This window comes from Colwellia sp. C1TZA3 (assembly GCF_007954265.1).
GTDB lineage: Bacteria > Pseudomonadota > Gammaproteobacteria > Enterobacterales > Alteromonadaceae > Cognaticolwellia.
Genome location: NZ_VOLS01000031.1, coordinates 1 through 47,052, shown reverse-complemented (window position 1 = coordinate 47,052; position 47,052 = coordinate 1). Strand labels below are relative to the sequence as shown.

The following is a 47,052-nucleotide window of genomic DNA, read 5'->3' as shown; positions in this document are numbered from 1 at the left end:
CACACAAATTGCATGATAACTAATTGTTAAAGAAAGCTAGTTTATCTCTGAGGAGAAAACTAACCGAAACAAAATCTCATTCGCTTTGTTTCGTTGCTGCAGGCCTTGCCTGAAGCGAGATGCGCATCATACGCACCTGAGTTTTAATGTCAACGTTTATTTCTAATTAAAAAGTATTTTTTTAACTTTCTTTTCAGAAGATTTAAATTTACTCTTAAAACGTTAAGTTAACTTAGTTGGTTTACACCACGTTAAGTAACTCATTAAAACCGTTCGTTTGGGTTACCCCTTGGAACTGGAGCGCATTCTAGCGATTTCTGACTGCACGTCAACACTTAATTGTCATTAAATGTTGATTAAGTGTTTGTTTGCTTTTTAATTGTACAAACCCTACTGTGAATGGTTATTAAAGCACCGTTGTTGTTGATTTTTAACCAATAATATATATAAGTATCTTATTAGTGAAAAAGTTATGTTGAATAATTTTGTTCTTTACAGGCTATTTTTAATCAATTTATCTTATCTTTACCAATAAATAGTTACCAAACCACTATATTCATCTCTTAGGAGGACAAAACTGCATTCTTATAGAGAAGTCATTCCACACGACTCACATTTTCATTAAAGCCCTATTAATAGACAGTATTGTGAAACTCATCTTGCTAGAGATAAATTTAGTTCACTGACTTTGCATACTATGAAACATCAGTACATTAATAGGGAGTAAATTTACGCCTCGTAGATTTAGGCTATTCTCTACTTGTCTGGCTTAATTACCTTAAGACTGCACTTTCATAAACCTATAAAATTAGTTTTAACTCATTACCTGTAGGGCAGTATTACTTTTATACTTAGTAAAGAGCATATTGCGCATTGTTGACACTCACTTTTCATTATCACAGTTTTAGCCATCCATTCTTTTGGGGTATAAGTAATACCAATCCCATTAAGTTATTGCTCACTTGTACTAGTTAAAATAGCTCAAGGCTGTGTTGCTCTCAATCCCAATAGCCAGCTATTGCTCAATCGAGCGCCTTACCTTGAGTTATTTTTCCTGCGCACAACAAGATCACAAACTTAATGGAACTGGTATAATAATGTTTAAGCCAAATAATCATTAGCAAAAAGATTATTTGGCACTATAGTAGCATCCTATAATTGTTAGTTATGGGTTGTTAGTTATGAGTAGGAAAGAACATCATGAAGACCGACATTTTACTTTATTATTTATCTTCCTAAGCGGCGTTTAAAAATAAGTTTGGTGGCTAAAATAGGTTTACTTAAGAAGTAGACGTTTGGGCTAACGAGTTATGAGCTGCTATCTATGAAAGTTGACAGTTCAATTACAACGAGGCAACAGCTAAAATGTTATTTTATACATTATTTACACTTTGTTTAGCATAGAGGAAAGATGAGTATTGGTTTACTTATGAGTGCTCATATCGAGAAGTATAGTGTTAGGGGGAAGAAGGTTTTATACCCATTTGATTAATTAGATCCAAGTCGAGTTATAATTAGAGCGTGTAGAAAATCTGAGGTGGTTATTCGAGTCTGCGTATTTCACTTCAGTTATAGCACTTAAAAACAGCGTAATATATCTTGATTAATGACGACACTAGATCAAGAAAAATATTTGCTCAACTATGGTTTACTCAGTATCTCAACCAACGAAATACAAAGTATAAATAACGATTTAGTATCACAACTAAATTTATAGCGTTTTACTTATTTTGATAAGAGTAAATTCAGCGCATGAAAAAATTTAGCTTTGGTGAAGTGCTACAACAATAAAAGGCTAAAATACATAGTAGTGTTATTATATTTCAGGCACAAAAAAACCGACTTTTATTGTCGGTTGTTTCTGTTATAGCCCTTTAAGAACAAGGGAAGAATGGTACCAGCGGTCGGACTCGAACCGACACGTCTTTCGACAGGGGATTTTGAATCCCCCATGTATACCAATTTCATCACGCTGGCATTTGCTTTTCTACAACTTAACGTTTTTCTGTAACTTCAATAATGCAAAACATAATTGAATAGGCAGGCATTATACGAAAAATAACTCTCTTGGCAATAGTTTTTCTTTCATTATCACTTAAGTGCTGTTTATTTGTTCATCAAGCGAAAATCCCAACAGGTTTTAGCTGTTTTTCTAGCCAAACTCTGGCATCAAATACATTATCAAAAAAAGCATGCTTGATACCTGCGGCTCGATAGATTTTGGTAAATAAGTTTTCACTTAGCTGTGATGTTGTGCAATGTGCAAGATTTAAGGCCACGGCTTTAGTCTTGCTATGACGAATAAAGTTTATATGATATTCAAGACCAGCTTCAACACTGTTCGCTTCGCCTTTAGGTGTAAGTAAAACACCAAAATTACTCGGGTCAACTTGTGTAACGGCCCAAGACAACTTTTGATGTAAGCAGTCTAAATACTCAATATTCCAAGGCCCTTGCGCCGCAATCAAGATCATGCTGTCTTCTATGGTGAGTTCCAACTCGCTATTGGGGGCAAAAACCGTCATTATTAAACCTCTTTTTTTATAATCTAAGCACTTAATTTTTACATTTGTTTATCTAAATATATCTGAAAATTAAAAATATCACTCTCTCACTTATACTTTTAAATGCCTTTTGCTAAACTAGCACAAATTTGTCTATTGATGTGGCTATGTCTTTAACTTCTAATTCACCTTTTCCTCGTGCTGGCTTTCGACGTCGTTTGGCTTCATGGTTGTATGATGCTTTAATTATGATCGCGGTTTACATGACCGCTGGTGCAGCTTCTTTTTTACTCATTTCATTAATGGTGCATTTTGGCATTTTTGATTTACAAGGTTACCCGCACCTAAGCGACACTATCACAAATACTTACTGGCTACTGTGGCCTAATGAACTTTGGAAATTGAGCTGGGTGTCATTTTTCTTTATCTGGTTTTGGTCTAAAAGTGGCCAAACTTTAGGTATGAAGGCGTGGCGTTTAAAAGTTCAAAATCAAGATGGTAGCTTAATCACTAAAACCACCGCTTTAAAGCGCTTGTTACCAACCTTATTTGGCTTGGGCAACTTTGCGGTTTTAGTCGATAGAAAACATAAGTTGAGTCTACAAGACCGTTTAACTGACACTGAAGTGGTGCTTTTAACACTTGAGGCCAATAGGGGCCGACTGTAATTATTTTACGGGCTAACTGATACAAAAGCCGAGGTGGATGCCAAGACTTATTCACCTCAGGTTCTAACGTCAGATTTAAACATAAGCTCTCCAATATTAGGTTTCCTAATATCAGTTTTTAAGCATTTAGTTTATTCTAACCCTGTTAACTTGCCCGTTTATTCATTAAATACAACGCAATACTAACAAAGATTATACTGGGCATAAAAGCGCCAAAAATGGCCGGTAGTTGATACACCAAACTGAGTGATCCCAATACTTCGTTAACAATGAAAAATAAAATGCCTGTGGCAACACCCATCATAATCCTTGCCCCCATCGATACCGAGCGTAATGGGCCAAAAATAAAAGATAGTGCCACCAATAACATCACTGCCAAAGTAATGGGTTGTGCTATCTTGCGCCAAAAAGCTAATAAATATCGGCTTGAGTCTTGTTTATTGGCCTCAAGGTACTCTAAGTAGTCACTTAAACCTCTTAGTGACAATGACTCAGGTTTAACGGTTACCACGCCTAATTTATCTGGTGTCAATGTTGAACGCCAGGACATTACAGCTTGGCTTTCTTTAGTGATTTCTTTTGCACCTATTTGAGTTTCAATAACATCACGTAATTGCCAAGCATCTTTTTGATAAGCGGCACTACTAGCTGACACCCAGCTTGAAAGCTTAAGTTGCTCATTAAAACGATATATTTGAATGTTTTTTAAAGAACCTTGGTCTTGTACTTCGCCAATATGAACAAAGTAATCACCATCTTTTGCCCACGTGCCTCCACTTGATGAAATTAAACTGCCTCCCGAAATCGCTTGAGCACGCACTTGTCGAGCGGCAGCTTCTCCTTGAGGCGCAAGCCATTCACCAATCGCCATACTAACGAGGATTAATAGCACGGCTGATTTCATCACTGATTTAATAATATCAAGCCGTGAAAGTCCTGCCGCCTGCATTACTATGAGTTCACTGCTACTTGCCATCGTCCCCATACCAATTAAGCCACCGATCAACGCTGACATAGGAAAAAATAACGAGACATCTTGTGGAATAGCATAAAGCACGTAAAGCGCAGCGTGAGCTAAGTCATAATTGCCTCTGCCCACTGACTTCATTTGCTCAACAAATTTAATAATGCTACTTAAACTTACAAATACCGATAAAGTCGTAAAAGTCGTAGAGGTAATAACGCGACCTATGTACATATCTAAAATACGCATTAAGCAGCCACCTTATTTTTAGCGATCTTGGCTTTGAATTTTCGGCCACCTTTTCGGCCTTTAACCAGTAAACTTAACCCTAATATGATTACGGTAAAGTGTACCGGCCACAGACCGATATATTGTGGCACGGAGCCTTTTTCTATCCCTGAACGAATCGCGGTCAGTAATAAAAAATAACTTAAAAACAGTAATAATGCCGGTAGCATCTTACCAAACTTACCTTGGCGCGGGTTAACAACACTTAATGGCACAGCTACCAAAGTCATAATAATACAAGCCAATGGAAAGGCGATCCGCCATTGGCTTTCAGCACTTGTTTCTGGGCTTTGTGTTTGATACAGCTCTGCGGTTGGTATCGCGCTAAGCTTGCGGCGCTTATGAGCCACTTTTTGATCTTGAATTTGAATATAATATTTATCAAAGGCAACTTGTCGAAACTCTTTATTTTTGATGTCATTTTGGTAACGCGTACCCTCAGAAAGTATCAAGCGCTGCGAACCTGTTTCTTCTTCAACAACTTGGCCAGTTGCGGCATAAACAAGGCTAGAGTCGATAACACTTGCGTTTGGCGTATTTTGATTAGGTAACTGCGCGACAAATACCTTTTTAAAAGTATTGTCATCACGGTTTTTATCATGAATAAAGATGACCGCTTTTTTATTGCCTGTGGTTTGAAAACGTCCGGCAATAAGTGAACTTAACCCTGAGTCAGCTGCGATTTGATCTTTAACTTGATATTCATACTCTGCTGCCATAGGTGACAAATACAGCGTGAATATACCGGTAATAATCGCAGTAATAAAACCCAGAATTAAGGTAACGCGCACCACATACCACTCACTGACACCACAGGCATGCAGTACCGTCATTTCATTTTCAGCATAAATACGACCATAAGCCAATAAAACCCCAAGAAAAAAACTTAGTGGTAAAATCATACCGGCCAGATCGGGGATCTTGAGACCAATAAAGGTCATCACCAAATGCCCTGGAATACCACCTTCTGATGCGTCATCAAGGACACGAACGAATTTATTGCTGATAAATATTGTCATAATGACAAGAAATACCGCAAGTTGGGTTTTAGCAACTTCTTTGAGTAAATAACGAAATATAATCACAAAGTGATCCTATAAAAACTTAGTTTTTTCTGACATACAGCCATTTTTTCAGTAAACTTGCTATTTTTAGTATTAAACTAAATATAAGCTTGCTAGGTAACGCTGTGCAATACGGCTATAATTATAGCCTTTAGCCGAATACATTTAAAAGCAAGCTTAGCGATTATTTACTGTTTTTAGCAAAATAAATAGTATATTTTCAATAAAATATACGCATTTGAGTCAAATTAGGAGACATCATGGAGTTCAGTGTAAAGAGTGGCAGTCCGGAAAAACAACGTAGCGCCTGTATTGTTGTCGGTGTTTTCGAACCACGTCGTTTGTCAGCTATCGCAGAACAACTAGATGAAATTAGTGAAGGCTATATTAGCAACCTATTACGCCGCGGCGATCTAGAAGGAAAATCAGGGCAAATGTTGTTATTACATCATGTGCCAAATATTTTGAGTGAGCGCGTATTATTAGTCGGCTGTGGTAAAGAACGTGAGTTGGATGAACGCCAATATCGCCAAATTATCAGCAAAACTATCAGCACGTTAAATGAAACCGGCTCAATGGAAGCGGTATGCTTTTTGTCTGAATTACATGTTAAAGGTCGTGATACCTACTGGAAAGTACGTCAAGCGATTGAAGCAACACAAGATTGCCTTTACAGTTTTAACAGTTTAAAAACCCGTAAAGAAGAGCCTCGTCGCCCGTTACGTAAAATAGTGTTTAATGTCCCAACTCGTCGTGAATTACCAATTGGTGAACGTGCTATTAATCACGCCCTAGCCATTGCTAAAGGTATAACAACCTGTAAAAACGTGGCTAACATGCCGCCCAATATTTGTAATCCAGCCTATTTAGCTGAACAAGCTCAAATGTTGGAGAGCAACTACAACAATGTCAGCACTAAAATAGTTAACGAAAAAGAAATGGCAGAATTGGGCATGGGCTCATATTTAGCTGTGGGTCGTGGTTCAGTTAATGAATCACTGATGAGCATTATTAAATATGATGGCGCTGGTGATGATTCAAAACCGCTAGTCTTAGTCGGTAAAGGCTTAACTTTTGACAGTGGTGGTATTTCATTAAAACCAGGCGCAGGTATGGATGAAATGAAATATGACATGGGCGGTGCAGCCGGTGTTTTAGGTGCTATGCATGCACTGGTAGAACTTGCCTTACCGATCAACGTGATTGGTGTTTTGGCGGGTTGTGAAAATATGCCAAGCAGCAACGCTTATCGCCCAGGTGACATATTAACCACTATGTCGGGTCAAACCGTTGAAGTATTAAATACCGATGCTGAAGGCCGTTTAGTCTTATGTGATGCACTGACCTATGTTGAGCGCTTTGATCCAGAACTGGTTATCGATGTTGCCACCTTAACGGGCGCTTGTGTCGTCGCTTTAGGTGCTCATGCAACCGGCTTATTAAGTAGTCATAATCCACTAGCGCATGAGTTATTAAACGCTTCTGAGCAAAGTGGTGACAGAGCATGGCGTATGCCTTTATGGGACGACTATCAAGATCAACTTGAAAGCCCATTTGCTGATTTTACCAATTTAGGTGGTAAAGAAGCCGGCACAATCACCGCGGCCTGTTTCTTATCACGCTTTACCAAAAAATATAATTGGGCGCATTTAGATATTGCAGGTACGGCATGGCGCAGTGGTAAAAACAAAGGTTCAACTGGTCGTCCAGTCAGCATGCTAACCCAGTTCTTATTAAATCGTTCTGGCGCTGAGCAAGGCGAATAGTTTTCACTGAATTTATAGCCGGAATAAAGTCATGCTAACCCAAGCAACGTTCTACAGTATTGAAGAACAAAGTCGTATTGCAGGTGTCACTGAAGTACAGCTGCACCTGCACTATGCCTGCCTGCAAGCGGCTCACTTTTACCGGCAAAATCAGCGAGTATTTATTTATACTCAAGATCAACAAAGTGCTCATGATATTGATGAAATGTTATGGGCCTTTGATCCAACAAGTTTTGTACCACATAATTTAATTGGTGAAGGTCCAAAACAAGGTGCTGCCGTAGAAATTAGCTGGCAGCTCCCGACAAACCGCCGTGCGGTTTTAATCAATTTAACCAGCAATGTGCCTAACTTTGCTCACCAATTTTCGCATTTGATAGATTTTGTACCCCGTGATGAAACCCTTAAACAACAAGCTCGAGATCGTTTTCGAACTTGTCGCCAATGGGGTTTCAAGGTAGCTCACCAAGTTGCTACTGCACCACAAACTATCGATACACCAAGTTAAAATTCTGCTGACGGAAACTCTGATGGAAAAAACATTTACCCCCGCCGATATTGAACAATCCCTTTATAAAAGTTGGGAGGAACAAGGTTACTTTAGCCCAACTGGTGAAGGCGATAGCTATAGCATTGCTATTCCGCCGCCAAACGTGACGGGTAGCTTGCATATGGGCCATGCGTTTCAGCAAACCATTATGGATACTTTAATTCGCTATCAGCGTATGCAAGGTAAAAATACCTTATGGCAAACCGGCTGTGACCATGCCGGTATTGCAACACAAATGGTGGTAGAGCGTAAAATTGCCGCAGAAGAAGATAAAACTCGTCATGACTATGGCCGTGAAGGTTTCATTGATAAAATTTGGCAATGGAAAGAAGAATCCGGCGGCACTATCGGTAAACAAATGCGCCGTCTAGGTAACTCGATTGATTGGTCTCGTGAACGATTTACCATGGACGACGGCATGTCTGAAGCGGTACAAGAAGTTTTTGTTCGCCTATATGAAGACAACTTAATTTATCGTGGTAAACGCCTGGTTAACTGGGATCCAAAATTCCACACCGCAATTTCTGACTTAGAAGTCGAAAATAAAGATAAAAAAGGCCACATGTGGCACTTACGCTACCCATTAGCTAATGGAGCCAAAACAGCCGAAGGTCTTGATTATTTAGTGGTTGCCACTACCCGACCTGAAACTATGCTAGGTGATACCGGTATTGCGGTAAATCCAGAAGATCCTCGTTATAAAGATTTAATTGGTCAACAGGTTTTATTACCGTTAGTTAATCGTTTAATTCCCATTATTGGCGATGATCATGCCGATATAGACAAAGGCACCGGTTGTGTAAAAATCACTCCGGGTCATGACTTCAATGACAATGAAGTCGGTAAGCGTCATCAATTACCACAAATTAACATATTTGATAAAGACGCAGCAATCCTAGCAATCGCTGAAGTTTACGACACTAAAGGTGAAGTGTGCCACGTATATGATGCACAATTACCCACAGAATTTGCCGGGATGGACCGCTTTGTCGCCCGTAAAGCTATCGTGGCTAAATTTGACGAGTTGGGTTTGTTAGTTGAAGTAAAAGAGCACGATTTAGTTGCCCCTTACGGTGATAGATCTGGTGTGATTATTGAGCCGTTACTTACCGACCAATGGTATGTGCGTGTAGAAAAACTCGTTGGTCCTGCCGTTGACGCCGTGAAAGATGGCCAAATTGAATTTGTACCTAAGCAATATGAAAACATGTATTTTGCTTGGATGAACAACATTCAAGACTGGTGTATTTCACGCCAACTATGGTGGGGACATCGAATCCCCGCTTGGTATGACGAAAATGGCAAAGTGTATGTCGGTCGCACCGAAGCAGAAGTACGTGCTAATAACCCCATCGGTGATGACATGAAACTAAATCAAGATGATGATGTACTTGATACCTGGTTCTCATCAGCGTTATGGACTTTCTCTACCTTAGGTTGGCCAAAAGAAACCGAAGATTTAAAAACCTTCCACCCGACTGATGTCTTAGTCACAGGTTTTGATATTATTTTCTTCTGGGTTGCCCGCATGATCATGATGACCATGCATTTCAACAAAGATGAAAAGGGTAAAGCGCAAATACCGTTTAAAAAAATCTATATGACCGGTCTTATTCGTGATGAAAATGGCGATAAAATGAGTAAGTCAAAAGGCAATGTTATTGATCCCCTAGATATGATCGATGGTGTTTCGCTTGAAGACTTACTACAAAAACGTACCGGTAATATGATGCAGCCTAAAATGGCGGCTAAAATTGAAAAGCTTACCAAAAAAGAATTTCCTAACGGCATAGAAGCGCACGGTACTGATGCTTTACGCTTTACCTTAACGTCTGTTGCCACCACTGGCCGTGATATTAGCTGGGATATGAAACGTCTTGAGGGTTACCGCAACTTTACTAACAAACTATGGAATGCTAGCCGTTATGTATTGATGAATACGGAAGAATTTGATTGTGGTCGCTCTGCGTCAAATGAACCTGTTGGCGAAATGGAGTTTTCATTAGCCGATCGTTGGATTATGGGCCAATTACAGCAAACAGTGAAAACCGTGCATGAAGCCTTTGATGCTTTCCGTTTTGACTTGGCCTCACAAGCATTATACGAATTCACTTGGCATCAATTCTGTGACTGGTATTTAGAATTAACCAAACCGATATTATTTAAAGGCAGTGAAGCGCAACAACGAGGTACTCGTCATACCTTAGTTAATGTCTTAGAAAACTTGCTGCGTTTAATGCACCCTATTATGCCGTTTATCACTGAAACTATTTGGCAACGCGTTGTACCTTTAACGAATTTTGAGAAAACTGGCGATAGCATTATGATACAAAGCTTTCCACAGTTTGACCAAAGCCAGTGCGACCAAACCGCCATTGATGATTTAGAGTGGGTTAAACAGTTTGTGGTTGCCATTCGTAATATTCGTGGTGAAATGGATATCACGCCAAGTAAACCATTACCTGTGCTACTAAAATTTGTTAATGCTGACGATCAACGTCGCCTGAATGAAAATGAACAATTCATCAGTGCCTTAGCAAAATTAGAGAGTATCACCCTATTGTCTGACGAAGATAAGGGTCCAGCTTCTGCCACTGCCGTTGTTGGTGACTTATCAATATTAATACCTATGGCAGGTTTAATAGACAAAGATGCTGAATTAGCCCGTTTAGACAAAGCCATTGATAAGTTATCAAAAGACGCTGACCGCGTTCGCGCCAAGCTAAATAATGAAAGCTTTGTCGGCAAAGCACCCGAAGCCGTTATAAATAAAGAAAAAGCTAAATTGGCCGAAGCTGAGTCTATCATGGCAAAAATGGTTGACCAGAAAGCCCAAATAGCAGAAATTTAGTAGTTTGATTCTAAATAAACTATAAAAGCCAGCATCTTAGCTGGCTTTTTTTTGTTGTAAAAAAGTCAGCAGATCTTGGTTCTTTTTAGAGATTCCTTAATTCTAATGTGTTAATATGTCCTCGCGTTGAGTTTTTGCGTTTCGGGATAAGGAGAGATCTTTTGGTCGATAGACCTATGATCAGCCTAGACGCTTTAATATGTGTTACTGAAAACCCTTCTCTGTCTGTATTTCAGGTAGGGAGCATTTACTCCGTATATGGCCATTTTGGCTAAACTTTAATTTTTGATCTGCGAGAAATGTTGGTATGTCTGATACAGTAACTGGTAAAGTAAAATTTTTTAACGAATCTAAAGGATTTGGTTTCATTGAGCAAGAAAACGGCGCTGACGTTTTTGTTCATTTTAGTGCAATCTCTGGCGACGGTTTCCGTACTTTGACTGACGGTCAATCGGTAACTTTCAGCGTAAAACAAGGCCAAAAAGGTCCTGAAGCTGAAAACGTAGTTGCATCTTAATCTACAGTGCATAATAAGCTTTAGTATTAACTAAAGCTTAAATAAAAAACGAAACTTATGTTTCGTTTTTTTGTTTTTAGCGCTGGAAAAATCTCATTAGCCTACTTATACCAATCTCATTAATTATCTGATCATTTCACTTGGTTAAAGCAACCCACTACGGCGTTATTTCTTTAATAATTAGTACAACGAGTTATTAAAATAAACACCTTATACTTGGTGACTTTTCCTACGTATAAAGTAGACCACCTAATTAATGAAATTGGTATTATAATCTGACTAGCTCTAACCATTGCGATAAGTAAGTGAGCATTTATAAGTAATAATATATAGTCAAGAGCACGTGGCTATTGTTGCAGACTGAACATAAGTCCCTCCATCTATGTCGGCAAAACGCTCGATTAATTCTTATACCAATTTGATTAATTAAGTGATCTACTTTTTCATGAGGAAAAATGAAGAAATACAAGGCATAAAATTTAGTCAGTAGTTATTCTACTTATAAATTTTATAACGCTGTAGTTATTCATTTTAACCATTAAAAATGAGCAGGTAATTAATCAACTTGGTATTACATAGCCGTTACTCACTATTCATGGCTTCACAGCATAAGTAAATTCTTGTACATTGATTTCAAAGTCAATAGAACGATGCAAAGCAAATAGCTAACGTGTGTTATTGGAAGCACCGCAGCTGTGGTGTATTTTAACCCGCACGGGTGAGTAATAACTTAATGAAGTGGGTGTGAGCAAGTGGCACAATGCAAGCGCATAATATCGAGCACTAGTTATTGGGACTAAAGGTAACACGGGTATCAAACACTTAAGCCATCTCAGAATCAGCAATTATTTATTTTAATGGCGACTATAACCAAGAACTTAAATAATTACCGAAAAGTAAACGACAACTATTTAAGTTCAATAAATAAGACTACCTAAGCACAGTTGCGTAGCTGAGCAATAACTAACCTATGTAATTTTAGCAAGATAAGCCTTGTTATCTACACTATTTTAAGCAAAGCATTTAATTAATATGTGGCTCTATTAATTCAAGCATAACGTCAATATGTGCATCATCGTCATTTAGCGCTGGAATATAATGATATTTTTCACCGCCAGCATCAATAAATACCTCTTTATTTTCATGTACTAACTCTTCTAAAGTTTCTAAACAGTCGGCACTAAATGCCGGGCTAATAATCGCTACATGCTTATTGCCATCTTCAGCAAGTTTTGCCAAAGTTTCATCTGTGTAAGGTTTAAGCCACTCAGCTTTACCAAAACGCGATTGAAAGGTCATAACATAATCATCTTTACTTAAGCCAAGTTCTTCAACAACTAAACGGGTAGTTTTATGGCTAAAACAATAATATGGGTCGCCCTGCTCTAAAAAGTACTTTGGCATACCATGATAAGAAAATACTAACTTATCAGGCTTACCATGTTCAGCTATATAGTTATTAATACTTGCCGCTAGTGCCTTAATGTATAAAGGTTTGTCATGATAGCCACTTTGAAAATGGATACTGGGGATCCAGCGCCATTTTTTAATTTTATTGAACACGGCATCAAAGGTTGCCCCTATAGTTGGACCCGCATACTGTGGGTACAAAGGTAGAACAATAATATTGTTAACACCGTTTTTTTGAAAATTTTCTAAAGCGTCGCCAATTGAAGGATTACCATAACGCATCGCAACATCAACCATCACGTTATCACCGTACTTTTCGATTAGCACTTGCTCAACTTTAGCTTTTTGTTGCTTACTAATCACTAATAAAGGCGAACCTTCATCAGTCCAAACAGTTTCATATAACTTAGCTGATTTCTTCGGTCGCACTCGAAGAATAATGCCATGTAAAATTACAAACCAAATTAAGCGTGGAATTTCCACTACGCGTGGATCAGATAAAAACTCAGCCAAATAACGCCTAAGAGCCCGAGGTGTTGGACTGTCAGGTGTACCTAAATTAGTTAATAATACACCTGTTTTTGTCGTAAGGTCATGAATTTCTTTACTTTGGCCTGCATATCTTGACATAATTCTCTCTATAATATTTGGTTAATGGCGTTAACAATAACGTCTGAATCAGGCTTTACACGGCTATTAAAATGCTTAATCGTTTTACCATCCGCGCTAACCAAATACTTATAAAAATTCCATTTAGGTGCGGTAGTTTTTTCCGCTAATTTTTTAAAAATAGGGTGAGCGTCGCTGCCATATACATGCACAGGCGATAACACAGTAAAGGTTACGCCATAATTTACAAAACAGATATCAGCGGTATCTTTTTCGTCATCTTCTTCCTGAAAAAAATCATTTGAAGGAAAACCAATAACCACTAAACCTTGCTCTTTATATTCTTTATGCAAAGCTTCAAGCGCTGTAAATTGTGGAGTAAACCCACAATGACTTGCGGTATTAACAATTAACATGGCTTTACCGGCTGTTAACTGACAAAGATCGAGCACTTCTTTAGCATGCAGTTTTTTTTCACTGTGTTGCATAAATGCTAAACACTGTGATGACGCATCAGTGTTAATGTTTTTAGTAATATCGACTTCGGCCTGTGCTTTAACGGTAAAAGTTGTTAAAGCAATAAGGGTAATCAACAATAAGTTTTTCATAAGCTTCCTTTTAGGGCTATTTCTGCCGACATATTATCGTAATTCACTCAGCAAAGACATTGTCCGTGCCGATGATAATGTACTATGCATTATATTCGCTGTTATACGAATTGGATCAATAAATTGATCACTTATTAAAAATTAAATAGCCTTATTAACAAAGCTGTGCGGAAAACCTGTTACTAAGCTTTATTGAACGATATAGTAGCTTGCGATGTGTTTACAGCGATTAAAGTTAAACCTGAAGCACGAATTAAAAACTAGTAGCATAAATCAAAAGCTAGTCGGTTTATTAGGTTATTATCAGCTCAATAGTGACATGACCTCATGCCTACACCTAACAATTAAGTGAAAAAGTTTGTCAACACTACACAGCGAAAAGACAGTATTTACACCGAACGCCAATAGTTTGCTAAGTGCTAATAACTTAGCTTGTATACGTGGAGACCGCGTGTTGTTTGAAGCGCTTAATATTGAGATTTTCGCGGGTGATATTGTGCAAGTTGAAGGGCCAAATGGTGCTGGAAAAACCAGCCTTTTGCGCATTCTTTCCGGCCTTTCTCAGCCCTATGACGGTAAGGTTTATTTTCAAGATAACAGCATTAATCAACACCGTGAAGCATTTCATCAAGATTTACTGTACTTAGGCCACTTACCGGGTGTTAAAGACGAGATGACCGCACAGGAAAACCTTGAGTTTAATCTGGCTTTACATGGCCTAAATAGCGACACAGCAGAGCAAACATTAGCAGAAGTTAACTTACTTGGCTTTGAGGATGCGCTTGCTGCTCACTTAAGTGCAGGACAGCACCGTCGAATATCTTTAGCGCGTTTATGGCAAAGCCAAGCTAAAGTCTGGATTTTAGATGAACCCTTCACCGCTATTGATAAGTTAGGCGTGGAAAAATTAACACAACTATTTTTACAACATACTGACAACGGTGGCTGTGTGATATTAACCACTCATCAAGATCTCTCATTACCCGCAGAGCGAGTAAAGAAAATCACTTTAGCTTATCGTTTTTATTAGGGTCATCATTTATGACACAACTTTCTTACCGCGCGGCCTTTGGCTTAATTGTTAAAAGAGATCTGATGATTGCTTTTCGTCATCGCGATGACATTATCAATCCTTTATTGTTCTTTGTTATTGTCGTGACGCTATTTCCATTAGGTATTGGCCCAGAAAGCACCACCTTAGCGCGCATTGCACCCGGTATAATTTGGGTGGCGGCTTTACTGGCCACTTTGCTGTCGCTAGACAGATTATTTAAGTCTGATCACGCCGACGGCTCATTAGAACAAATGTTATTAAGCCCACAGCCAATATTTATATTAGTGCTGGCTAAAATTGTTGCACATTGGTTACTTACCGGCTTACCATTAATACTTATTGCGCCATTGCTCGCGGTATTGCTGCATTTAAATGAGCACAGCTACGGCGCGCTAATGCTGACACTATTGCTTGGCACCCCCGTATTGAGCTTACTCGGTGCGATTGGTGTTGCTTTAACTGTTGGCATTAAAAAAGGTGGGGTATTACTCAGCTTGTTGGTACTGCCACTGTACATTCCCGTACTTATTTTTGCCACTAGCGCAATCGATACCGCGGCAATGAACTTACCTTATAACGGACAACTTGCTATAATCGCGGCAATATTTTTTGCCTCGTTAACCTTGGCCCCATTTGCTGTAAGTGCAGCGCTGAAAGTGAGTACAAATTAATATGATGTGGAAGTGGCTTCACCCTTACGCAAATCCTGAGATTAGCTATCATTTTGCTGGTAAAATTTTACCTTGGTGCGCGCGCCTAGCTTTTGTTTTTTTAGCTATTGGACTTACTTGGGCCTTACTATTTGCCCCAGCTGATTATCAACAAGGTGATACCTTTAGAATATTCTATTTGCATGTGCCTGCGGCGATGTTGTCTATGGGTATATACTTAGGTATGGCCATTGCCGCGTTATCTAGCTTAGTGTGGCAATTAAGACTAGCTGATGCCACCGCTGCTGCCATGGCACCTATTGGCGCGACTTTTACTTTTATCGCCCTTATTACCGGTGCTGCCTGGGGCAAACCTATGTGGGGTACGTGGTGGATTTGGGATGCACGACTGACTTCTGAGTTGATATTATTATTTTTATACTTGGGTGTTATCGCTTTACATAATGCTTTTGAAGATAAAAATTTAGCAGGCAAAGCAGCCGGTATTCTTGCCTTGGTGGGCGTGATTAATTTACCAATTATTAAATACTCTGTCGAGTGGTGGAACACCCTGCATCAAGGGGCAACCGTGAGTAAACTAGGCCAACCTTCGATGACAGCAGATATGTTTTGGCCATTTGTGGTTTGTTTTATTGGTTTTGCTTTTTTCGTCACCGCTTTAATCTGCTTGCGTTTTCGCAGCGAAATACTTAATCGCAACAGTATGCGCCCTTGGGTACGTGAGTTAGTGGCTACTGAGGAGAAAGTCCATGCAGTTTGATAGTTTCAGTGCTTTTATCGCTATGGGCGGATATGGCTTTTATGTCTGGTTATCCTATGGCGTTAGCCTAATGGCTTTAGCCCTATTAGTTTTTTCTAGTCTCACTAATCATAAAAAAATTAAGCAGCAAATAGCTCAACGTCAAAAACGTGAAACAAAATTACGTCAAGCGGCAGAGCTACAAAACGCACAACCCCGTGCTGACATCAGTCATAAAACTTAAGAGGTAACAGTATGAATCCCCGTCGTAAGAAGCGATTAACGATAGTAACGTCAATGATCATCGGCTTAGGTGTGGTTGCCGGGCTTGTTTTGTACGCGTTAAGTCAAAATATTGATTTATTCTATAAGCCTTCTGAAATATATAATGGCAAACAAGATACCGGTCTTAAAGCCATTAACGGCCAACGTTTACGTATTGGTGGTTTAGTGGTGCCGGGCAGCGTCAATCGTAATAGCGAAAGCTTAAAAGTAAGTTTTAAACTTGCTGATATGAGAATGCCTATTAGCTTCTCTGAGACTGATGCAACGGTTACTGTGAGCTATGACGGTATTTTGCCTGATTTGTTTCGTGAAGGACAAGGTATTGTCGCTAATGGCATTTTAGTTAACGGTAATATCATTGAAGCGAGCGAAGTATTAGCAAAGCATGACGAAAATTATATGCCTAGAGAGCTACTTGACGATGCGGTGGAAAAGCCGGCTAACTCCAGTTATAGTAAAAATCTATTAGAAACAACTTACTAGCACAAATAAACAGGCAACAACAAATAAAGCGAACTCACTGGGGGTTCGCTTTATTTTTTGGTAAATACCGCTATTTCCCCCCTACTTACTTTCGCTACTTACTTTCGCTACTTACTTTGCCAACAGTATTAACCGTGTAAATATCTAAACGATGCATTAGCATTAATCATTAAAAGCTAAAGCGAATAGCCCTTAGTGAACATGGCGATACACGATGTTAAGTAGCGATTAATTTCTGCTTCAGATAGCTGTTTTTTGGTATTAAATTCCACACGCATCCAACATTCTCCTTTCACCATATTTAAAAACTGTAGGGCGGCAAATTTAGGTGCTGGAATAGCTAATTGTTGCTTGCTGTTGAAATTAGTCATCAATGTTGCCACCTCATTAACAATACGCTCTGGACCTTCTTGATAAAATAGCTCAGACAACTGGGGGTAAGATTTTGACTCATAGGCACAAATTTTATGAATCGCCAGTGCTTCTTTTGAGGTCAGCATAGCCAAAAAACGTTTCGCTAAAACAAATAAAATTTCTGCTGGTTCATTGGCGGTATCTAGACCAATTTCAGTCATCTGATACGAATCACACTTTTGCTTTATTGACGCGGCAAACAATTCATCTTTATTGCCAAAATGGCTATATACCGTTTGTTTTGAAACCCCAGCATACTGGGCAATTTCAGCCATACTCGTTGAGCTATAGCCTTGCTCAGTAAAAAGCATGGTAGCGGCATCAAGAATTTGTTTGCTTTTACTTTCACTTTTACTTCGAATATTTGCCATACCACCCATCACCCATATTAACTTTATACTAAGTTCACTGGCTAATTACTCAGTAATGAAAATTACATAAAACGCATGTCTTTAGATTCACTATTATAACAGTTCCATTAAGTTTATGACCTTGTTATACCAATCCCATTAAGTTATTGCTCACTTGTACTAGTTAAAATAGCTCAAGGCTGTGTTGCTCTCAATCCCAATAGCCAGCTATTACTCAATCGAGCGCCTTACCTTGAGTTATTTTTCCTGCGCACAACAAGATCACAAACTTAATCAACTTGGTATTATGCGCAGGTCATCTCAAGATACTCGTTTCAGTGGCTGTTAAAAGCTATTGCGATATCACATAACATACCTCAAATTAGACTAGACAGTCTAGTTTGACTAAACTAGACTAATTGGTCTAGTTTATATGCTATACGTTTAAGGTGCATTCCGTGTTTATAGATCAGCGTACTACAAGGTTTTTTCGTGTTTATGGCTTAGTTTTTTCCTTTGTCTTACTAAGTGCTTGCTCTGAGCCTAATCAAGAAACTGATCAAAAAATTAAGCCAACAACTACACAAGCAAGCAAACAAAGTGCTAATTACCACCAAAGCGCTGACATTCGCACCATATCACCCAGTATGTCTTACGACATTAAACGAGTATATATTGGCAAAGTGGTCAGTAAACAGCTCACGTCATTAAGTTTTGAATATGCCGGTAAGGTAGCTAAAGTTTATGTCGATAGTGGTGACCTTGTTAGTAAAGGCCAATTGCTTGCAGAGTTTGATACTGAACTCCTAACCATTCAACGCCAAGCAATAGTGACAACCATTGAGCAATTTCGCGCACGGGCCGAACTCAATCGTCTAAACTTATCTCGTATCAATAATTTAAGTACTAAAGGTTACAGTTCTAAACAAGCAGTAGATGAGCTAGAGGCTGAAAAAAAGATCATCAGTGCTGATATTTCCCGTCAACAAGCAAACATAGCCAGTATTGAATATCAAATATCACACGCAAAACTCCATGCCCCTTTTGCAGCAGTGATCAGTAGCCGTACCGTTGCCGAAGGAGAAAATTTCAGCCGCAATCAAAAGGCATTTAACCTTATTCAACAGGCTGATCACGAAGTATCTGTTGGTGTACCTATTAAGGTGGCAAGCCAATTAGTTGTTGGGCAAACGCTCTCTATTACCTTAAATAAACAAACGCTTACTGGACGAATATTAGCTATTGGTAAGCAGGTGCATGAGGTTAGCCGCACCATTGAACTGCGCCTAGGCCTTAAGCAAACATTAACTTTTTATAATGGCCAGTTAGCACAAGTCAATATTAAACAACGTGTTGAACAAGCTGGTTTTTGGCTACCTTTGTCGGCATTAACTGACGGTATTCGTGGCCAATGGAATGTTTATCAGGTCACAAATACCCGTAATGATTTATTGACCATATCAGCGACTACAGTTGAGGTGAAATACGCCACACTAGATGCCGCCTACATCACTGGCCTACCCTTAGTGCCACACGAAGTCATTGCTAGTGGTGTACATCGCTATGTGCCAAGACAAATAGTAAAACGGATCACCAAAGCTATTAAGCAAATGGCTAGCACAGGACAAAGTTTATGATACGTTCATTTGTCAAAAATGGTCGTTTAATGTCGTTGGTGCTGACACTTTTAGTGGTGGCAGGTTTAGGGGCGTTAACTAATTTACCGCGTACCGAAGATCCGAGAATAACTAATAGAATCGCTAGTGTTATAACGCAATTACCTGGTGCTAGTGCTGAACGGGTTGAAGTGCTGATCAGTGAGAAGATAGAACAGAGCCTTAGAAAGCTACCAGAAATAAATTTACTCACGTCAAATTCTCGTGCCGGAATTTCAATTGTCCAAGTGCAATTACAAGATGAAATTACCGATCCCAAGCCAATATGGTCACGGGTGAGAGATTTACTTAACGATCTCAGCCCCAACTTACCTAATGGCACACTAACGCCAGTACTAGAAGACGACAGAGGTTACGCTTACACGCAAATAATTGCCCTAAATTGGCAAGGCAGCGAAACAACTAATATTGCTATTTTAGGTCGCTATGCAAATGAATTACAAAATCAGCTAAAACTTGTTCATGGTACCGATTTAGTCAGCATATTTGGCCAAGGTTCAGAGGAAGTACTTGTTGAAGTAGACCCCATTATTAGCAGCCAATTAAACCTTTCAATCAATGATATTTCAGAAAAAATTCTTAATGCCGATGCTAAAGTATCCGCAGGAAAACTCACCAACGCCTTCAATCAGATGCAAATAGAATTGGTTGGTGCATTAAATGATACCAACCGAATTAGTAACATTGCCATAAAGGCTGATGATGATGGCAACTTAGTGCGCTTAGGCGACATTGCTGATATTCGAAAAACGGTCAATTACCCGCCAACCGAAATAGCCATGGTCAACAATCAACAAGCAGTAGTTGTTGCTACCCGCATGTTGCCAAACTTACGTATCGACCAATGGAGTACGTCGGTGCAAAAAGCGTTAACCGCATTTACGCAAACACTACCCAATAACGTCACCTTGGAGGTGATATTCGATCAAAGCAGCTATACCGAAACACGTTTAAGCGACTTAGTCGGCAATATAGCCGTAGGATTTGCCATTATTGCAGCGGTATTACTGATTACCTTAGGCTGGCAAGCCGCTTTGATTGTAACCTTATCGCTGCCATTAACCGTGTTGTTTACCTTATCAGTAATGAATTTTTATGGCCTGCCCATACACCAGATGTCGGTAACGGGTTTAGTGGTTGCTTTGGGTATTATGGTGGACAATGCCATTGTCATGGCAGATACAGTAAAAACCAATATCGAAAAGGGCCAACGTAGACTGGACGCGGTATCTAATGCAGTCAATCACTTGTGGTTACCTTTGCTGGGTTCAACATTAACCACAATTTTAGCTTTTATGCCAATTGTGCTTATGCCAGGGCCTGCCGGTGAGTTTGTTGGCGGTATTGCACTCAGTGTTATATTTTCTTTAGTAGGCTCTTATATTATATCTCACACCATTGTTGCGGGGTTAGCGGGTCGTTTTATTAGCCGACATAGGCATAAAAATGCGACTCGTTGGTATCAAAGTGGCATTACTTTGCCAGCGCTAAATCGTAGCTTTGTGCGCTTGCTTAACTGGTCACTCAGACACAGAAAACTGGTGATCACCTTGGTATTTTGTTTGCCTTTATTAGGTTTTATTGCCGCTAAACAGCTGCAAGAGCAATTTTTCCCATCCTCAGATCGTGACATGTTTCAAGTAGAACTTTTTTTACCCGCACAAAGCAGCATCATCAATACTCAGCGGGTTAGTAAAGTCCTTACCCACTACCTTGAAGCGCTCGATGGTATTGAATCGGTGCGCTGGTTTATTGGTAAAAATGCCCCCTCTTTTTACTATAATTTAATGCCAACCAAAGATGGCGCGCAGTATTACGCTCAAGGCATGGTAACTGCGACAAATTTTGCGGCGGCGAACCGTTTAATTCCCCAAATCCAACGAACACTTGATGATATGTTGCCCGAGGCACAAATATTAGTCAGAAAACTGGAACAAGGCCCCCCTTTTAACGCACCGGTTGAGTTGCGTATTTTTGGCCCAAATCTTGACCGCTTAAAAGCAATTGGTGATGATATTCGCGCTTTTATGGCCGCAACCCAAGACATTACCCATAGCCGTTCAACACTACAACCTGGCACACCAAAAGTTTGGCTTAATATTGACGAAGCAAAAGCTAACTTAGCTGGCTTGTCGTTAGTACAGGTGGCAAAGCAACTTAATACCACACTGTCAGGTCAAACCAACGGCTCGGTTATTGAGGCAACAGAGTCAATCCCTGTACGGGTTAGAATTGGTAACGAACAACGAGATGACTTAGCGGCGCTGGCCAACATTAACATTATTAATCCAAACTCAAAGCAGTCAATTGCGCTAACTGCCATCGCAGATTTAGAAATTAAACCCAGTCGTGGTGCCATTCCGCATCGCAATGGCGTACGAGTAAATGTTATTGAAGGCTATATTCGTGCAGACGTTTTACCGTCCATCGTACTCAACCGCATCAAAGAGAATATGGCTAAGGCTGACTACCAATTACCTAATGGTTATCAGCTAGAGTTCGGCGGTGAATCGGCAGAGCGTAATAAAGCGGTGGGTAAGCTCATGGCCAGTGTGGGTTTGATACTAACCCTACTACTGACAGTTGTGGTGCTGTCGTTTAATTCTTTTAGACTCAGTGCGATTATATTTTTATCCGCATTTCAATCTATTGGCTTAGGCTTACTGAGCGTTTATCTCTTTGATTATCCCTTTGGCTTTACCGTAATCATTGCTTTATTAGGTTTAATGGGACTGGCTATTAATGCCGCTATTGTCATCATAGCTGAATTAAAAATGGATGAGAAAGCAATACAAGGTGACCGCACAGCTATTATTCGCTGTGTACAAAGTTGCGCCCGTCATATTAGTTCAACGACCATAACTACTGTTGGCGGCTTTCTACCGTTAATTCTTGCCGGTGGTGGCTTCTGGCCACCTTTTGCTGTCGCGGTTGCCGGTGGTACGGTGTTAACCACCCTATTGTCGTTTATCTTTGTCCCGGCAGCATTTTCATTATTAAGTCAACGTAATGCCTTTGAATTAACTAAACAACCCGCGTTAGCTTAATGCGCTTTATATACTGGCTAAAGTTATCGTTAATAAAGCATTGTGGCCGTTGATATACCTGATAAAAAAACGCAAAGTGTTGCCACTTTGCGTTTTTTATAGCTCGGGATTAAAGCCGTTTTTAATTTTCTCTATGCGCTCTTGATGCCGATGATGTGCCTTGAGTGCGGCAACTGAAAACGCACCAACAATCGCAATTAATAGCGCGAAAGTTTCAGGTTGTAATAAAGTATTTAACCATTCCATTGGATAACCTTTCTATTGTGAGTTACTTATTTTAATTGCTGATTGTTCATTGCTGATTATTGATTGCTAATTGTTACTTGCTGATTATTGATTATTCTTCGAAGTATGTACCCCAGCCATCATAATCAACATTACATTTTCTTGCTAATTCGAACATCGTTTTTGTTTCATCAAAAATAATATCAAAATCTAAAGCTTGTTCGGTCACAATATCGAAGGCAAAAACTTTCTCTCCATTTTCTAATTCAGCCTCTTCTGGCTCTTCAATTTCAAAACCGCTTTTAAATGCTGTAATCGCTGCTTTTTCTAGCGTATCAAAGTCTCCACTAGAAAAGTGATGTTCAATGGTGTGGTGAACTTCTTCATTAGTGCCATCTTCAACTAGGGTAGCGATCAATTGTTCGGTATGTTCTTGCCATTGTTGCAATGCTTCATCAATCATTATTTTATCTCACTTTTTTGCTTATCTGGCGAATTCTTGTCATTTTCTGGTGGTAACTTCTGGCCTGTTTCAATATTTAATTGTTCAATTTTCACTAACATGTCACTACGGGTTTTATTGGTTATGTTACGAATTTTATCTTTATCTTCGCTAGATAAATATACCGGCGGTAAAAATTCAACAATCATTTTACCGTTATCCCAACGATTCAAATCTATAGTTTTATGACTATTGCTCGCACAAACAGGAACAATAGGTACCTCAGCTTTTGCCGCCGTGCGAAAAGCGCCTGACTTAAAGGGTAATAAACCACGGCCGTAACTGCGTGTACCTTCTGGAAAAAGCCAGACAGATAGCTTTTTTTCACGGATTTTATTAGCGGTCATATCAATCGTGTTCATGGCTTTATTTTTATTTTTTCTATCAATTAAAATATTACCCGTTAACCAATACATTTGACCAAAAAAGGGGATCCATTTTAAACTTTTTTTGCCAACACTGACGGTTCCAGGTTGGACAGCATTGCTGACGGTGAAAATATCATAACTATTTTGATGATTACAGATATAGACAACAGGGCCTATATTTTTTGTCGACTCAGGTATTCTAACCTCAACCTCTAAACCTAAAATTTTTGCAACTTTGCCAAGGTAATTAGCCGTATGATGAACATTGTCGCGATGAAATGGTCGAATCAAACAAAATAAAATTGAACAAACACAGATGATAACTAAAGCAAAAGTCATCAATATGACACGAATAACAGCTAACAAAAGACATTCCTATAAAATTTACCAGGCGTGATTATACCTGTAATTGATAAAATAGCTAAACCTACCATTAATTGTTATTACAAAGCCAGATTAAGATGTCTGACGCTGGGCAAATTTAGCTCATTTTGGTCGCTGCAATATACTTAAGTTAGCTTAACGAGCGACCTGAATTTCACGATACTTCTTATAAAGTAATTTCAGGTAGTCATATTCAAATGCTGAACCCGAGCCATAGTAGCGAAAAGGTAATCTGGCTCTAACATCAATACTGTTGAGTAATGAAAGATAAAGTTCCTCCTCAGATTTCATGCCCAGTTCGTCCATCACTTGTTGATCCGCTAAGCTGTCAAAGACCAGACCGCTGGCATCACGCAGCGACGACGGTCCCAACAGAGGTAGCACAAGATATGGTCCAGCCTTAACGCCCCAAAAACCTAGTGTTTGACCAAAGTCTTCATCTTGTGCGGCTAAACCTATCGGTGTTGCAACATCGATTAATCCTGCTAAACCTAAAGTTGTATTAACCGCGAAGCGCCCTAAGGTTTCGCCGGCCACTGATAATTTAAATTGTAATAATGAGTTGATAAATGTCGATATTTCAGCCAAATTATTAAAGAAATTACTCAAACCAGTTTCAACAACATCAGGGGTAATCTGCTTATAGCCCGTCACTATCGGTAATAAAACGTATTCATCAGCTTTAGCATTAAAATAATACATACGACGATTAAACCCTTCCCAAGGATCGCTATAAGCACTCAACACACCTAAGTCTTGAGGGTTATCTGGTACCGCAATGATTGGTGTTACTGCCGTACTTTCTAAGCTTGGCTGCGAGGAGCAGGCTGATAATAAAAAACACAGGGCGATAGCGAACAACTTAGGTGACTTATTTACAAGCATTGGCATTAATTTAACCCTCCTTGAAATATGGTCTGTAGGTGCTCAACAAAACTTAATCTATCGAGGTTGCCACAGTGTCCACCACGAGGGAAAATTTTCGCTCGGTCGGTAAAAATCGCCTGCAAATACTCCACCTCGCCCGCTTGTAAAATAATATCGTCTTGATTGGTGACCAAATAAATTTTATCAGATGCTATTAAATAATCTTCAATTGCATGTAGGCTATACCGTTCGATCAAATCGGCTTTGGTGGTGTTGGCATCTTCGCGTTGGGCTCTGGGTAGCATGGCACGGTCAAAATAATCACCAAAGGTGATATTACTGGCACGTTGCAGTGAATGGGTCAAACTCTCAAGCTTGCCTATGGTGTGGTTTTTATAAGTAATTGCACCAGTATTAAAACTAACATCGATGGCAAATATCATATCTGATGACGATATTCTAAACGAGGCGCCAATTAACAGTTTTAATTCGGCTTCAGTTAACGCGACATTTTTAAATAAACTGAATATTGAGCCTTGATCAAATTTCGAAGACCGTTGCGCTGAGTAAACAGTGGAAAAACGGGAAAAAATGTCATCAAACATAGCAACCGCTGCTTGTCGGTTGTCACGCAGGTCAAAATATTTATCTAAGATACTGACTGAGTTATATAAACTAACCGGGGGATTGATCAGGAGAACTTTTTCAAAGTTAAACGCCTGCTTTTCTTCATCCAGTAGTGCTATAAATGCCGAATGTGCGCCTCCTAAGCTGTAACCGGTAAGCGCAAATGACGAGGCTTCTACTTCGTCTTGAGCTTGAACTTGTGCCCAAACTAAATTCATTACCTGATATAAATATTCTGCATCATGCGCTAAATCACCCGGCATATATTGGGTATTAGGTGAGTTAACAATAAAATTAGCAAAGGTTGGCGATGACAATGAAATAACATGATAGCCCTGCTGGAAAAAACTTTTTTGCAGGCTGAGCATTTTCACACTATCGTAACTCGCACCAGTACCGGCAATAATAAAAATCAAGGGTGCACTCGCTTCTTGCTTTATTAACGAGTATTTCATTTTTTTGTTAAACCAGAACACCTCAGAAATTTCATCTAATGGCTTAATCGTTATGCTTTTATTAATAATGTCTAATGATTTTGGTAGCTCAGCAGCCACTTCTTGACAGTAGCCGGTAACAGTTGCTTGATAAGGCGAATATGCCAAATCGCATACCGGTTTAATAACAACAACTTTATCTTGCTTGCTGCTACATGCTGCTAGCATTATGATAAGTAAAGCACTCAAAATACGCACTGATTTCTCCCTAATCGTGGCTCTTTAAAAATTTAATATCTGCCATTACCTCTGCCAATTAATCTCTAAGTAGCGGCTAATATAATGAATTGGCTATAATACCAATCTCATTAATTATCTGATCATTTCACTTGGTTAAAACAACCCACTACGGCGTTATTTATTTAATAATTAGCACTACGAGTTATTGAAACAAATACCTTATATTGGGTGGTTTTTCCTACGTATAAAGTAGACCACCTAATTAATGAAATTGGCATAAGGTCAATGATTCGCTGTGAAGTATCCAATAATTTTATCAGTAAACTGCCGAGCAAACTCCTCAATAGTTAATTAACACGCTAAATAGTATTGAATAGTATTAAATAGTACTAAAAAATACTGAATACCTTGCACTATAGCTCTGCACAATAAGTATAAAGTCGCTTATTGTGCCACATTGCTGATGCAGATTTAAACTACTGATGGCTTATCTAAGTCATAAAAAATTAAAAGCCAATTCAAGGTGAATGAATTGACTTTTTCGTACGGTATTTAATGGCGAGTAAAGCTGGTGTTTAAAAAAGCTCCTCAGCTATATCAAACATTGCACTTTGGCCAGACTTCGCTGAGGCGATCAACGACTGAGTACGTGGTAATAACCTGGCAAAGTAGTAACGAGCGGTGCGCACTTTACTTTCATGAAAAGTTTTATCATCGTTAGCAGCCAATGACACTTCTGCCATTCTAGCCCAAACATAAGCCATCGCCGTATAACCAAAGACATGTAAATAGTCATTTGCTGCACAACCGAGTTCTTCTGGAGAAGCCTGTGCTGCGGTTAACAAGTATTGGGTTAACTCTTCAAGCTCATCTGTGGCCTTAGCCAAAGGTTGAGTAAACTCTTGCATAGCATCAACTTTATCCGCTTGCATATAAGCACGTACTTCTTGAAGAAATACGTCGACAAATTTGCCTTTACTACCGGCCACTTTGCGAGCTAATAAATCCATTGCTTGAATACCGTTAGTGCCTTCATAAATCTGTGCAATACGGGTATCTCGTACTAATTGCTCTTGTCCCCATTCTCTAACATAACCATGGCCACCAAAAACCTGTTGTCCGGCAACCGTATTTTCAAAACCCAGATCGGTAAAAAACGCTTTGGCAATCGGTGTCATCAACGCAGCCAGTTGGTCCGCTTTAACTTGCGCTTCACCCGTGCCATACGTTGCAATATCTAACTGCATCGAAATATAAGTTGATAAGGCACGTGAACCTTCGTTTAACGCTTTCATATTTAATAACATGCGACGAACATCGCCATGTACTAATAATGAATCAGCTTGTGCATCAGGCGATTTAACACCAGATAAAGAACGTCCTTGAATTCTATCTTTGGCATACTCTAAGGCATTTTGATATGAACGAACTGCCGCACCTAAACCTTGGATACCCACACCAATGCGTTCAAAGTTCATCATGGTAAACATACAGGCTAAGCCTTTGTTAAGTTCACCGACTAAATAACCTTTAGCACCATCAAAATTCATCACACAGGTAGCTGAAGCATGAATACCCATTTTATGTTCGATAGAACCACAACTGACTTGGTTTTGTTCACCGATTGACTCGTCATCATTAACATGAAATTTTGGTACCAGAAACAATGAAATACCACGAGGTCCTGCTGGCGCATCTGGCAACTTAGCTAACACTAAATGGATAATATTTTCTGTCAGATCGTGCTCACCAGCGGTAATAAATATTTTTGTCCCTGACACTAAATAACTGTCGTCAGCTTGCGGCACCGCTTTAGTTCTAATCATACCTAAATCAGTACCGGCATGTGCTTCAGTTAAACACATGCTTGCACTCCAATCGCCGGCATAAATACGGGTTAAGTAACGATTCTTCAACTCTTCACTACCATGTTTTGCTAACGACAAGCCAGCACCAGCAGTTAAGCCTGGGTAAAGTGAAAATGAGATATCAGCCGAACATAGCATCTCTTCATGAAATGCAGTTAACATTTTAGGCATACCCATGCCGCCAAAGTCAGGGTCTCCGCCTAATGACGTCCAGCCACCTTCAGCATAAGTCTTAAAGGCTGCTTTATAGCCCGGTGCTGTAGTGACTTTACCGGCATTAAAAGTAACTCCTACTTCATCACCATTACGTGATAATGGCGCTATTTCTTGTTCTGCAATTTTTGCACAACCTTCCAAAATTGCTTCGGCGGTATCTCGGTCAACCCGATCCGCTAACGCCGGTAATGACTGCCACAATTTATCAGCATTAAATACGTCATATAACAAAAAATTCATATCTTTTAAAGGTACTTGATAGTCAGCCATCACATTCTCCAAACAGGTAATTTAAACAATTAATTAAAACACTCGTTTGAATATATAGCAAAGACAGTAAAAGTAAAAGTAAAATGATAAATTCACCTGGCATTAAAAATGAAACTCATACCGGTTTTATTGATTAGGCCAGCTATTTTATAGCCAGTATACATAACCAAATACTAGGTATTTATTTAATAACTAATTGTTCTAATTACTAAATAAATAGCAAAGTCTTGGCTTATTTTAACCAAGAAAAATGCTCACAAAATTAGTGAAATTGGTATAAGCTTGAGAAGTTAATATTTAACAATAAAAGGTGAGTGGTGAGATTTCTTAGTACCGTGGTTATTTTAATATTATGCTTTCCGGCGATAACGTTGGCGAAGCAACTTGGTTTTAATAAAACAACAACTGATGAACATATACAATTTAACTACCAATGGTTAGACCAAGCTCAGCAACCACAGTCGTTGAATTTTGCTATCGATAAAATGCATTTATTTGATCGTTTTAGAAACTTTAAAAGTTATAAAGCCAACCATGCTAAAAAATACCTTGATCAACAAATTAGGAAACAACTGACACAAAATCCTATCGCTGATGTCAAGATCAGCTTCGTCGGTCGTGATAATAATTTACAAATTAAACTCACAGGTGAAAATCAAACAGCACTTGACCAAGCTTACGAGACCATAGCTCAGCTTGAAAAAGATTTAATGAATGAGCATTTAACCCGTAACTATTATACCCAATTTACTGCTTACGATAACAGCTTAGCCATTAAGCCCGATCATGTTCGCTTCGCACAAGAATCGTTTGCTGATTTTTCCATACTAAAAGACCTTATTCTAGCCCGTGTTGGTGAGGAAAGTGTTAGAAAAGTCAGTGATTATGTGCTCGGATTTATCCAAAGCATTCCTTATGCTAGGTTAGAATCAAGGGTGACATCAACCGGCGCAGGGTTTAATCCACCACTGCAAATACTTTGGCAAAACCAAGGTGATTGTGACAGTAAAGTAACCCTAACCGCGGCTATTTTTAGAGCGTTAATGCCACGTATGAAAATGATGTTAGTTTTTATTGATAATCATGCCCTACTGGCGATAAATATCCCCAGCGAAGGCAATGAGCTAACCATCACTATTGGTGGCCTAGATTATATTTTAGCTGAGCCCACTGGCCCAGCAATGATGCGCATTGGTGAGTTGTCAGCAAGTGCTGAATTTGCCATACGCAATGGTCGCTATTATGCTGAAGCTTTTTTTGCTGAACCTAGCACTTAATAGTAGCTCAATTAATTAGGTGTTTTGACAAGTTGCGACAAAATACTATCGCGTAATACCTTTAGGCTAATCGGTTTAGCAATATGTAAGTTCATACCGGCTGCTAAGCACTGCTGTTTGTCTTCTTCACGCGCGTGAGCTGTCATAGCGATAATAGGTAAGTGGTCATATTGTGGTTGAGCGCGAATATGCCGAGTTGCTGTTAAACCATCCATGACTGGCATTTGAATATCCATCAGCACAATATCAATATTTTCCAGCGGTAATTTTTCTAACGCCTCTTGACCGTTCTGCGCAACAAGCACTTGTGCCTGCAAAGACTGCAATAATTTAACCGCCACCAATTGATTAACCAGATTGTCTTCAACTAACAATATTTTCAGTCCAGCGAGACTGCCTACTGTTGGCTGTACAACATCAAGTTCATTAGCGTTAGTCGTTAGGTGATTGGCCCTTATCGCACCAATTGATGAGACCCGATAAAGCTCCTTGGCCAACTTGGCAATAACATTGCGATATAACGGCATTTCAAGCAACATGTAGTTAATGCTATTGCGGTTTAATTGCTCAAGTAGCTCTACTGAAATAACGCTTGCTATGGGTTGGCACAGCGCCAGTACAGTAACCTCTTGCTTGATAATATCCAATTCACTTTTCAACAAGGTTTGTGGATAATGACTACTGTCGATAAGCAATATTTTATCCGCTTTAGCATTGATAGTTTTTAGCGCCGAGACACTTGAAATAGCTATCACAGTTTGCGCAATATCAATAAAATTCTCTCGTAATTTTTCAGGTATATTTACCGCTAAATTAAGTATAGTACTGGTCGAGAATTGCGGTCGAAACTTAGTTAAACACTGCTCAGAATAATCAGTATTACAAACCATAGTTTTTGACGCATCCATAGGTAAAGCTAAGGTAAATTCAGCCCCTTGGCCTAAAGTACTGTCAATAAAGATTTTACCTCCCAGTAAATGCGCAATATGTTGGCATATTGATAACCCCAGCCCTGTACCGCCATAAACTCGGGTCATCGACTCATCCGCTTGTTTAAATGCTTCAAATAACCCCGTTTGTTTTGATTTTTCTATACCAATACCGGTGTCTTTTACCTTAAATAAAACCACAATATTTTTTACATTAGCCGATCCGCTGACAGGGCAAGATAGTGACACACTAAGAGCAACCTTGCCTTGTTCAGTAAACTTAATCGCATTATTAAGTAAATTACTCAACACTTGCACTAAACGCATAGTGTCAGAATGAATATCTAATGGTACTTGGCTATCAATGGCAACACTTAAACTTAAATCTTTGCCCACTAATGCCCCCATGTTGAGGTTAAGTGCTTGCGATATAATACTTTCTAGTCCTGTCATTTCTTTATGTACAGACATATTTCCTGACTCTACCTTGGCAGAATCAAGCAATTCGTTCACTAAATAAAGCAGAGTATTTGAAGCCGTTTGAGCATTACCTAAATATTGCTCCTGAACCTTATTTAATCGAGTTTGCTGTAACAGAAAAAACATTCCTTGCATGGCATTTATTGGCGTACGAATTTCATGACTCATATTCGCCAAAAATTGGCTTTTAATTTGATTGGCTTCTTCGGCTTGATTTTTAGCGTACTGCAGGGCTTGGTTAACCTTAAATTGCTCAGTCACATCACGAATTAAAATAATACTACCGAGTAAGAAATTAAACTCACCATAAAACGGCGCTTGATAAATTTCATAAGTATGATGCTCAGTTGACACCATTTGATGATGTGCCAAAAATGAATGTCCTTGTTGATTTTTATTAATACTCTGCGCCACTTTTTTACTAATATCCGCCGCGATAAAATCATTAATTTGACCACCTAAAATATCCGCTTCTTTTCGTAACACCAGTTGCTCAACCGCCTGATTACAGCCAATTAAAGCACCTTGTTGATCGTTAAATAGAATGTAGTCTGGAATAGCATCCATCACTGATCGTAGCAGTGCATAGTCACGCAGGTGTTGCTCACTTTTATACAATAACGCTTGAGTTTTTTCTTTTACCTTTAAATCTAGATCAATATTTTGATCTTTTAAGCGTTGCATTAAACTGCGATTTTCGCCAAATAAATCTTCAACAATTTTAAACCAGTGGCGCCATTCAGCAGGGGGTTTTATTTTACCCGGGTCACCGGCTGAACAATATTCAATATGCTTAATGAATTTTTTAGATGGCTCAATAAATGGGCGATATGTAACGTAATAGGCCACGATTAATAAACTTAGAAAGCCAAGAAAAACACTGATCAATATCGACAGAAAACGCTGATTAATCGTATTATAAAAACTTCCTGTACGCTGATACTCCAATAAAATCCAGTCATTAATGACCAACTTTTGCTGCTGAACAACCCAGTCACCAATTTTAGCACTTGGCATAATATTGAGTAACGCTTGATAACTAAACTGGTTTAATTGCGACGGTGCAGTATCACTAAAGGCGGTTTGTGCGTTGAGGGTGAGATTGCTGCTGTTTTTATGCAACAGAACATGGCTTTGCTTATCAACAATAATGTAGCCATGGTCTGCTTCGTTTACCTCAGGTAAATAGTTATATAAGCCCACCGTATTCATATCGATGAGCACAGCCCCTTTCATCTCATGGTCTAAATATACCCCCATACCTAGCACGGTATTTAAACCTTGACTGGCCAAGTCAACATAAGGCTGCGCCCAAAACTTTTCATCCTCGTGCTGTGAAGCTTTGATCTGCAGCATTAAATCATTACTTAAGCTTTGATCGTTATATTGCCAGATACTTCTTGGCACCCAAGGATATAAGTTAACAAAGCGTTGCACTGAAATATAAGACAGCCAGTTAGCTTCTTTGACTGACTTTTGTGCAATAACAAAGGCTGGCGTTAAAGCATTGGCCATAGTTAACTCATGCTGCAGCGATTGATTAAAAGTATCAATACGGCCAACACCCGTAATATTTCCACTCATAATGTGATTATTAGTGCTTAAATTTTGTCGATTTTTATCAAGGTAAAAATAGCGACCTTCTTGTCGCAACGATGGAGCTTTACTGGGTAATTCTGTTGGGAAACGTAAATAATACTCAGCTAAATCACGTATGCCTGTGAGGGTTTCTACCGTATTGGTCAGTTTATTATTGAGCTGTGCGCTATGTTCGCTCAGCTGCGCTAATTTATAATCTCGGTAATCTTGACGGGCAAGATTATAATTATAAAAAGTGATAATAAAAATTAGTAGTATAATACTGGAAAAAACTACAATTATCGATTTATTGTAGCGTTGGAGAAGTTGCTCTTTTGAATTTTCTGCTAACACTAACAAGCCCTAATAATGATATAAAGGTAAAGGCGATGAGTGTTAACTCACCGGCAATTTACCTTTAACTTTATGACATCATATTAAATCAAAGTAACGACTGAGGATAGCACTGAAAAATTTAACAGTTATATTGTCATCAAAGAATGAAATAACCGTAACGTTGTGTCTTTATAAATTTTCTTCAGCAAATGATGCTAAACGGCTGCGCACAACGCCATTTAAGTTGATGTTGCTGCTACCTGGAAAATTCTTAAAACGCTCAACTATGTAGGTCAAACCGGATGTTACTGCGGTTAAATAGTTACTATCTATTTGCGCTAAGTTACCTGAACACACTATTTTTGTGCCTTCGCCACAACGGGTAATAATGGTTTTCAGTTGTGAAGCCGTTAGGTTTTGACATTCGTCCAATAGCACCAAGGTATTTTGAATACTGCGGCCGCGCATAAAATTGACTGATTTAAACTGAATATTCGCTTTATCGATAATGTAGTTAAGACTACCGTTCATATTTTCATCTTGTTTGTGCAGCACTTCTAACGAGTCGGTAATGGCGGCTAACCAAGGGGCCATTTTTTCTTCTTCGGTGCCCGGTAAAAAACCAATTGATTCAGCTATTTCAGGAGTGCTACGGGTAACAATAATCTTATCATAGAGCCCACGTTCAATCACTTGCTCTAGCGCGGTTGCCAAGGCAAGTAAGGTCTTACCACAGCCGGTTGGGCCGGTAAGAATAACTAAATCAATGGTTGGATCAAGCAAGGCGTCCATTGCCATACCTTGATAGATGTTTTTGGATAAATACCCCACGCTTGTTTGGCCATTAAGCGCTCACGACTCAAATCAGTTATCGCTAAATTTTCATCGTCCAAGCCAGTAACCTTACCCGCGAAGTGTTCGCCTTCATCAATCAAGTATTCATTGATATAACAATTAGGCAGTAAGTCACGCTTGATATAGTGCGTGGTATTACGGCCTTGTGTTTCACTTTCACAGTTATTGATCTGTTGCCAGAAATCACCCGAAAATTGATGATACCCTTTGGTTAAAAACTTAATATCATCAATCAGTTGGTCGGTGCGGTAATCTTCAACAAAAGCCAGGCCTGCACTTTTGGCCTTTAAGCGCATGTTGATATCTTTGGTGACTAGCACCACTTTATTGTCTGGGTTTTTGGCTTGTAAATAAATAGCGCTACTGATAATACGATTGTCATTTTCATTAAAAGACAATTTCACCTTACTTTCGTCTAAGGCATAATCGTTAAAAATGGCTAAACATTCGCTGGGGTGTAGGTCGTCGTTTTGCGGTAATTTAACTCCTGCTAGCACTTGTTCTGGCGTGGCATTAACTAAAGTATCTTCAAGCGCTCTGATCGCTACTCGCGCATCACGACTAATACCAGTTCCATTAAGTTTGTGATCTTGTTGTGCGCAGGAAAAATAACTCAAGGTAAGGCGCTCGATTGAGCAATAGCTGGCTATTGGGAGTGAGAGCAACACAGCATTGAGCTATTTTAACTAGTACAAGTGAGCAATAACTTAATGGGATTGGTATAATACCAAGTTGATTAATTACCTGCTCATTTTTAAGGGTTAAAATGAATAACTACAGCGTTATAAAATTTATAAGGTGAATAACTACTGACTAAATTTTATGCCTTGTATTTATCCATTTTTCCTCATGAAAAAGGTGATCACTTAATTAATCAAATTGGTATAACATCTTTGTGGCGGTCTTTGATAGAGTCTAATTCTTCTAGTACCGTCATTGGCACCACGACATCATGTTCTTTAAAAGAGAGAAAAGCGAAGGGTTCGTGTAGTAAGATATTAGTGTCTAACACGTAAATAATTTTATTTGCTGTCATATGAAAGTCCTTTCCCAAGTTGAAGGCTGCACAGCATTATTGCTTAAAACTGCTGCTAGAAACCACAAAAAGTTAATAATTCATCTAACCAAAACAATGTCATTACTTGTTCATTTTTACCATAGCTTTACTATCATAAAAAGCCATTCTAAAAATAAGCTTAAAACAGCTTATGCCATTAAACTTATCACCACTTTGACAGTTTACTTTTCCGCAAGCAAGCAGATTTTTACTGATGAATCGCTACGTTATATCAATCATTATTGGGCTAAAAAGGCGCTGTCATTAAAAGCAGAACTCAATTCTATAAATTTAAAGCAAAAAAAGTCCCCTTTTACGGATTTATTTAATGATCACTTCTATGATTAACGATACTATAGCGCCCTTTTTTTGGCGTGCATTTTTTGCGCGAGTTATTGAGTTGGAGTTTTTTCTATGTCATTTTACCCTGGACAACGCTGGATTAGTGATAGTGAGTCAGATCAAGGACTAGGTACGGTTACCGCTGTCGAAGGTCGTTTTGTTACTATCGTGTTTACGGCGACAGGGGATGCAAGACAATACGCTATAGATAATGCCCCGCTAACGCGAGTGATTTTTAATACGGGTGATAATATTCCAAGTCATGAGGGCTGGTCACTTAATGTCGAATCTTCTCAAGAAGACAAAAACTTACTGACTTATTTTGGTACTCGACAAGACACAGGTGAAGCCTGCTCGTTAAAAGAAATGATGATTGATCATTTTATTAAATTCAATAAACCTCATGACCGCCTACTAAACGGCCAAATTGATCGTCTAGATTGGTTTCGCTTACGCAAAGATTGCTTACAGCATCAATTTAACCAGCAACAATCTGATTTAACTGGCCTTAGCGGTGGTCGCGTTAGTTTGATCCCACACCAATTATATATTGCTGAAGAAGTCGGTAGTCGTTTTGCGCCACGAGTTTTGTTAGCTGATGAAGTCGGCTTAGGCAAAACTATTGAAGCGGGCTTAATTATTCATCAACAACTGGTCACTGGCCGCGCCAAACGTGTGCTTATCATAGTACCAGAGTCATTGATGCATCAGTGGTTGGTTGAAATGTTACGCCGCTTTAATTTGTCATTTAGTATTTTTGATGAAAGTCGCTGTGAAGAAATCACCGCTAACAGCGAAGATGAAAACCCCTTTAGTTCTGAGCAACTGGTGCTGGTCAATCTGGGCTTTATTACCAAAAACCCTCGTTGGTATCAAGCTATTATGGATGAAGAATGGGATCTTATGGTTGTCGATGAGGCGCACCATTTAAACTGGCAGCAAGATAATGTCAGCATTGAATACCAATGTATTGAACAGTTAGCGCAAACTATTCCTGGGGTTTTATTGTTAACAGCCACACCGGATCAGTTAGGCCATGAAGGTCACTTTGCCCGTTTGCGCTTACTTGATCCTGACCGCTTTTTCGACTATCAAAAATTCACTGAAGAAGAACTGCATTATACCGAAGTCGCTAATGCGGCCAATACTTTGGTTACCGATGAGCCCTTAGCGATTGAACAAATAACCACCTTAACTACTTTATTGCACGAAGCCGACGTTAGCGCAGATATCGCGGCGATTAATCACCCAGAAACAGCGCCTAAAAACAACGCTCGCCAGCATATTCTTGACCAGCTTTTAGACCGTCATGGCACTGGCCGAATATTATTTCGTAATAGTCGCAACACCATTAAAGGTTTTCCTGGCCGTGAATTACATGCCACGCCATTGGTAATGCCAGAAGCCTATCAAGATTCGGTCAATGAACTATTGTTGTCGGGCACGACGAAAGATTTAAAGTCGCAAGCACAAGCAAAACTGTTGTTTACACCCGAAATATTGTACAGCTTAGATAGCCATGAAGACTGGGTTGATATTGACCCACGTGTTGACTATTTAATAACATTATTACAGTCATTAAAAAAAGAAAAAGTCGTGGTTATTTGTGCGCATGCGCAAACCGCCATCGACTTAGAAACAGCCTTGCGTGTTAAAGAAGGTATACGTGCGGCAGTCTTTCATCAAGGCTTAAGTATTTTTGAACGTGATCGTGCTGCCGCCTATTTTGCTCAAGATGAAGATAGCGCCCAAGTGCTACTGTGTTCTGAAATTGGTAGTGAAGGACGTAACTTCCAATTTGCTCATCATTTAGTGTTATTTGATTTACCGCGTAACCCTGATTTACTTGAACAACGTATCGGGCGTTTAGACCGTATCGGTCAAACAGAGACTATTCGTATTCATGTGCCATACTTTGAAGAGTCAGCACAGAGCTTACTGTTTAATTGGTATCAACAAGCGTTGAATGCTTTTGAACATACCTGCATTACCGGTCACGCAGTATTTAAAGCCTTTGGTGAAAACTTATTTGAGCTTGCGCTTAGTGCCAGCTGGGACTCTAGCGAAGCGCAACTCTTGATTGAGCAAAGTCATGAAAAGCATCTGACCATCAAACAAGATTTAGAAACCGGTCGTGATAAACTGCTTGAGTTACATTCTTCTGGCCAAGGTAAAGCGCATGCTTTAGTGAAGAAGATAGAACAACTAGATCAGCAAATTCATTTACCACAATTTATGTTTCAACTCCTAGATGTTTTTGGTATTCAACAAGATGATAAAGCTGATAACGCCATTGCCCTGCAACCCTCTGAGCATATGTTATGTAGCAACTTCCCGTGTTTACCTGAAGACGGCACCACCATCACCTTTAATCGTGATACCGCTTTAGCTGTTGAAAATTATCAGCTGATCACGTGGGATCATCCTATGGTGCGCGGCGCTATGGAACTTGTACTCTGTGATGAAATTGGTAACTCTAGTATTGGTATTTTGAAAAATCCAGCACTACCGACTGGCACATTTTTCTTAGAGTGCATATTTACCTTAGCCGCCATCGCGCCTAGCAATTTGCAACTAGGACGTTATTTACCCACCACGCCTATTCGTGTATTAGTTGACAAAAATGGCAATAACCTTGCGGATAAAGTCAGCGAAACGGTATTGGATCAACAATTATCACCCGTTAAAAAGCAAGTGGCATTACAGTTAGTTAAGGCACTTAGAAGCCAAGTGGCTCCGTTAGTTGCCAAAGCAGAAGACCATGCCGAGCAGCAAGTTAATTCGATTCAACAAAAAGCGCTTACCAGTATGCAAGCGGCGATGGATGAAGAGCAGCAACGCTTAACCGCACTAAAAGCGATAAACCCAAGTGTGCGTCAGCAAGAAATTGACTTTATTATCATGCAAAAAAAGGCCCTAGCTGAGTATATTGAAAAAGCTAAAATTCAATTTGAAGCGATACGTTTAATTGTCGTGAGTAACTAAGTCATTACGCTAGGCTAAACACTAGAAAGCCATTGAAAAAAGCCATCAGACTGCGCATATTATGTCACCTGATGGCTTGGCTTAACAAAGTTCAAAAATTCAAAAGTACAAAAGGAAAACAATAAAATGGCTGCTAACCCTGACTTTATTTATCAGCCACAAATGCGCCCCTACCTTGATATTATTTATCACGATAATGATATTGTGGTGGTCAATAAATCCAGCGGTTTATTAACCGTATCTGGTCGCTTACCTGAGCACCAAGACTGTTTAGAAAATAGAGTGTTAAAAGTACTGCCTACAGCAACCATCGTCCATCGATTAGACATGGCGACATCTGGCATTATGGTCATGGCACTTAATAAACCCGCGCATGTCGGCATTAGTCGTCAGTTTGAAAAGCGCTTAACGCAAAAAAGCTATATCGCCCGGGTCTTTGGTAAAGTTGAACAAGCTCAAGGCTCTGTTGAGCAACCCCTAATGGGTGATTGGCCTAATAGACCAAAACAGAAAATAGATCATCAACAAGGCAAAGCGGCATTAACTCATTATAAAGTATTAAGTTATCGCGAAAATATTGACGGTCAAACCAGCACCTTAGTTGAGTTGACACCGGTAACAGGACGCTCTCACCAGTTGCGCGTGCATATGCTATGGCTTGGCCACCCCATACTCGGTGATCGACTGTATGCCCATGAGCAAGCGTTAGCGATGAGCAATCGTTTGCAATTACATGCCCAAATGCTACAAATAAGCCACCCAGTAACAGCGCAAACCTTAACATTTTCACAAACCTGTCCGTTTGATTAGAACCAAGAACGGCGCTAGTTAATTAAAGAAAGTTCCACTAACGTCGATAAAATAGCTAGAGCGGTTTTAAAACTATTAATCATACGTTATTGATGCTAAATATTCAGTTATTGAACAGCCACCTGTCTAAGGAAGTTTGCTTATTATGCGCTTAAACATACGCCCAATATTCTTATTCATCACGTTAAGCCTGTTAGTTAACAGCGCTCACTCATGGGCGATGGAGTCTGCTCCGCCTGAAAAACCAACTGAAAACACTGAGCAAACTAAAAGCACGAGCTCAACCGCACCAAAAAGTACTGAAGCTGACACTAACACTGAAACTGAAGCTAGCACTGCGTCCACAAAAGCTGATCATCCAAGCAAAGTGATGATCAACGCCCCTATTGATGCCTTTGAGCAGCAACAACAAGATATTAAACATTACCTAGCACAAGAAAAAATAACCCCATTACTTGTTGGCTCTAACCGCTATCTTACTGTCATTAGTGAACACACCACGGCAATTAATAAAGGTGTGATGGTGTTAATTCCTGATTGGCAACAAAGCATAGCAACACCTAATGCACTCAATCAGCTACGTAACAATATGCCGCAACATGGCTGGACCACCATTACCTTGCATCCCCCGCGCAAACCACAAAGCTACCCTTCGCAAGCCCTAACAGCGCAAGAACGTAACACTGAAAATATTAAAACTTTAACAAACTACGAGAAAAAATTTGCTGAGGTTATGCAAGCGGTCATTACAAAAGCCAAAAACTACCCAGGCGTCATTATTGTGGTCGCAGAGGGCAATCATAGCGCAGTATTACTCGACATCTATCAACAAGCATTGGTCGCTGAGCCCAGTGCTTTAGTAATGCTCAGTAGTTATATGCCAACATTGCCCGAAAATGATAAAATTGCTCAACAACTAGCGCTAACCAATTATCCTATACTCGATTTATATTTGCAGCGCGATCACCGTTTAGTTATCGCAAACGCAAAAATGAGAAAAAATTCGGCTAAAAGGGCCATGAAAATATATTACCGACAAAGGCAATTAAGTAATCAAGTGACCGGTTACTACCCGAAAAACAGCTTAACTAATGCCATTATAAATTGGCTTAGCGCTATAGGCTGGTAAAAGTACTGAGTATTGTAGTGTTTTCCCTCCTTCAATCCTCCTGCTTTTCTTCCTGTAAATTATGTTGTTATTTTTTACAGGGAGGAAACAATGAGAAGGCAATGAGAAGGCAATGAGTTGGGACTTTAAATACTAAAAATATTATATTTCAATTTATTATCACCAAAAAACTATTCACCACCGAGGCGCTGCGCGTAACACCGAGAAGTGACTTCAATAATAAAAGTAGCTAGTATTGTAGTGTTTTCCCTCCTTCAGTCCTCCTGCTTTTCTCCCTGTAAATTATGTTATTATTTTTTACAGGGAGGAAACAATGAGAAGGCAATGAGTTGGGACTTTAGATACTAAAAATATTATATTTCAATTTATTATCACCAAAAAACTATTCACCACCGAGGCGCTGCGCGTAACACCGAGAAGTGACTTCAATAATAAAAGTAGCTAGTATTGTAGTATTTTTCCTCCTTCAGTCCTCCTGCTTTTCTCCCTGTAAATTATGTTATTATTTTTTACAGGGAGGAAACAATGAGAAGGGAATGAGTTGGGACTTTAGATACTAAAAATATTACATTTCAATTACTTACCTCTTCAAATCCTTCCCATTTAATTTTTACTCTGCTCGAGGAAGGACGAAGTATCTCGGTGCTCGCTACACCGAGAAGTGACTACAAACTGACAGCTTTAAACTTATAGCTAAAAGCGCTAAATCGACTATCAATTCGGTGTTGTTTCAACATCTACCTCTTGTGGTGTTCTAAAGAGATTGGCGATATCTTCTTTAATCAAATAAAGTGCCGGGATCAAAAACAGGGTGATCACAGTAGCAAAAACAATACCAAAGCCTAATGAAATCGCCATAGGTATAATAAATTGCGCTTGTAAGCTTTGTTCAAAATATAATGGGAAAACACCAAAAAATGTTGTTAATGAGGTTAACAATATCGCCCTAAACCTTTGGGTGCCCGCTTGACTGACAATGTCGAACATTCGCATACCCGAACCTTTGGCTTTATTGATAAAGTCGACCATGATCAAACTATCGTTAACAACCACGCCTGTTAAGGCAATAAAGCCAAACATTGACATCATATTAATTGTACGACCAAGTAACCAATGGCCGATTATGGCACCGATAATACCGAAAGGAATGACCGACATAATCACCAAGGGTTGGCTATACGACTTAGTGGGAATAGCGATTAAGCCATAAATCAAAAACATCGCACCAATGGCGGCAAAGCCAAGTTGAGATAAGAAATCAGCTTGATCTTTACTTGCCCCTTCAACGCCATATTCCACACTAGGGTAGTCCGCTATAATTTCAGGAATATAATCATCATTCATTTCACTAACGACTTTCCTTGATTCAACTTTATCGCTGTCAATATCAGCTGAAATGGTGATTGAACGTTTCTGGTTAATACGCGTTATTGTGGAAAAACCTTGGCCTATTTCAATATTGGCCACTTGATAAAATGGCACTTTTTCACCTTGAGGTGTTCTGATCCACATATCTTCTAAATCAGATACCGATAAACGGCTAGATTCAGGATAACGCACCATCACTTTTAACTCATCACGGCCACGTTGAATACGCTGTGCTTCATCACCATAAAAGGCTTGCCTGACTTGTTTGGCTAAGTTCGATAAGGTTAAGCCCAATACTTCGGCTTCTGGCTTAATACTGAGTTTAATTTCTTGGCTACCCCGGCTAAAAGAATGTCGCACATCGTAAACACCATCATAACTATTTAGTTGCGCTTGAATAGACTCAGCTGCCGCTTCAAGCTCAGTGTCATTTTGGCCCGTTAGCTGAAATTCAATCGCCGCGCCACCACCAGCATTGGTGCCAGCAAAAAAGCGTAACTCTTTAGCGCCGGGAATTTCACCAATTTCATCACGCCAAAGCTTCTCTATTTGATAAGCATCGAGCTCACGTTGATCGGGCTTTACTAGTTCTAACAACACATTGGCAACGCTATTACCGTTAGTGAAGATCATTTTATGCTTAATAAAACTTACGCCATTATATTTATTTTCTTTGGCGATGGTCTTAACCGCTTTCTCTACTTGCGCTATTGCTTTATTGCGTTGGTGCGCAGGAGAGCCATCCACCATAATAATGTTGCCTTGAATAAAGTCGCTCGGAATATTAGGAAACACTTCTAGTTTGACAAACGCACCAGCAATAAGGCTAATCGACAAGATTAATATCGCGACAAATATCGCCATGGTGTTGTAACGGGCAATTAAGGCCTTTTCGAGAAAGGGTTTGTAAACGTTATGAATAAAGTCTTCGAGCCTTTCCTTAAAGCGCATTTGAAAACGCTCAAGAAAATTGGAATTTTCAGCGCTTAACGGTACATATTTCATGTGCGCTAAATGGGCGGGTAATATCCATTTCGATTCGATCAGTGAAAATACTAAGCAAAAACTCACCACGATAGAAATAGAACGGAAAAAGGCAGCAAAACTGGCATCAATAAACAGTAACGGTGTAAATGCCGCTATGGTGGTTAAAACACCAAATGTCGCGGGCATGGCTACACGCATGGTGCCACGAATAATATTATCGCGAGAATGGCCATATTTCTCAATTTCGGCATAGGCACTTTCGCCAATAACAATAGCATCATCAACCACAATGCCCAGTACCATGATAAAGGCAAATAAGCTCAGCATGTTAATTGATACTGACCATTCACCTAATAATGGCATCATTAACAAGGCACCAAAAAAGCTAATCGGAATGCCTAACATTACCCAAAAAGCGATTTTTATTCTTAAAAACAACGTTAGCACGATAAAAACTAAAAACGCCCCCATCAACATATTATCAATCATCATATCTAAGCGCTCAGACAGGTAATATGAACTATCTCCCCAAACAGTTAATATCGCGCCTTTAGGTAATTGCTGATTTTTTTCATCGACATAACCCCGCACCTGAGCAGCGATCTCTAAATCATTTTGATCACCGGTTGACTGCACCATAATGCTTGAAGTGTTTTCATCATCAAAGGTGGCAAAGTCTTCTTGCTCAACAAAGCCATCTTTAATGTTAGCAATGTCTGAAAGCACTAAGCGCGTACCATCGACATCGGTACGCAACACTAAATCGCCATATTCATGTCCGGTGTAAGCTTGGCCTTCTGTGCGCAGCAAAATATCGCCGCCGCGAGCTTTAATAGTGCCGCCAGGCATGTCTAACGATGAACGACGCACCGCTTGAGTAATTTCGTCAAAGGTCAGTTGGTACTGTTGCAGTTTTTCTTCAGAAACTTCGATGCTAATTTCATAGTCACGGTTGCCAACAATTTCAGCACTATTAACACTAGGTAATGCCATGATTTCATCACGAATATTTTGCGCCATCACTTGTCGAGCGCGTCGCTCCATTGAGCCACTAACCGACAACCACATCACCTGACCTTTAAACTCTTGTTTAGTGATTATTGGCTTTTCAGCTTGCTCAGGGAAGGTGGTAATGGCGTCAACTTGCATTTGCACTTCATCAAGTTTTTCTGACATTGAATAGCCTGATTGCAATTCAATAGTAACAATACCCACACCCTCTCTAGCCGTTGCGGTAATACGCTTGATACCTTCAATATCTTCTAATGCTTCTTCAACTTTTAAAATAACTGATTGTTCAACTTCTTCTGGTGCCGCACCTAAATGTGGCACCATGACTTGTATACTATTGGCGTTAAACTCAGGAAACATTTTTTTATTAATGCCCTGATAAGAAAAGTACCCTGCAACTAAAATAAACACCATCAACAGATTAGCCGCGACACTATTGTGCGCAAACCAAGCAATAATACCGGTGTGTTTTTCGTCGTTATCGGCTTGAGTCAACTTGCTCATTCGTCGTCACCTTGCACATTGGCAATGCTCTCTTCGCTTGGGACTTTTGGTGGGTTTTCTGGCTCGCCTAAGACACGTAGCGCCATGCCCTCGACAGGAGCTTCCATTTGAGTGGTGACCAATCGAAAGCCTGCGCCAAAGGTGTCATGGCTATAAACATAAGTAGCATCGTTACGTAATGGGCTAATCTCTTGAATATGCAACTTATTATCTTGGTCTACTAGGTAAACTTTATTGGCGCCATGTAAAGCATCACGGGGAATAGTGACTATATCTTTAACTTCTTTACCTGAAATTTTGGCATTAACAAAGCTGCCAATCCGCAGTTCTTGGTGTTTACTCGGGGATAAAATACTATAGGGATCATCAATTTGAGCAATGACATAATGTACCCGACTTCGACTATCAACCTCGCCTTCATAACGGGTTAATTTCGACGCCCAATGATGCTCAGTGCCATTTAATTTATAGTAAATATCAACGGTTGAACTACTGACTTGCTTGGCATTAATTTTTGGTAAATTTAAAAAACCTACGTCACGCGGCTTAATAGGTAGTCTAACCTCAGCATAATCAACAGCAAATATGGTTGTTAAAGCTGAGCCCATAGATACATATTGACCTATATCTACTTGTTTTTCTTTTACGATTGCATCATAAGGCACGATTATTTTAGTACGCGCTAGCTTCACTTCTGCACCAATTACATTGGCTTTTGCTGCTTTAATATCAGCTTTTGCTTTTTGTAATTGCGGTAAGCGTAAAGCAAGTACTGGGGCTTCAGACAAAGCTCGACCAGTTAACAACCATTCGTCTTCTGCCTGATCTTTTCTCGCTTGCTCTTCAATCAAAACCGCTTTAGCAGCGTCTAATTGCGACTGTGCTTGTAATAATGCCACTTGATAATTAATGTCATCAATACTCAATAACACTTCACCTTGAGTAAAAAAGCCACCAACATTAAACTTCTCGTTTACGAAAGTTATTTGTCCAGACACCTCCGAAATTAAATCTGTTTGTGTACGAGGTAATACACTACCTTGGCTAGCAATAACAAAACCTACATCTTGTCTGGCAATATTTTTAACTTCCACCAGCGGCGCCTTGATAATAACAGGCTTTTTTGCCGGCTTAGGTGATAAGAACGCAAAAATAATTAAGCCAATAATAGCGACTAAAATAATAGCGATAGGGGTTAATACCAAGCGCAGTGAGATCATACGTCGGGGTTTTTTGTTATTATTTTCAACCGCAGAGTTCATCATCAATTCTCAATTAAAGCTTAAAAGGGATAGGCCAAAGTAGTTTATATCTTAATTATTACTATCTTATTACTATATTAATAAGATAGTAATAATAATGACTTAGCCTGATAAGTCAACCAAGCGGTGAGTTATGACTATTTATTAAGAAACTTTGCCCAAGACAATAGTATTTCCCGAAAGTCTTCACGCCCACAAGACGATGAGTCATGTTGATCAAATTCAATATCTTCTTCAATCAGATCCTCTGGCAACACCTCGATCCCATCCATGCTGGCATTGGTTTGCACGGTGACATCACCGCGATTAAAAACCACGGTATATTCGCTACCTGTGATGGTGATTTCCAATTTTTTCTCTTGTTCAATGTCGGCAATTGCAGATAATAGATTGGCTAGCTTTGTCGGGTCAGCACCTACTTCAACTTCTAACCAAGGTCCAATAACTTCATGCTCAAGTGAAAACTTAGCCATAGCGCCACCAGTTATTGGATCATTTATAAATTGATATTCCATACATACCTCTTACTGAAAAATTTTGGAAACGTCCTCGTTAGGACAGGTAAAATTAAATTTAGTCATAACAGTTGCGCTTTACACAACCTAAAAAGCAACAAAGCTATCTCTAGCAAAACCCCCTAGTTGAAAGCAAATCAACGGGATTAATTAGCGACATTTACATCATTTATTTTATTACTTGATTGTAGCAAAATCAGAGCTTTTAACACGAGATTACTCAGGCTTATGGCACATTTTTTTTTCGCTGATTGAAAGTGGCGATTAGTAACAAAAATCACAGCTTAATCTCCGCCTTAGAGCTCTTATCTGCGAGTGCTAAGCTGGTTGACAGATTAAAGAAAGCGTCTAACTAAAGACCAATTCGTCTTGAACTGAGCCTGCGCTTAAGTGTTATACCAATCCCATTAAGTTATTGCTCACTTGTACTAGTTAAAATAGCTCAAGGCTGTGTTGCTCTCTATTTACCTGATATTAATATTATTGTGTGAAAAGGAATGTACACCGCCATGGTATTTTTTTGCCTACACATGGCTTAATTCTTATCCTCATCACTGGATGAGCAAAAAATATAATAACGCCAGCCATTAAGAAACCACCAGTAAAAAGCTTCATCTATTACACGCAAAATGTAGAGCTAATTGAAGCTGGCCTAGTCGCTATTATTCTTATCATGACCATGATTATTCACCTCAGCCGCAATTATATGTAGATGCGAGCACGGAAATATGGAATTGCTAATTACCGCACCGTTAGCCTCGCTAGAGCTAATAATAGGTGAAATTTTTCCTTATATTTTTATTGGCACTATTCAAGTGAGCATTATTTTAGCTTTAGGATATTACTTTTTTAACCTGCCGATTAATGGTGGTTTATGGCGATTGGCTTTCGCAACCCTCTTATTTATTTGCGCCAGCTTGGTCTTAATATTGGTAATATCTCCCTTAACAACAAACCAACTGCAATCTATGCAAATGACTCTAATACCAATCCCATTAAGTTATTGCTCACTTGTACTAGTTAAAATAGCTCAAGGCTGTGTTGCTCTCACTCCCAATAGCCAGCTATTGCTCAATCGAGCGCCTTACCTTGAATTATTTTTCCTGCG

35 protein-coding genes, 1 tRNA gene and 1 pseudogene are annotated in these 47,052 nt (G+C 39.4%); 18 read left to right on the top strand and 19 right to left on the bottom strand.

Features of this window, described 5'->3' with window-relative positions; genetic code table 11:
- Positions 1-1,892 precede the first annotated feature (1,892 nt).
- Positions 1,893-1,977: transfer RNA gene (locus ESZ39_RS10620), tRNA-Leu, on the bottom strand.
- A gap of 140 nt (positions 1,978-2,117) precedes the next feature.
- Entirely contained in the window at positions 2,118-2,525 is a 408-nt protein-coding gene (locus ESZ39_RS10615; RefSeq protein WP_146879884.1) for a hypothetical protein, read from the bottom strand.
- Between the two features lie 146 nt (positions 2,526-2,671).
- Here ESZ39_RS10615 and ESZ39_RS10610 point away from each other — a divergent pair, with 146 nt between their 5' ends.
- The gene (locus tag ESZ39_RS10610) at positions 2,672-3,172 is read left to right on the top strand and encodes an RDD family protein (RefSeq protein WP_146879883.1); all 501 of its coding nucleotides are present in this window, start codon (positions 2,672-2,674) and stop codon (positions 3,170-3,172) included.
- 145 nt (positions 3,173-3,317) lie between these two features.
- On the opposite strand, the gene lptG is transcribed toward ESZ39_RS10610, so the two are convergent.
- Together lptG and lptF are read right to left on the bottom strand one after the other, a co-directional pair.
- Positions 3,318-4,385, bottom strand: a complete 1,068-nt coding sequence (gene lptG / locus ESZ39_RS10605; protein ID WP_146879882.1) for an LPS export ABC transporter permease LptG — start codon at positions 4,383-4,385, stop codon at positions 3,318-3,320.
- Positions 4,385-5,509 carry an LPS export ABC transporter permease LptF gene (lptF, locus tag ESZ39_RS10600; protein ID WP_146879881.1) on the bottom strand — a complete coding sequence of 375 codons (1,125 nt, stop codon included), beginning with the start codon at positions 5,507-5,509 and terminating at the stop codon, positions 4,385-4,387. Before lptF ends, lptG begins: the two co-directional genes overlap by 1 nt.
- 239 nt (positions 5,510-5,748) lie before the next feature.
- Here lptF and pepA point away from each other — a divergent pair, with 239 nt between their 5' ends.
- The 4 genes from pepA to ESZ39_RS10580 all read left to right on the top strand — a co-directional run bounded on the left by pepA (position 5,749) and on the right by ESZ39_RS10580 (position 11,172).
- Positions 5,749-7,254, top strand: a complete 1,506-nt coding sequence (gene pepA / locus ESZ39_RS10595; RefSeq protein ID WP_146879880.1) for a leucyl aminopeptidase — start codon at positions 5,749-5,751, stop codon at positions 7,252-7,254.
- A gap of 31 nt (positions 7,255-7,285) precedes the next feature.
- Entirely contained in the window at positions 7,286-7,762 is a 477-nt protein-coding gene (locus tag ESZ39_RS10590) for a DNA polymerase III subunit chi (protein WP_146879879.1), read from the top strand.
- Positions 7,763-7,784: 22 nt separating this feature from the next.
- Entirely contained in the window at positions 7,785-10,655 is a 2,871-nt protein-coding gene (locus tag ESZ39_RS10585) for a valine--tRNA ligase (protein WP_146879878.1), read from the top strand.
- Positions 10,656-10,962: 307 nt separating this feature from the next.
- On the top strand, positions 10,963-11,172 hold the full coding sequence (locus ESZ39_RS10580; RefSeq protein ID WP_146879877.1) for a cold-shock protein: 210 nt from the start codon (positions 10,963-10,965) through the stop codon (positions 11,170-11,172).
- A gap of 1,023 nt (positions 11,173-12,195) precedes the next feature.
- Here the strand turns inward: ESZ39_RS10580 and hemH are convergent.
- Both hemH and ESZ39_RS10570 read right to left on the bottom strand, forming a co-directional pair.
- Positions 12,196-13,212: a ferrochelatase gene (gene hemH / locus ESZ39_RS10575; protein WP_146879876.1), complete on the bottom strand. Its 1,017-nt coding sequence runs from the start codon at positions 13,210-13,212 to the stop codon at positions 12,196-12,198.
- Positions 13,213-13,220: 8 nt separating this feature from the next.
- The gene (locus ESZ39_RS10570) at positions 13,221-13,799 is read right to left on the bottom strand and encodes a glutathione peroxidase (RefSeq protein WP_146879875.1); all 579 of its coding nucleotides are present in this window, start codon (positions 13,797-13,799) and stop codon (positions 13,221-13,223) included.
- A 358-nt stretch (positions 13,800-14,157) separates the two neighbouring features.
- Here ESZ39_RS10570 and ccmA point away from each other — a divergent pair, with 358 nt between their 5' ends.
- The 5 genes from ccmA to ccmE are packed head-to-tail and all read left to right on the top strand — an operon-like array spanning position 14,158 to position 17,031.
- Positions 14,158-14,829: a cytochrome c biogenesis heme-transporting ATPase CcmA gene (ccmA, locus tag ESZ39_RS10565; protein WP_146879874.1), complete on the top strand. Its 672-nt coding sequence runs from the start codon at positions 14,158-14,160 to the stop codon at positions 14,827-14,829.
- An 11-nt stretch (positions 14,830-14,840) separates the two neighbouring features.
- Positions 14,841-15,524, top strand: coding sequence for a heme exporter protein CcmB (gene ccmB / locus ESZ39_RS10560; RefSeq protein WP_146879873.1), 684 nt, complete (start codon positions 14,841-14,843; stop codon positions 15,522-15,524).
- 4 nt (positions 15,525-15,528) lie between these two features.
- Complete coding sequence (locus ESZ39_RS10555) at positions 15,529-16,284, top strand: heme ABC transporter permease (protein WP_146879886.1); 756 nt, start codon at positions 15,529-15,531, stop codon at positions 16,282-16,284.
- On the top strand, positions 16,274-16,507 hold the full coding sequence (gene ccmD, locus ESZ39_RS10550; RefSeq protein ID WP_146879872.1) for a heme exporter protein CcmD: 234 nt from the start codon (positions 16,274-16,276) through the stop codon (positions 16,505-16,507). The genes ESZ39_RS10555 and ccmD overlap by 11 nt, the downstream gene beginning before the upstream one ends.
- A gap of 11 nt (positions 16,508-16,518) precedes the next feature.
- Complete coding sequence (ccmE, locus tag ESZ39_RS10545; protein ID WP_146879871.1) at positions 16,519-17,031, top strand: cytochrome c maturation protein CcmE; 513 nt, start codon at positions 16,519-16,521, stop codon at positions 17,029-17,031.
- 176 nt (positions 17,032-17,207) lie between these two features.
- On the opposite strand, the gene ESZ39_RS10540 is transcribed toward ccmE, so the two are convergent.
- Positions 17,208-17,816 (bottom strand): TetR/AcrR family transcriptional regulator, encoded by a 609-nt coding sequence (locus tag ESZ39_RS10540; RefSeq protein ID WP_191321758.1) that lies wholly within the window; start codon positions 17,814-17,816, stop codon positions 17,208-17,210.
- A gap of 437 nt (positions 17,817-18,253) precedes the next feature.
- Here ESZ39_RS10540 and ESZ39_RS10535 point away from each other — a divergent pair, with 437 nt between their 5' ends.
- Positions 18,254-19,432, top strand: a complete 1,179-nt coding sequence (locus ESZ39_RS10535) for an efflux RND transporter periplasmic adaptor subunit (protein WP_146879869.1) — start codon at positions 18,254-18,256, stop codon at positions 19,430-19,432.
- Positions 19,429-22,518 (top strand): efflux RND transporter permease subunit, encoded by a 3,090-nt coding sequence (locus ESZ39_RS10530; RefSeq protein WP_146879868.1) that lies wholly within the window; start codon positions 19,429-19,431, stop codon positions 22,516-22,518. Before ESZ39_RS10535 ends, ESZ39_RS10530 begins: the two co-directional genes overlap by 4 nt.
- A 96-nt stretch (positions 22,519-22,614) precedes the next feature.
- Here the strand turns inward: ESZ39_RS10530 and ESZ39_RS17780 are convergent, their stop codons facing one another.
- The 6 genes from ESZ39_RS17780 to ESZ39_RS10505 all read right to left on the bottom strand — a co-directional run bounded on the left by ESZ39_RS17780 (position 22,615) and on the right by ESZ39_RS10505 (position 28,519).
- Entirely contained in the window at positions 22,615-22,764 is a 150-nt protein-coding gene (locus ESZ39_RS17780) for a hypothetical protein (RefSeq protein ID WP_191321757.1), read from the bottom strand.
- Between the two features lie 91 nt (positions 22,765-22,855).
- Positions 22,856-23,206 carry a ribonuclease E inhibitor RraB gene (gene rraB / locus ESZ39_RS10525; RefSeq protein WP_146879867.1) on the bottom strand — a complete coding sequence of 117 codons (351 nt, stop codon included), beginning with the start codon at positions 23,204-23,206 and terminating at the stop codon, positions 22,856-22,858.
- A complete protein-coding gene (locus ESZ39_RS10520; RefSeq protein ID WP_146879866.1) occupies positions 23,206-23,979 on the bottom strand; it encodes a 1-acylglycerol-3-phosphate O-acyltransferase in 774 nt (257 codons plus the stop codon). Before ESZ39_RS10520 ends, rraB begins: the two co-directional genes overlap by 1 nt.
- A gap of 153 nt (positions 23,980-24,132) precedes the next feature.
- Positions 24,133-24,888, bottom strand: coding sequence for a VacJ family lipoprotein (locus ESZ39_RS10515; RefSeq protein ID WP_146879865.1), 756 nt, complete (start codon positions 24,886-24,888; stop codon positions 24,133-24,135).
- Positions 24,888-26,183, bottom strand: coding sequence for an alpha/beta hydrolase (locus ESZ39_RS10510; RefSeq protein ID WP_146879864.1), 1,296 nt, complete (start codon positions 26,181-26,183; stop codon positions 24,888-24,890). Before ESZ39_RS10510 ends, ESZ39_RS10515 begins: the two co-directional genes overlap by 1 nt.
- A gap of 557 nt (positions 26,184-26,740) precedes the next feature.
- Entirely contained in the window at positions 26,741-28,519 is a 1,779-nt protein-coding gene (locus tag ESZ39_RS10505; RefSeq protein ID WP_146879863.1) for an acyl-CoA dehydrogenase C-terminal domain-containing protein, read from the bottom strand.
- Between the two features lie 317 nt (positions 28,520-28,836).
- Between ESZ39_RS10505 and ESZ39_RS10500 the strand changes: the two genes are divergently transcribed.
- A complete protein-coding gene (locus ESZ39_RS10500) occupies positions 28,837-29,796 on the top strand; it encodes a hypothetical protein (RefSeq protein ID WP_223270348.1) in 960 nt (319 codons plus the stop codon).
- An 11-nt stretch (positions 29,797-29,807) separates the two neighbouring features.
- Here ESZ39_RS10500 and ESZ39_RS10495 read toward each other — a convergent pair whose 3' ends face one another.
- From ESZ39_RS10495 to ESZ39_RS10485, 3 genes and pseudogenes are all read right to left on the bottom strand, one after another.
- On the bottom strand, positions 29,808-33,137 hold the full coding sequence (locus ESZ39_RS10495) for a response regulator (RefSeq protein WP_146879862.1): 3,330 nt from the start codon (positions 33,135-33,137) through the stop codon (positions 29,808-29,810).
- Between the two features lie 171 nt (positions 33,138-33,308).
- A pseudogene (locus ESZ39_RS10490) lies at positions 33,309-34,591 on the bottom strand (PhoH family protein).
- Between the two features lie 257 nt (positions 34,592-34,848).
- On the bottom strand, positions 34,849-35,010 hold the full coding sequence (locus ESZ39_RS10485) for a PIN domain-containing protein (protein ID WP_411266876.1): 162 nt from the start codon (positions 35,008-35,010) through the stop codon (positions 34,849-34,851).
- Between ESZ39_RS10485 and ESZ39_RS10480 the strand changes: the two genes are divergently transcribed.
- From ESZ39_RS10480 to ESZ39_RS10465, 4 genes are all read left to right on the top strand, one after another.
- Positions 35,011-35,379 (top strand): hypothetical protein, encoded by a 369-nt coding sequence (locus tag ESZ39_RS10480; protein ID WP_146879861.1) that lies wholly within the window; start codon positions 35,011-35,013, stop codon positions 35,377-35,379. It begins immediately after the preceding gene.
- Between the two features lie 66 nt (positions 35,380-35,445).
- Positions 35,446-38,358, top strand: a complete 2,913-nt coding sequence (gene rapA / locus ESZ39_RS10475; protein ID WP_146879860.1) for an RNA polymerase-associated protein RapA — start codon at positions 35,446-35,448, stop codon at positions 38,356-38,358.
- 126 nt (positions 38,359-38,484) lie between these two features.
- Positions 38,485-39,168 (top strand): pseudouridine synthase, encoded by a 684-nt coding sequence (locus ESZ39_RS10470; RefSeq protein ID WP_146879859.1) that lies wholly within the window; start codon positions 38,485-38,487, stop codon positions 39,166-39,168.
- Between the two features lie 145 nt (positions 39,169-39,313).
- Positions 39,314-40,297 (top strand): DUF3530 family protein, encoded by a 984-nt coding sequence (locus ESZ39_RS10465; protein WP_146879858.1) that lies wholly within the window; start codon positions 39,314-39,316, stop codon positions 40,295-40,297.
- 714 nt (positions 40,298-41,011) lie between these two features.
- Here the strand turns inward: ESZ39_RS10465 and ESZ39_RS10460 are convergent.
- From ESZ39_RS10460 to ESZ39_RS10450, 3 genes are all read right to left on the bottom strand, one after another.
- A complete protein-coding gene (locus ESZ39_RS10460; RefSeq protein WP_146879857.1) occupies positions 41,012-44,167 on the bottom strand; it encodes an efflux RND transporter permease subunit in 3,156 nt (1,051 codons plus the stop codon).
- Positions 44,164-45,432, bottom strand: coding sequence for an efflux RND transporter periplasmic adaptor subunit (locus tag ESZ39_RS10455; RefSeq protein WP_146879856.1), 1,269 nt, complete (start codon positions 45,430-45,432; stop codon positions 44,164-44,166). Before ESZ39_RS10455 ends, ESZ39_RS10460 begins: the two co-directional genes overlap by 4 nt.
- 134 nt (positions 45,433-45,566) lie before the next feature.
- Positions 45,567-45,944, bottom strand: coding sequence for a YacL family protein (locus ESZ39_RS10450; RefSeq protein WP_146879855.1), 378 nt, complete (start codon positions 45,942-45,944; stop codon positions 45,567-45,569).
- A 728-nt stretch (positions 45,945-46,672) separates the two neighbouring features.
- On the opposite strand from ESZ39_RS10450, the gene ESZ39_RS10445 reads away from it, so the two are divergent.
- Positions 46,673-47,052: ABC transporter permease (locus ESZ39_RS10445; RefSeq protein ID WP_317615709.1), on the top strand; the 380-nt coding region annotated here is incomplete at its 3' end.

What these genes read in the sequence shown, in the direction of transcription:
- ESZ39_RS10590 (WP_146879879.1), top strand. Translation starts at nt 7,286, where the DNA reads ATGCTAACCCAAGCAACGTTCTACAGTATTGAAGAACAAAGTCGTATT.
- ccmB (WP_146879873.1), top strand. Translation starts at nt 14,841, where the DNA reads ATGACACAACTTTCTTACCGCGCGGCCTTTGGCTTAATTGTTAAAAGA.
- ESZ39_RS10485 (WP_411266876.1), bottom strand. Translation starts at nt 35,010, where the DNA reads ATGACAGCAAATAAAATTATTTACGTGTTAGACACTAATATCTTACTA.
- ESZ39_RS10455 (WP_146879856.1), bottom strand. Translation starts at nt 45,432, where the DNA reads ATGATGAACTCTGCGGTTGAAAATAATAACAAAAAACCCCGACGTATG.
- lptG (WP_146879882.1), bottom strand. Translation starts at nt 4,385, where the DNA reads ATGCGTATTTTAGATATGTACATAGGTCGCGTTATTACCTCTACGACT.
- ESZ39_RS10470 (WP_146879859.1), top strand. Translation starts at nt 38,485, where the DNA reads ATGGCTGCTAACCCTGACTTTATTTATCAGCCACAAATGCGCCCCTAC.
- ESZ39_RS10505 (WP_146879863.1), bottom strand. Translation starts at nt 28,519, where the DNA reads ATGGCTGACTATCAAGTACCTTTAAAAGATATGAATTTTTTGTTATAT.
- ccmD (WP_146879872.1), top strand. Translation starts at nt 16,274, where the DNA reads ATGCAGTTTGATAGTTTCAGTGCTTTTATCGCTATGGGCGGATATGGC.
- rraB (WP_146879867.1), bottom strand. Translation starts at nt 23,206, where the DNA reads ATGATTGATGAAGCATTGCAACAATGGCAAGAACATACCGAACAATTG.
- ESZ39_RS10585 (WP_146879878.1), top strand. Translation starts at nt 7,785, where the DNA reads ATGGAAAAAACATTTACCCCCGCCGATATTGAACAATCCCTTTATAAA.
- ESZ39_RS10450 (WP_146879855.1), bottom strand. Translation starts at nt 45,944, where the DNA reads ATGGAATATCAATTTATAAATGATCCAATAACTGGTGGCGCTATGGCT.
- ESZ39_RS10580 (WP_146879877.1), top strand. Translation starts at nt 10,963, where the DNA reads ATGTCTGATACAGTAACTGGTAAAGTAAAATTTTTTAACGAATCTAAA.
- ESZ39_RS10615 (WP_146879884.1), bottom strand. Translation starts at nt 2,525, where the DNA reads ATGACGGTTTTTGCCCCCAATAGCGAGTTGGAACTCACCATAGAAGAC.
- ESZ39_RS10480 (WP_146879861.1), top strand. Translation starts at nt 35,011, where the DNA reads ATGAAAGTCCTTTCCCAAGTTGAAGGCTGCACAGCATTATTGCTTAAA.
- ESZ39_RS10460 (WP_146879857.1), bottom strand. Translation starts at nt 44,167, where the DNA reads ATGAGCAAGTTGACTCAAGCCGATAACGACGAAAAACACACCGGTATT.
- ESZ39_RS10530 (WP_146879868.1), top strand. Translation starts at nt 19,429, where the DNA reads ATGATACGTTCATTTGTCAAAAATGGTCGTTTAATGTCGTTGGTGCTG.
- ESZ39_RS10465 (WP_146879858.1), top strand. Translation starts at nt 39,314, where the DNA reads ATGCGCTTAAACATACGCCCAATATTCTTATTCATCACGTTAAGCCTG.
- ESZ39_RS17780 (WP_191321757.1), bottom strand. Translation starts at nt 22,764, where the DNA reads ATGGAATGGTTAAATACTTTATTACAACCTGAAACTTTCGCGCTATTA.
- ESZ39_RS10570 (WP_146879875.1), bottom strand. Translation starts at nt 13,799, where the DNA reads ATGAAAAACTTATTGTTGATTACCCTTATTGCTTTAACAACTTTTACC.
- rapA (WP_146879860.1), top strand. Translation starts at nt 35,446, where the DNA reads ATGTCATTTTACCCTGGACAACGCTGGATTAGTGATAGTGAGTCAGAT.
- ESZ39_RS10515 (WP_146879865.1), bottom strand. Translation starts at nt 24,888, where the DNA reads ATGCCAATGCTTGTAAATAAGTCACCTAAGTTGTTCGCTATCGCCCTG.
- hemH (WP_146879876.1), bottom strand. Translation starts at nt 13,212, where the DNA reads ATGTCAAGATATGCAGGCCAAAGTAAAGAAATTCATGACCTTACGACA.
- ccmE (WP_146879871.1), top strand. Translation starts at nt 16,519, where the DNA reads ATGAATCCCCGTCGTAAGAAGCGATTAACGATAGTAACGTCAATGATC.
- ESZ39_RS10555 (WP_146879886.1), top strand. Translation starts at nt 15,529, where the DNA reads ATGTGGAAGTGGCTTCACCCTTACGCAAATCCTGAGATTAGCTATCAT.
- pepA (WP_146879880.1), top strand. Translation starts at nt 5,749, where the DNA reads ATGGAGTTCAGTGTAAAGAGTGGCAGTCCGGAAAAACAACGTAGCGCC.
- ESZ39_RS10610 (WP_146879883.1), top strand. Translation starts at nt 2,672, where the DNA reads ATGTCTTTAACTTCTAATTCACCTTTTCCTCGTGCTGGCTTTCGACGT.
- ESZ39_RS10540 (WP_191321758.1), bottom strand. Translation starts at nt 17,816, where the DNA reads ATGGCAAATATTCGAAGTAAAAGTGAAAGTAAAAGCAAACAAATTCTT.